The 57,671-nt window shown below is 63.4% G+C and carries 42 protein-coding genes and 3 pseudogenes; 18 read left to right on the top strand and 27 right to left on the bottom strand.

Translation table 11 applies throughout. From position 1 onward, the window contains the following. Positions 1-94: 94 nt before the first annotated feature. From atzF to ACFSQT_RS14090, 8 genes are all read right to left on the bottom strand, one after another. Positions 95-1,945: an allophanate hydrolase gene (gene atzF, locus ACFSQT_RS14125; protein WP_379019532.1), complete on the bottom strand. Its 1,851-nt coding sequence runs from the start codon at positions 1,943-1,945 to the stop codon at positions 95-97. After that, positions 1,942-2,292: a cupin domain-containing protein gene (locus ACFSQT_RS14120; RefSeq protein ID WP_379019530.1), complete on the bottom strand. Its 351-nt coding sequence runs from the start codon at positions 2,290-2,292 to the stop codon at positions 1,942-1,944. The genes atzF and ACFSQT_RS14120 overlap by 4 nt, the downstream gene beginning before the upstream one ends. Continuing rightward, the gene (locus ACFSQT_RS14115; RefSeq protein WP_379019528.1) at positions 2,285-2,953 is read right to left on the bottom strand and encodes a cysteine hydrolase family protein; all 669 of its coding nucleotides are present in this window, start codon (positions 2,951-2,953) and stop codon (positions 2,285-2,287) included. The genes ACFSQT_RS14120 and ACFSQT_RS14115 overlap by 8 nt, the downstream gene beginning before the upstream one ends. Further along, on the bottom strand, positions 2,953-4,476 hold the full coding sequence (locus tag ACFSQT_RS14110; protein ID WP_379019526.1) for an ABC transporter ATP-binding protein: 1,524 nt from the start codon (positions 4,474-4,476) through the stop codon (positions 2,953-2,955). The genes ACFSQT_RS14115 and ACFSQT_RS14110 overlap by 1 nt, the downstream gene beginning before the upstream one ends. A 10-nt stretch (positions 4,477-4,486) precedes the next feature. Continuing rightward, entirely contained in the window at positions 4,487-5,188 is a 702-nt protein-coding gene (gene biuH, locus ACFSQT_RS14105; RefSeq protein ID WP_379019524.1) for a biuret amidohydrolase, read from the bottom strand. A 25-nt stretch (positions 5,189-5,213) separates the two neighbouring features. Continuing rightward, positions 5,214-6,140 (bottom strand): ABC transporter permease, encoded by a 927-nt coding sequence (locus ACFSQT_RS14100; protein ID WP_379019522.1) that lies wholly within the window; start codon positions 6,138-6,140, stop codon positions 5,214-5,216. Next, positions 6,140-7,228: an ABC transporter permease gene (locus ACFSQT_RS14095; protein ID WP_379019623.1), complete on the bottom strand. Its 1,089-nt coding sequence runs from the start codon at positions 7,226-7,228 to the stop codon at positions 6,140-6,142. Before ACFSQT_RS14095 ends, ACFSQT_RS14100 begins: the two co-directional genes overlap by 1 nt. Positions 7,229-7,293: 65 nt before the next feature. Beyond that, positions 7,294-8,421: a BMP family ABC transporter substrate-binding protein gene (locus tag ACFSQT_RS14090; RefSeq protein WP_379019520.1), complete on the bottom strand. Its 1,128-nt coding sequence runs from the start codon at positions 8,419-8,421 to the stop codon at positions 7,294-7,296. A 321-nt stretch (positions 8,422-8,742) separates the two neighbouring features. Between ACFSQT_RS14090 and ACFSQT_RS14085 the strand changes: the two genes are divergently transcribed. The 5 genes from ACFSQT_RS14085 to ACFSQT_RS14065 all read left to right on the top strand — a co-directional run bounded on the left by ACFSQT_RS14085 (position 8,743) and on the right by ACFSQT_RS14065 (position 16,533). After that, positions 8,743-9,387: a GntR family transcriptional regulator gene (locus ACFSQT_RS14085; RefSeq protein ID WP_379019622.1), complete on the top strand. Its 645-nt coding sequence runs from the start codon at positions 8,743-8,745 to the stop codon at positions 9,385-9,387. 370 nt (positions 9,388-9,757) lie between these two features. Continuing rightward, positions 9,758-10,225, top strand: a complete 468-nt coding sequence (locus tag ACFSQT_RS14080; RefSeq protein WP_379019518.1) for a response regulator transcription factor — start codon at positions 9,758-9,760, stop codon at positions 10,223-10,225. A 564-nt stretch (positions 10,226-10,789) separates the two neighbouring features. Continuing rightward, positions 10,790-13,225 carry a DUF5801 repeats-in-toxin domain-containing protein gene (locus ACFSQT_RS14075; RefSeq protein ID WP_379019516.1) on the top strand — a complete coding sequence of 812 codons (2,436 nt, stop codon included), beginning with the start codon at positions 10,790-10,792 and terminating at the stop codon, positions 13,223-13,225. Positions 13,226-13,408: 183 nt separating this feature from the next. Next, complete coding sequence (locus tag ACFSQT_RS14070) at positions 13,409-15,187, top strand: type I secretion system permease/ATPase (RefSeq protein ID WP_379019514.1); 1,779 nt, start codon at positions 13,409-13,411, stop codon at positions 15,185-15,187. After that, on the top strand, positions 15,184-16,533 hold the full coding sequence (locus ACFSQT_RS14065) for an HlyD family type I secretion periplasmic adaptor subunit (protein WP_379019512.1): 1,350 nt from the start codon (positions 15,184-15,186) through the stop codon (positions 16,531-16,533). Before ACFSQT_RS14070 ends, ACFSQT_RS14065 begins: the two co-directional genes overlap by 4 nt. Positions 16,534-16,554: 21 nt before the next feature. Here the strand turns inward: ACFSQT_RS14065 and ACFSQT_RS14060 are convergent, their stop codons facing one another. The 6 genes from ACFSQT_RS14060 to ACFSQT_RS14035 all read right to left on the bottom strand — a co-directional run bounded on the left by ACFSQT_RS14060 (position 16,555) and on the right by ACFSQT_RS14035 (position 33,206). Further along, positions 16,555-17,307, bottom strand: a complete 753-nt coding sequence (locus ACFSQT_RS14060; protein ID WP_379019510.1) for a GGDEF domain-containing protein — start codon at positions 17,305-17,307, stop codon at positions 16,555-16,557. 239 nt (positions 17,308-17,546) lie between these two features. Continuing rightward, a complete protein-coding gene (locus tag ACFSQT_RS14055) occupies positions 17,547-18,242 on the bottom strand; it encodes a thermonuclease family protein (RefSeq protein ID WP_379019508.1) in 696 nt (231 codons plus the stop codon). Positions 18,243-18,284: 42 nt separating this feature from the next. Next, complete coding sequence (locus ACFSQT_RS14050) at positions 18,285-19,484, bottom strand: type 1 periplasmic-binding domain-containing protein (RefSeq protein WP_379019506.1); 1,200 nt, start codon at positions 19,482-19,484, stop codon at positions 18,285-18,287. A 91-nt stretch (positions 19,485-19,575) separates the two neighbouring features. Further along, the gene (locus ACFSQT_RS14045) at positions 19,576-20,304 is read right to left on the bottom strand and encodes a lytic transglycosylase domain-containing protein (protein ID WP_379019504.1); all 729 of its coding nucleotides are present in this window, start codon (positions 20,302-20,304) and stop codon (positions 19,576-19,578) included. A 53-nt stretch (positions 20,305-20,357) separates the two neighbouring features. After that, positions 20,358-20,729 carry a hypothetical protein gene (locus ACFSQT_RS14040; RefSeq protein WP_379019502.1) on the bottom strand — a complete coding sequence of 124 codons (372 nt, stop codon included), beginning with the start codon at positions 20,727-20,729 and terminating at the stop codon, positions 20,358-20,360. Between the two features lie 60 nt (positions 20,730-20,789). Then, entirely contained in the window at positions 20,790-33,206 is a 12,417-nt protein-coding gene (locus ACFSQT_RS14035; protein ID WP_379019500.1) for a DUF5801 repeats-in-toxin domain-containing protein, read from the bottom strand. A gap of 324 nt (positions 33,207-33,530) precedes the next feature. Here ACFSQT_RS14035 and ACFSQT_RS14030 point away from each other — a divergent pair, with 324 nt between their 5' ends. Then, on the top strand, positions 33,531-34,481 hold the full coding sequence (locus tag ACFSQT_RS14030; RefSeq protein WP_379019498.1) for a transglutaminase-like cysteine peptidase: 951 nt from the start codon (positions 33,531-33,533) through the stop codon (positions 34,479-34,481). A gap of 56 nt (positions 34,482-34,537) precedes the next feature. On the opposite strand, the gene ACFSQT_RS14025 is transcribed toward ACFSQT_RS14030, so the two are convergent. The 7 genes and pseudogenes from ACFSQT_RS14025 to ACFSQT_RS13995 all read right to left on the bottom strand — a co-directional run. Next, on the bottom strand, positions 34,538-35,179 hold the full coding sequence (locus ACFSQT_RS14025) for a ribbon-helix-helix domain-containing protein (RefSeq protein ID WP_379019496.1): 642 nt from the start codon (positions 35,177-35,179) through the stop codon (positions 34,538-34,540). Beyond that, positions 35,169-36,458 carry an HlyD family type I secretion periplasmic adaptor subunit gene (locus ACFSQT_RS14020; RefSeq protein WP_379019492.1) on the bottom strand — a complete coding sequence of 430 codons (1,290 nt, stop codon included), beginning with the start codon at positions 36,456-36,458 and terminating at the stop codon, positions 35,169-35,171. The genes ACFSQT_RS14025 and ACFSQT_RS14020 overlap by 11 nt, the downstream gene beginning before the upstream one ends. A gap of 41 nt (positions 36,459-36,499) precedes the next feature. Next, positions 36,500-38,632, bottom strand: coding sequence for a type I secretion system permease/ATPase (locus ACFSQT_RS14015; protein ID WP_379019490.1), 2,133 nt, complete (start codon positions 38,630-38,632; stop codon positions 36,500-36,502). A 38-nt stretch (positions 38,633-38,670) separates the two neighbouring features. Next, complete coding sequence (locus ACFSQT_RS14010) at positions 38,671-40,119, bottom strand: TolC family protein (protein ID WP_379019488.1); 1,449 nt, start codon at positions 40,117-40,119, stop codon at positions 38,671-38,673. Positions 40,120-40,609: 490 nt separating this feature from the next. After that, on the bottom strand, positions 40,610-41,089 hold the full coding sequence (locus tag ACFSQT_RS14005) for a DUF4189 domain-containing protein (protein ID WP_379019486.1): 480 nt from the start codon (positions 41,087-41,089) through the stop codon (positions 40,610-40,612). A 147-nt stretch (positions 41,090-41,236) separates the two neighbouring features. Next, the gene (locus ACFSQT_RS14000; protein ID WP_379019484.1) at positions 41,237-41,905 is read right to left on the bottom strand and encodes a hypothetical protein; all 669 of its coding nucleotides are present in this window, start codon (positions 41,903-41,905) and stop codon (positions 41,237-41,239) included. Between the two features lie 13 nt (positions 41,906-41,918). Continuing rightward, positions 41,919-42,338 (bottom strand): annotated as a pseudogene (locus tag ACFSQT_RS13995) (invasion associated locus B family protein); the annotation flags it as partial. Here ACFSQT_RS13995 and ACFSQT_RS13990 point away from each other — a divergent pair. From ACFSQT_RS13990 to ACFSQT_RS13935, 12 genes and pseudogenes are all read left to right on the top strand, one after another. Then, positions 42,329-42,646, top strand: a pseudogene (locus ACFSQT_RS13990) (TIM barrel protein); the annotation flags it as partial. The pseudogenes ACFSQT_RS13995 and ACFSQT_RS13990 sit on opposite strands and share 10 nt — an antisense overlap. Before the next feature lie 8 nt (positions 42,647-42,654). Beyond that, positions 42,655-43,466 (top strand): annotated as a pseudogene (locus tag ACFSQT_RS13985) (3-methyl-2-oxobutanoate hydroxymethyltransferase). A gap of 90 nt (positions 43,467-43,556) precedes the next feature. Beyond that, entirely contained in the window at positions 43,557-45,020 is a 1,464-nt protein-coding gene (locus tag ACFSQT_RS13980) for a phospholipase D-like domain-containing protein (protein WP_379019482.1), read from the top strand. 200 nt (positions 45,021-45,220) lie between these two features. After that, complete coding sequence (locus ACFSQT_RS13975; RefSeq protein ID WP_379019480.1) at positions 45,221-46,021, top strand: endonuclease/exonuclease/phosphatase family protein; 801 nt, start codon at positions 45,221-45,223, stop codon at positions 46,019-46,021. Positions 46,022-46,138: 117 nt separating this feature from the next. Then, positions 46,139-46,474: a hypothetical protein gene (locus ACFSQT_RS13970; RefSeq protein ID WP_379019478.1), complete on the top strand. Its 336-nt coding sequence runs from the start codon at positions 46,139-46,141 to the stop codon at positions 46,472-46,474. 433 nt (positions 46,475-46,907) lie between these two features. After that, positions 46,908-47,330 carry a protein tyrosine phosphatase family protein gene (locus tag ACFSQT_RS13965; protein WP_379019476.1) on the top strand — a complete coding sequence of 141 codons (423 nt, stop codon included), beginning with the start codon at positions 46,908-46,910 and terminating at the stop codon, positions 47,328-47,330. Positions 47,331-47,362: 32 nt separating this feature from the next. Further along, positions 47,363-48,253 carry an MBL fold metallo-hydrolase gene (locus ACFSQT_RS13960; protein WP_379019474.1) on the top strand — a complete coding sequence of 297 codons (891 nt, stop codon included), beginning with the start codon at positions 47,363-47,365 and terminating at the stop codon, positions 48,251-48,253. Further along, complete coding sequence (locus tag ACFSQT_RS13955) at positions 48,250-48,594, top strand: ArsR/SmtB family transcription factor (RefSeq protein WP_379019472.1); 345 nt, start codon at positions 48,250-48,252, stop codon at positions 48,592-48,594. Before ACFSQT_RS13960 ends, ACFSQT_RS13955 begins: the two co-directional genes overlap by 4 nt. Further along, complete coding sequence (locus tag ACFSQT_RS13950; RefSeq protein WP_379019470.1) at positions 48,591-49,019, top strand: YeeE/YedE family protein; 429 nt, start codon at positions 48,591-48,593, stop codon at positions 49,017-49,019. The genes ACFSQT_RS13955 and ACFSQT_RS13950 overlap by 4 nt, the downstream gene beginning before the upstream one ends. A gap of 4 nt (positions 49,020-49,023) precedes the next feature. Next, positions 49,024-49,455: a DUF6691 family protein gene (locus tag ACFSQT_RS13945; RefSeq protein ID WP_379019468.1), complete on the top strand. Its 432-nt coding sequence runs from the start codon at positions 49,024-49,026 to the stop codon at positions 49,453-49,455. Positions 49,456-49,829: 374 nt separating this feature from the next. Next, the gene (locus ACFSQT_RS13940; protein WP_379019466.1) at positions 49,830-50,693 is read left to right on the top strand and encodes a hypothetical protein; all 864 of its coding nucleotides are present in this window, start codon (positions 49,830-49,832) and stop codon (positions 50,691-50,693) included. After that, a complete protein-coding gene (locus tag ACFSQT_RS13935) occupies positions 50,694-51,560 on the top strand; it encodes a hypothetical protein (RefSeq protein ID WP_379019464.1) in 867 nt (288 codons plus the stop codon). Positions 51,561-51,610: 50 nt separating this feature from the next. Here ACFSQT_RS13935 and amaB read toward each other — a convergent pair whose 3' ends face one another. The 6 genes from amaB to ACFSQT_RS13905 form a co-directional block, all read right to left on the bottom strand. Next, complete coding sequence (gene amaB, locus ACFSQT_RS13930; protein WP_379019462.1) at positions 51,611-53,125, bottom strand: L-piperidine-6-carboxylate dehydrogenase; 1,515 nt, start codon at positions 53,123-53,125, stop codon at positions 51,611-51,613. A 186-nt stretch (positions 53,126-53,311) separates the two neighbouring features. Then, complete coding sequence (locus ACFSQT_RS13925) at positions 53,312-54,586, bottom strand: RNA polymerase sigma factor (protein ID WP_379019460.1); 1,275 nt, start codon at positions 54,584-54,586, stop codon at positions 53,312-53,314. Continuing rightward, entirely contained in the window at positions 54,583-54,957 is a 375-nt protein-coding gene (locus ACFSQT_RS13920) for a YciI family protein (RefSeq protein WP_379019458.1), read from the bottom strand. The genes ACFSQT_RS13925 and ACFSQT_RS13920 overlap by 4 nt, the downstream gene beginning before the upstream one ends. 108 nt (positions 54,958-55,065) lie before the next feature. Continuing rightward, positions 55,066-56,157, bottom strand: coding sequence for a DNA topoisomerase IB (locus ACFSQT_RS13915; protein WP_379019456.1), 1,092 nt, complete (start codon positions 56,155-56,157; stop codon positions 55,066-55,068). A gap of 89 nt (positions 56,158-56,246) precedes the next feature. After that, positions 56,247-57,131: a transglutaminase family protein gene (locus ACFSQT_RS13910; RefSeq protein WP_379019454.1), complete on the bottom strand. Its 885-nt coding sequence runs from the start codon at positions 57,129-57,131 to the stop codon at positions 56,247-56,249. 67 nt (positions 57,132-57,198) lie between these two features. Further along, on the bottom strand, positions 57,199-57,642 hold the full coding sequence (locus ACFSQT_RS13905; RefSeq protein ID WP_379019452.1) for an alpha-E domain-containing protein: 444 nt from the start codon (positions 57,640-57,642) through the stop codon (positions 57,199-57,201). Between the last annotated feature and the right edge of the window lie 29 nt (positions 57,643-57,671).

Genomic DNA, 57,671 nt, shown 5'->3' with positions numbered 1-57,671 from the left:
GCCGAGCAAGATGGTGACGGTGCTCAACTGCGGCAACGAAGCTTGAATCGCCAGGTCGATGAATTTTGGGAAAGGCGGTAGCGCGCTCCCGCGATCAGATCGGGATCCCAACGGGCCGGTTCTGCCGCTGATCACTTTGGTCGGTCATGTCCTTGGCGCGTGCGACAAAGCGGCGCCAGCCGCCGAATGAGGAGATGTCGCAGGCACCGTCCAGGCCAGCGGTTTCGACCAGAAAACCCTTGGCCGGAGTGCCGTCGTCGAGTTCGACCGTGCCGATGCCGAGCGGTGCCGGAATAGCGGCGACGAAACGGCCGAAAGCCTCCGGTTCAAGCCGCCAGACCTCGACATCGATCCGCACACCGCCATCGGCAACGCGGATCAGGCCGGGCTTGGGCACGGACTGGTCGGCCAGCGCATAGAGCTTGTAGGCGGCGGCGGTCCTGGTCGCGCGCAGAAATTGCGCGCCGAGCTGATTGAGCTGGCCGCTGAGCGGCATGCCTGACAGATGCGCGCCGACCACCACCAGGTCGATCATGCCGTCGCTGGCCGGCGCGGCGGCCGGCTGCGGGCCGGGATGCGGCCAGCCCGTGGCGCCGAGCGAAAGGCCGCTCGCCGCATGCAGATCGCGAGCAAGTGCTGCCGTCAGCGCATCGCAGCCGGCCGGCGCCAGCAAGGTGACGCTCATCGGCAGGCCGTCGTCTCGCTTGCCGGTCGGCACGGCGATGCCGCACATGTCGAGCAGGTTGACGAAGTTGGTGTAGGTGCCGAGCCGACTGTTGGTCTCAACCGGATTGGCGAGCACCGCGGCGGCGGTGTAGTGCGTCGGCGCGGTCGGCACGCAGAACAGGTCGACCGAGCCGATGACGGGGGCGAGCTTCGCCTTGTAGGCCTGCAAGGCATAGAGGCCGCGAAAGGCGTCCGCCGCCGACAGGGCCCTGGCGCCGCCGATGATCGTGCGCGTCACCGGATGCATGGCCGCTTCGTTGGCCTCCATGAAATCGCGGATCGCCGCATAGCGCTCGGCCACCCAGGCGCCCTCGTAGAGCAGGTTGGCGGTGGCATAGAAATCGCCGAAGGGGATTTCGACCAGCCGGCAGCCGAGCTGCGCCAGCATGGCAAGCGAGGTCCCGAAGCCGGCCTGCATCGCCGCATCGCCGAAGAATTTCAGGTCGGCCTTTGCCGGGATACCGACGCTCAGCACCGGCGGGCGCGCGGCCAGTTGCTGGACGGCGATATCGCGCGAATAGGGATCGGCGGCATCGCGCGCCGCGGCGACCGAGAACACCGCATAAGCGTCGTCGACGGTCAGCGCGAACACCGAAACGCAATCGAGCGTGCGGCAGGCCGGCACAACGCCGGCGGCCGACAGCGCGCCAACGGTTGGCTTCAGCCCGACGATGTTGTTGAGGCCGGCCGGGATGCGGCCGGAGCCGGCAGTGTCGGTGCCGAGCGCGAAGGAGACGATGCCGCGCGCCGTCGCAACGGCAGACCCGGACGAGGATCCACCGGGCACCAGACTGGCATCGACGGCGTTCCTCGGGATCGGATACGGCGTGCGCACGCCGACCAGCCCGGTTGCGAACTGGTCGAGATTGGTCTTGCCGACCACCAGCGCGCCGGCTGCCTTCAGCCGCGCCACCACCGTGGCGTCCGTCTCCGGCACATAGGCATATTCGGCGCAGGCAGCGGTGGTCGGCATGCCGGCGACGTCGATGTTGTCCTTGACCGCGAATGGCACGCCCCACAGCGGCTTCGCCACCGGATCGAACGGACCGAGCTTTCCAGCCTCGGCAAGCATCTGCGCCTTGCTGGCGAGTTGGATGAAGATGCCCGGGTCGTCGGCCGACCCGATGCGGGCGTGGACCGTGTCGATAATCTCGCCGACGTTGACGCCGGCCCGATAGGCCGCGTGAAGACTGCTTATATCGAAGTGGATGTCGCTCATTTGGCCTCCCCCAGAATGATCACCGGCAGGTCCCATTGGATCAGCACGACGCAGCCGTCCTTCGTCCACACCGAATGCTCGGTCCCGATCGGATTCAGGATCACGCTGCCCGCCGGATAGTCGCCGTTCTCGTCGCTCTGGATGCCTTCCAGCACGACGATTGTTTCCAGCCCGACATGGCGGTGGCGCGGCACGCCGGCGCCGGGCCGATAGTTGAGGATCGCGACCGATGGTTCCACCGGACCACCCTTGAGCAGCCAGTGCACCGTGATGCCGTCGCGGAAATGCTCGAACGCCAGATCGCGCCAGCCGCCGTCGAGCAGGCCGGCAAAGGCAAGGTTAGGCATTGGCAATTCCCTCGAGCACCTGGTCGGTCGTCGCCGTCCAGCCGACAATGGCGCCTTGCGCCCGGATCATGGCCAATGCAGCCGCCTTGAACTCGGGGAAATAGCTTTCCGTCGCGTCTTCGGCGAGCAGGCACTCATAGCCGCGGTCGTTGGCCTCGCGCATCGTCGTCTGCACGCAGACTTCGGTGGTGACGCCGGCAAAGACCAGCTGCTGCGCGCCGAGCCGTTTCAGATCCTCGCCAAAACTTGTCGCATAAAAGGCGCCCTTGCCGGGCTTCTCGATGACGATCTCACCAGGCAATGGCTTGAGCTGGTCGAGGATCGCCGTGCCCGGCTCGCCGACGATCAGCACACGGCCCATCGGGCCGACATCGCCGATCCGGATCGACGGATTGCCGCGATTGCGCTTGGCTGGAGGCAGATCCGAAAGGTCCGCTCTATGGCACTCCATCGTGTGGATCACCGGCAGGCCGGCGGCGCGAAAGCCCTCGATCAGTCGCTTCACCGTCGGCACGATGGCGGTGACCCGGCTGACGTCGTTGCCGAGGCTGGCGCCGAAGCCGCCCGGCTCGGCAAAGTCGCGCTGCATGTCGATGACGACCAGCGCCATCGTCTGCGGCTTGAAGGCGAAGGAAAACGGCAGCGCATCGATTTCCGCCATCAATGATGCCCCGCCATGTGCTCGCCGATGGTCTGCACACTCGCCTGCCCAATCGGCGTCTCGTAGACCAGCGCGCCGTCGGACATGACGAAGATGCGGTCGGAAAGCTCCAGCAACTCGTCGAGATCCTCCGACATCAACAGCACGGCGGCACCCGCATTGCGGGCCTTCATGATGCGGGCGCGGATTTCGGCCACGGCGGAGAAGTCGAGGCCGAAGCATGGGTTCGAAACGATCAGCAGATCAACCTCGCCGGTGAGTTCGCGCGCCAGCACTGCGCGCTGCACATTGCCGCCCGACAGCGACGAAATCGGCGAAGCGAGCGAAGCGGTCTTGACCTTGAACTGCTCGACCAGAATGGCGCTGAACGCGCGGATGGCACTGGTGCTGATCCAGCTCACCGGCTTGCCGTTGCCGTCGATGTCGAAGCTGCGGAAGGCGATGTTCTCGGCCACCGTCATTTTCGGCGCGCAGGCATTCTTCAATGGCTCCTCGGGAATGAGCCGCACGTTGAGCGCGCGCGCCTCCGCGCGCGTCGCCGCATAGGCGGCGCCGCGCACCAGCACGTCGCCCGCCTCGCGCGGCCGCTGGCCGGCCAGCACTTCCAGGAATTCCTTCTGGCCATTGCCGGAAATGCCGGCAATGCCGACGATCTCGCCCGAACGCACGCCGAGATCGACGATGCTGATCGATTTCAGCCCGGTTCGATCAGGAGCCTTCAGCGACCTGATCTTCAGCACCGTGTCGGCATCGGCCTTCGGCGCGGCGCGGCTGTCGAGTGCGGCGATCGGCTGGTCGCCGATCATCATCGCCGCCATCTGCTTGTGGTCAAGGTCGGCGACGCGGCCGGTGCCGGTCAGCCTGCCTTTGCGCAGCACGCTGACCTCGTCGGCGAACGCCGTCACCTCATGGAACTTGTGCGAGATCATCAGCACGGTAAGGTCGCCAGTCTTGGTCATGGCGCGCACCAGGCCAAGCACCTCCTGCGCCTCGCCGGGCGTCAGCACCGAGGTCGGCTCGTCCAGCACCAGGAAGGAGCGGCCAAGATAGAGCTGCTTGACGATCTCCAGCTTCTGCTTCTCGCCGGCGGCAAGCTCGGCCACCTTGACGTCGAGCGGCAGCTTGAACGGCATGCGCTGCATGAACACGGCCAGGTCGGCGCGTTCCTTGCGCCAGTCGATGATGCCGGGCACCTTCTCGCGCGAGATGACGAGGTTCTCAGCCCCCGTCAGCGACGGCACCAGCGTAAAATGCTGGTAGACCATGCCGAGGCCGAGCGCGGAGGCATCCTTGGGGCTGGCAATCGCCACCTCGCGGCCGTCGACCAACATGTCGCCGGAGGTCGGGTGATAAAAACCCATCATGCATTTGACCAGCGTCGACTTGCCGGCGCCGTTCTCGCCGAGCAGCGCGTGGAAGGAACCTGCCGGCACCTTGACCGAGACATCGTCGAGCGCGGTGAAGGCGCCGAAGCGCATGGTCATGCCGATGGTCTCGACGCCGACCGCTTTTCTGTCACTCATCGCGGCCTCCTCAGGGCAGTTGCGCGACGAGCGCCTTCGAATTCGACACCGCGCCGAACACGCCGCCCTGCATCTTGACCATCTTGATGGCGGCCAGATGATTGCCGTAGTCGGTGGCGCCGCAGCAATCCTCCAGCATCACGCATTCGAAGCCGCGGTCGTTGGCCTCGCGCATGGTGGTGTGGACGCAGACATCGGTGGTGATGCCGGTGAGCACGATGTTGTCGATGCCGCGCTGGTTGAGGATCAGTTCGAGGTCCGTGGCGCAGAACGAGCCTTTGCCAGGCTTGTCGATGATCGGTTCGCCTTCGGCCGGGTAGAGGTCGGGAATGATGTCCCAGCCCGGTTCGCCACGCACCAGGATGCGCCCGCAAGGACCAGGATCGCCAATGCCGGCATTGATGCGGCGCGAGCGCCAGCGCTTGTTGGCCGGCAGGTCGGCGAGATCGGGCCGATGCCCCTCGCGCGTGTGGATGACGATGTAGCCCTTCGAGCGCATGGCCGACAACACCGATTTGATCGGCTCGATCGGCGCCCGCACCAGCGAGAGGTCATAGCCCATATGGTCGACGTAACCGCCCGGCCCGCAGAAATCGGTCTGCATGTCGATGATGATCAGCGCCGTATTGTCGGGCCGAAGCTCGCCATTGTAGGGCCAGGGATAGGGGTCGGCGTCGATGTAGCGCTGGGTGATCTCGGCTCTGGCGTTCATGGCAAAAACTCCAGTTGGGGTGCGGTCATTTGGTGATCGACAATTCGCCTGGCGCCCCGGCGAGCGAGCGGCTTGGCGACGAGGTGGCGATCATGATGATCAGGGTCAGGATGTAGGGGGCGGCGTAGAACAGGTAGTAGCCTTGCGTGACGCCGACCGACTGCAGCGCTGGGCCGAGCGCTCCGGCGCCGCCGAACAGAAGGGCGGCGGCAAAGCAGCCGAGCGGATTCCAGCGCGCGAAGATGACCAGCGCCACCGCCATCAGCCCTTGACCGGATGAAATGCGTTCGGTCCAGCTGCCGGGATAGTAGAGCGACAGATAGGCGCCGCCGATGCCGGCTAGCGCGCCGCCGATGCCGGTAGCGAGGAGCCGCACCGTGTTCGGGTTGAGGCCCATGGCGCGCGCGGCGTCGGAACTGTCGCCGACGACGCGCAGGATCAGCCCGGCGCGGGTGTTGCGGAAAGCCCACCATAGGAACACCGCCAGTGCGGCGCCGATCAGGAACAGCACATTGACGTTGAGCGCCGCCTGCACCTGCGGAATATCGGACCAGCCGCCGAAGGGGATGCCCGGCAGGTCGGGCGCCGAGGGCTGGATGAACGGCTTGCCGAAGAAGAAGGCGAGACCCATGCCGAGCAGCATCAGTGCGATGCCGATGGCGATGTCGTTGACCCCGGGGAATTTGCAGATCCAGCCATGGAACAGACCGAAACAGAGACCGGCCGCGGCAGCTGCCAGTAGGCCAAGCCATGGCGAGCCGGTCATCACCGCCACCGCATAGGCCGTCATTGCGCCGAAAACGAGCGTGCCTTCGAGGCCGAGATTGATGCGGCCCGAGCGTTCGGTGATCGCTTCGCCGAGCGAGACGAAAATAAAGGGGGTCGAAACGCGTATGGCGCCGCCGAGGATGGCCAGCGGCACGCCCCACAGGCCGATCTCGGTCGCGTCCATCAGGAGCCTCTCTTCCAGAGGTCGGGGTTGAAGATCTTGAAGCGGCCGTAGAAGGTTTCGCTGAACAGGATGACGACGAAGAGCATGCCTTGCAGCACCAGCACGGTCGCGTCGGGCAGATCCATGCGGCGCTGAATCAGGCCGCCGGACGCGTTGATGCCGCCAAGCAGGATGGCGACCGGAATGATGGCAAGCGGGTTGTGGCGGGCGAGGAAGGCGACAAGAATGCCGGTATAGCCGTAGCCGGCGGCGAGCGAGGCGTTGGCGCTGCCTTGCACGGCGCCGACTTCGAGCATGCCGGCAAGCCCGGCGAAGCCGCCGGCCAGCGCGGTGAAGCCGACGATCAGCGGCCCGACGGCAAGTCCCTGCACCTGGGCGGCCCTGACATTGCCGCCGGCGATGCGGGCGGCAAACCCCCAGCGGGTCTTTTCGATCAGCAGCCAGGACGCGATGCAGGCGACGATGCCGGCGACGAGGCCCCAATGCACCTCCATGCCGGGGATGTTGCCGACGCGATAGGCGTCCGCCAATGGCTGGGTGGAGGGTTTGTTGAGCGAGGCGGGATCGCGCAGCGGCCCTTCCACCAGCTGGTTCATCAGGGCGATGGCGATGTAGGCCATCAGCAGGCTCGATATGGTTTCGTTGACGGCGCGATAGTGACGGAGCGCGCCGACGGCACCGATCCAGATGCCGCCGGCGGCCACGCCCCCTGCGCCCATAAGCAAAATGACCAAAAAAGCCGGCGCGCCGCTCAGCGCCGTGCCGATTGCCGCGGCCGCGACGCCGCCCAGCACGATGGCGCCCTCGCCGCCGATGACGACGAGACCGAGCCGCGCCGGCAACGCCACACAAAGCGCCGCAAGCAGCAGCGGTGCTCCGCGCGACAGCGAGTTCTGGATGGAGAACCACGAGCCGAAGCCGCCGCGCCACATCGTTTCATAGAGTTGGACCGGCGACTTGCCGACCATCGCGATGAACAGGCTGAACAGCACCATGCCGACGATCAGGGCCGCGAGCGGAATGACGAAGGCTTCCGCTCGCCTGGCGCTCCATTCGAGCGCCGCCGGATATCCTCTGGCGCCGAACATCGTCGGCGCACCGGCGGTTGTCGCCGTATCTGCCATCGTCGCTGTCTCCTTGGGTATGGCCTGGTTCAGGCGGTTGAGCCGACGACGCCCTCGACCAGATAGTCCATGCTTTCGAGCTCGATGGCGGTCTCGACGAAGGCCTGGCCTTCGGTGGCGACGACGGCGCCCTTGTTGCTCTTCAACGGGCCCTTGATGACGGAGAACCCGCCCTTCATCATTTCGGCCAGCGTGGCGTCGAACTGCTTGCGGCCTGCCTCGCTGACGGCGGTGCCGAGCGGGCTCATCTTGACGAAGCCGTCGGCCAGGCCGCCGCGGGTGAAGTTGGGCAGCGGCGTGCCGGCGATAAGGTCGTCGACGAACATCTTGTAGACCTTGGCCCAGTTCCACTCGGCGCCGGTCAGATATTTTTCGGGCGCCAGCGGGCTTTGATTGGCGTGGTAGCCGCAGATGAAGGCGCCGCGTCCGGCCGCCGTCTCGACCACCACCTTCGGGCTGTCGACATGGCAGGTGATGACATCGGCGCCCTGATCGACCAGTGCGTTGGTGGCTTCCGCCTCCTTGACCGCCAGAGACCATTCGCCGGTAAAGATCACCTGGCAAGAGATGGTCGGGTCGACCGAGCGCGCGCCGAGCAGGAAGGAGTTGATGTTGAGCAGCACCTGCGGGATCGGCTTGGCAGCGACGAAGCCGAGCTTCTTGGTCTTCGAGGTGTGGCCGGCGACGACGCCGTTCAGGTACTGACCCATGCCGATGTAGCCGAAATAGGAGCCGGCATTCATCGGATGCTTGTCCTTGTTCCACATGCCGCCGCAATGGCGGAACTGCACGTCGGGGAATTTCGCGCACATGGCCAGCATATGCGGATCGAAATAGCCGAAGGAGGTCGGAAAGATCAGCGAGGCGCCGTCAAGGTTGATCATCGATTCCATGGTCTTCTGGACGTCGACCGTCTCGGGAACGTTCTCCTCCTCGACGACGGAGAGGCCTTCGATGCCCTTCAGCGACGCCGCCCCCTCGGCATGCGCCTGGTTGTAGCCGTAGTCGTCCTTCGGGCCGACATAGATGAAGCCGACGGTGGCAGAGGCGGCGAAGGCGCGGCCGATGGGAAAGGATGCCGAGGCCAGGCCGAGCGCCGCCCCGGCAGCGGACGTCTTGAGCAGGTCGCGGCGGTTAAGCATGAATCTCGCGGTCATATCGAATGCTCCCCTGTAGGACCCTTTTCCGGGTCGGTTAACGTGCCGTCAAGAAAGTGCATGCAATCGCTGTGCCAGTTCTGTTGTTAAAATTTATACAATGAAATCAATGGATGCGTCGAAACGCCTTGCTCACGTCGGAGGCAATTGCATGCACTTTTTGCCTTGAAAATAGCCAGTTTGACAGGCAGATTAAAATAGAGGCATAGAGAGGTCTATCGAGTCGGTGGGGCTGAGCCACCCGACTCGACAAGAAGACCGGATGGAGGAGATGTGTCGGGCAAGCGCAGCTTGATCAGGTCGGGTACAACCGTGGATCAGATGGTGAGGGCGATCGGCGACCGCATCGTCACCGGTTTCCTGCGTCCCGGCGAAAAGCTCGACGAGACCTCGCTCGCCGCCCGCTTCGACGTCTCGCGCACTCCGGTCCGGGAGGCGCTCGGCCAGTTGAGCGCCATGGGCCTGGTCGAAAGGCGGCCCAACCGTGGCGCTATCGTCGCGGTGGTTACGCAGGAGCATCTGGCCTCGATGTTCGAGAGCATGGCCGAACTGGAAGCGATCTGCGCGCGCTTCTCGGCCGAGCGCATGACCAGCAGCGAACGCCGCGCGCTCGAGGTCGAGCACCAGGCTTCGGCGCGGATGGTGCGGCTGGGCGCCGAGGAGGACTACGAATATTTCAACACCGAGTTCCACACCCGGCTCTATCGCGGCGCCCGCAACGCCCACATCTACGAAATGACCGTGATGACGCGGAGCCGGCTGGCGCCGTTCCGCCGCGCGCAGTTCATGTTGCCGGGGCGCCTCGCCAAATCCTGGCAGGAGCATGACGCCATCGTCACCGCGATCATGCGCGGCGATGGCAATGCCGCCGGCAAGGCTGCCAGGGATCACGTGTCCATCGTCAGCGAGGCGAGCGCCGTGTTTGTCGTTGGCGACCAACTGAGAGCCGAGCCACAACACCCGTAGGCCTTCCGAGAAGGGATTCAGGTGATACCAACCTGGGCCACACAGCGCGTCCAAGGCACGGCCTGACAAGTCTCGGGTGGATATTATAGCTAAATCTATATTAGTGATTGCTTGACAAATTACCTAAGCTCTGGTTTCCTGATTTACGGGTGGTTAAACAAGTTCATTGCGTTTTCCGAACGGTGTTCGCATGTCGACCTTGGTTGTCGCGGACCCGCGGGGGGTATATCTCGCCGGTCTGGAGTGGGTTCTGCAGAAGGCTGGGCACGATGTTGTCGCCCAGTGCCGACGCCCTGTCGACGTTATCCTTCATGTGGAGCGCCATCGGCCTGATATTGTCATCGTCGGCCTGGATATCGCGGACCCGCGGATGGCCGGTCTTTCCTCCCGGCTGAAGGCCTGCGACAGCGCTCTCGGCATCATCTTCATCGTGCAGCCAAACGGCAGGCTCGACCTCAAGGAAATACAGACGCTCGACAGCGACGGCCTGCTTCTGGACGGCATCAGCCACCGCTATCTCGTCGAATGCGTGAATGCGGTAGCGGCAGGCAAGAAGTGGGTCGACAACAAGATCGTCCAGCAATTGCTGATGCCCGGAACGCAGCACCGGCCGACGTCCAGGCTGACCGGGCGGGAGAGCGAAATCGCCGATCTCGTCTCGCGCGGACTGCGCAACAAGACCATCGCGCAGCGGCTGCATGTATCCGAAGGCACGGTGAAGATGCATCTGCATCACGTCTACGAGAAGCTGCACCTCGGCAGCCGGGCGGAACTGGCCTGGGTGGCACTTGGCAAAGATGCCGAGCGTCCAGGAATGGGCCTCGCCGGCCTGCTCTAAATCGTGACTTCGGCCGGCATTGGCAAGCGCCGGCAGCGGACGGGAAAAACACAGCGGCAGCGCTCAAGCCGGGCCGCGCTCTCACCCAAGCCGTTGTTCAAGCATCGGATTTTCTCAAGCCCCGATCCTCACTTGGTCCGATGCTTTCCAGAGCCGGATGATTTCAGGTCGAATCGACCTGGAATCTGAATCCGCATCTAAATCAAAGAGATAGAGCATGAGGTCGTCCGAAAGCCGCTTCGCGCTTTTCGGTATCATGCTCAGCGCGTCGACCGACAAGCGCCCTGCCGTGGCTCGATCTATCGAAGGATATATATCGTCCGATCAGGTGCGGGCATTCATCCTAATACTATCGAAACGCGAATGGACGCGCCCTCTTCATCGGCGACACAATCAAGGTTCGAAGGCCGCATTTTTGTGCGCGATCTTCCTTATAAAAGAGGGAGGGGGTCTCAAAACAAACAGTGAACATGGATTCCGCGCGAGTCCGAGCCGTGTGCACAACTGCTGCTACGGTCAATACGATGTGTAGAACCAGTCAACCATCCAGGGAGGATGAACATTATGGCTACCATTAATATCGTAGGCGATCTGGTACTCGACCAGTCTGCCGGTGTACAGACCGGCGCAGACGGCGACGACGTCGCAATTTCCGTTGACGCTATCACAGGCGACATCTCCGGTGGTCTTGACGCCGCTTTTCTCGCATATCTCAACGGTCTCACCCTGTCCTCCACGCAGTTGGCTTTTGCCGACACCGCGGAGGCGGCGAGTCAGGTCGGTCTCGTCACCGTGACGCCGGCAGTCGGCGAAAATGTCGTTGAGCTGGAGTTCGCGCCTCTGACCAACGCGTCGTCCGGTCTGTTTACAGTCGACGGTGACGCCATCTCCCTAACCACGGTGCAGGGCGGCAGCGCGGTGGAAGCATGGGCCGGCGGCCAACTCGTCGCGGCTTTCTACATCATCCCCGACGCCACCAACACGTCGGCCACGGTTCAGATGATCACTTTCGAGGCGATCGATCACCCGAACCCGGATAACCCCGATGACACGGTGGACTTCAGCGATATCCTGAAAGTCCGCGCGTTGGTCGAGACGTCGACGCCCATCGGTGACCACATTAACGTGGACGACGACGGCCCGAGCATCAGCGCGGCGACTGACGACGTGAACCTGGTCGTGGACGAGACGATACTGCTCACCAACGCCTTCGCTGACTTCTCGACGCAGTTCACCAAGGACGGCGGCACTGACGGTGAGGCTTCGACCGTTCACACCCTGAGTATCACGGGTGGAAACGGTACGGATTCGGGTTTGGTTGACACCGTATCCGATCTGGCGGTCCTCCTGTTCAACAACAACGGCGTCATCGAGGGCCGTACTGTTGACGCCAGTGGTACATTGGTGTTCACGGTTACGACTACTGCCGCTGGCGTTGTGACGCTCGACCAGGATCGTGCAGTCGTCCATGATCCCAATTTGGGGCCGAACGACACCGAGACGTTGACAGCGGACAATCTGATCGTCCTGACGGCGACCATCACCGACGGCGACGGGGACACTGCCTCGGCTGACCTCAACATCGGCCAGAATCTCATCTTCACTGATGACGCCCCCATCATCACGGTGCCGTTCGACGGTGACAGAAACCCGGCGACCAACCCTGTGCCGCCTGGACCTGCTACGCGCGAATCCGTGGGCAACGCGGTCGGCGCGCAGGCTTCCGGCGATTTCGGGTGGGACATCGGCAATGACAAATTCGGGGTTTACGACGGCACGCACTCTGACTTCGTCGACGTTGACGGCAACCCTGCCAACGGCATCCAGATCGGGCTGTCCGGTAACGTCACCGGGCTTCAACCCGCTGCTTTGGATTTCACCAGCGCGAGTGCAACGCTCGTGGCCGGCTCGGAAACGGACCACACGGCGACGTTCAACTGGATCGCCAACTACGACAGCGACCCGAGCACGGTGGCTATTGATCCGGGTAGCGTGGGTGGCACCCTCGTTTTCAACAAGGACCTCGACACCTATACCATCACCGTGACCAACGCGGCTGATGGTTTCACCAGGGATATCCTCCACACTTCGGAACTTCTCTCCAAGGAACCCACGAGTAACGTGGGCCACCCGAACATCGTGGTGGAGAAGTTGCAGGCTGACGACGCGACCACACCGGCGGATGAAGACTTCTTCGTGCAGTTTACCGCTAACTCGAACCCCAACGGGAACCCTTTCGGGTTCAATACGACGGGTGACGGTAGCCCGATCGCCGGCGATACTGGTTTCGACGCCGGCGATCAAGTCACCAGCAACTTCGAGGACTGGGTTTCTGCAACCCAAGCCACGAACGGGGTCGCCGGTGACACCATCCAGAAGGGCGAACTACTCACCCTCCGGTTCTTCAAGGACAGCCCCGGCATCATCAACGACAACGGAGCCAATAACGTCCCGAGCCAGACGGCCAACGACATGGTTATCAAGTTCGACGGTATCGGCAACAGCGAGGACCTGATGCTGATCCTCAACCTCGTCAACCTCGGCGCCAACGGCGTCTTGGGCGGCGGTGATGATACCTTCACCACGAAGGCGATGTACGTGTCGAACGCGAACATCTTCAAGACGGGTCAGGTGCCTGCCGCCTACGGACCTCCGGACGGGTTCACGCTCGACAACAACGACGGCCTCGTTATCGTCGAGAAGAACGACTACAACACCGCCATCTCGAACTGGGTGCTCCAGGGTGCCCAGATCATGCAGTCCGGCAACGGGCTCACCGGCACGGCGATCGACCTGAACCGGGCGACCGGCACAACCGGTGCTAGCACGGGAACCCACGCCTTCGACGCGACCGACAACGACGTGTTGAAGATCACGGACCTCGGCTTCACCGCGACGCAGACCACGACCCCGGACGCGCACCTCAACTTCGCAGTCGACATTCACGACGCGGACGGTGATTCGACCGGCATCAACCACATCTTTGTCGACGTCGTCTGACCGACACCTCAATAAGGGAAGGCAGCACGCTGCCTTCCCTCCCTTGTGAAGATCATCTAGCGCCTCGCGTAACACTGGCACGAACCAGGGCGCAAACATCATGATGCCGAAACTTCTCAAGTCCGCATTCGTCGGACGTATGTCGAACTTGTTACAACCCGAACGCAGAGCAAAGCTATAACAATGAAAACAACCTCACAGCCCTCTGCCTTGCAGGTGGTGATGAAAGAGGCCCGACGGGCCATCAAGCCGCTCGTTTGGTTCAGCGCCGGTATCAACATACTGATGCTGACAGGGGCACTCTACATGCTCCAGGTCTATCACCGCGTGTTGGGCAGCCACAGCTTGGAGACGCTGGTAGCGCTGTCGCTGATGGCGGCGGCAGCTCTCGCGACAATGTCAGCCTTGGACATCGTGCGTGGCCGCTTGCTGGCCAAGGTCGGCGCATGGATGAACATGCGACTGGCACCGGTTCTCCTGACCGCGACAGTGGAATACTCCGCCGCCACACCAGGCCAGGCCAACTCCCGCCCGCTGCGCGACCTCGACCAAGTCAGGAACTTTTTCACGAGCCCGAGCATCTTTCCGATTATCGACGCACCGTGGTCACCAATCTTCTTCGCCGCCATCTTCCTCATGCACCCGTGGCTCGGCTGGTTGGCACTCTGCGGCGGCATCGTGTTGTTCGCCCTAGCCCTGTTGAACGAGTATATCACACGCAAGCCGACAGCGGAGGCCGCGGGTGCCCAGGCGCGGGCCTACACGCAGGCCGAGGCGGCAATCCGTAACGCCGAGGTCGTCCAGGCCATGGGTATGTTGAAGCCCCTACTCGCGCGTTGGAAAGCTCACCAGGACGAGGCCAACGTCGGGCAAGTTCTCGTCGCCCACCGCGGCGGCACTATCTCGGCCATCGCGAAGAGTTTCCGACAGGGCCTCCAGATGGCCATCCTCGGACTCGGCGCTTATTTAGTCGTGAAGAATGAGGCTTCGGGCGGTATCATGATCGCCGCCTCAATTCTAATGGGCCGCGCGTTGGCCCCGGTCGAACAGGCGATCGCCACGTGGAAGGCGACGGTGGGAGCCCGCGCGGCTTACAAGCGACTTGTCAATGTCGCCGGTCAGCACCCGGAGGTCACAACGGCCCTGCCATTGCCGCGCCCAAAAGGTAAGTTTGAGGCCGAGAACATCGTCCTCGCCCGCCAGGGCGGTGAGCACATCTTGAAGGGAATCAGCTTCCAACTCAACTCGGGCGAAGTAATGGCGCTGATCGGCCCGAGCGCGGCCGGCAAGACGAGCTTGGCGCGAATACTAGCGGGCACTTGGCGCCCATCAGGCGGTCGCGCGTTGCTAGACGGCATGAGCGTCGCCGAGTGGGCATCGGAGGATCGCGGAAAATACGTCGGCTACTTGCCGCAGGACATCGAACTCTTCGCCGGCACTATCTCCGAGAACATCGCCCGCTTCACGCCACTTAACCCGGCGGTCTTCAACAACGTGGTCAGGGCCGCGCAGTTGGCGGGAGTTCACGAACTGATCAAGGGACTGCCGAAGGGTTACGCCACCGAGATCGGCGAATCCGGCGCGGTGCTGTCAGGCGGACAGCGTCAGCGCATCGGGCTGGCGCGGGCACTCTACGGCGACCCGGCGCTCCTTATCCTCGACGAGCCTAATTCCAACCTCGACCACGAGGGCGAGCAAGCACTGGCCACAGTCATCGGTGGGCTCAAGGAGGCAGGTACGACCCTGATCTTGATCTCACACCGCCCGAGCATTTTGGAAAAGGTAGACAAGGTGTTGGTGCTTAATCACGGCGCACAGGACCTCTTCGGTCCACGCGACCATGTCCTCAACGAACTCACCAACCGCGTCCGCAAGGTGACCCAGATGCCAAAGGCAGCCCAGCTGCCAACCCTCGAAGTGGTCAAGGAAGTCAAGGAAATCAAAGAGGTCAAAGAAGCATGAGCCGTTCCCCGGAATTGAACGTCGTGCGGTTACCCGTCCCGCCACCCTCCCTGCTGGAACCGGTACCCCTGCGTCTTACGGGCGTGACGTGCACCGGGTTCGCGATCATGTTCCTGTTCTTCGGCGTGGCCGGGGGTTGGGCGGCGCTGGCACCGTTGGACAGCGCCGCGGTAGCGCCGGGCGTCATCAAGGTCGCCGGCGACCGCAAGCTCATCCAGCACCTCGAGGGCGGCATCATCGCGGAGTTGAACGCCGCCAACGGTGATATCGTCAAGGCGGGCAAGATCCTCATCCGGCTCGACAACACACAGGCGAAGGCGCAGCTTGACCTGGTCCAGAACCGGATAGCAACGCGTGAGGCGCTGGCCGCGCGTCTCGGGGCCGAGCGCGACGGCAAGGCCGAAATCACATTTGACCCAGCGCTGCTCGCAAACCCCTCTGCCGCCGTCAAGGACTCGGTGGCCGCACAGCGTGACGTGTTCGCGGCGAAACACCACAACTTGACGGACGAGCGGGAAATTCTCAGCCAGCGCCGTCACCAGACCGAGGAAGAGATAACGGGACTGGAGCAACTTATCGTCACCGAGGACAAGCAGATCGAGGCGATCGATGGGGAAAGCAAAGACCTTGAGGATCTGCTCAAGAAGGGGCTGACCACCCGCGAGCGGAACCTGTCGCTCAGACGACAACAGCGGGCGATCGAGGGCGAGCGCGCTACCAACGTCGCGGCGATCGCTCGTGCCAGAAGCGCCATGGCCGAGATCGACATGCAAATCTTGAACCTCAACACGGTGCGGCTGAACGAGGCCGTCGATGAGTTGAGCAAGGTGGAGGCGGAGTTGTTTGACCTCAGACAGCAGGAGCGTTCCGCCAGGGACGTGCTTACCCGTACCAATGTCGTCGCGCCAGTTGACGGCATCGTCATGGACCTGAAGGTCCACACGGCGGGCGGTGTCGTGAAGCCCGGTGAGACATTGATGACAGTCGTGCCGCTCGGACAACAACTCGTGGTCGAGGCTATGGTCAAACCAGAGGATGTCGAGACGATCGCCCCCGGACAGCCCGCGCACGTCAGCTTCCCGGCCTTCGCCCGCTACAACCTGCCGCCACTCGAAGGCGTCGTGGAGATCGTGTCGGCCGACCGCATGGTGGAGGAGCGTAGCGGAGCACCGTATTTCGCCGCGACTGTGTTGATCGACAAGAGTGAACTCGCCAAGCTGGAGGGCCGAAAGCTGTTGCCCGGCATGTCGAGCGAGGCGATGATCCGGACGGGTGCTCGCACCGTGCTTTCTTACCTCGCCGAGCCGATCACGCAGAACTTCCGCCGGGCGATGCGGGAAAAATAGCGGTAGGCCGCCCGAAGGGTGTCAGCTGTTGAGATGCTTCAATTCAAACCCGGCGTCATCCTGGGTGCCGGACAAGTGCTGTTCGGCGGACTGGAACATGTCCGCGAACTCCATCTCGTTTTCAAGCATCACGCCGCCAACCTTGATGGTCAAGGCATCCTCGGTTCCCTTTGGTGCGAAATAGACTTGCGCGACACGCGTCCGGATACGCTCGCCGATTTCCTCGGCTTCTGCTTCGGTCGCGCCCGAGAGGAAAATCCCGAACATCGAAGTCCCTATGCGTCCAACCAGATCCTCCGCGCGCACCGACGATCGTATGGTCAAGGCTATGAGTCGCAAGGCCTCGTCGCCCCATTCAAGACCAAAGCGCAGGTTGATGGACCGCAGATGTTCCGAATGAATAACCAGGAAGGCGCCCGAGCGTCGTCCCGGCGCCGATGGCCTTGTTGTCCTTCTTTCGACCATCGATGTGAAGACCGGCCCATTCAGACAGCCTGTTAACTTGTCATAGGTTCCAGACCTGTTGAGTTCCTGCCGGAAGCTGCGGATTTGGATCTGCTGCCAGCCGATCAGCAAGAAAAGCGGCAGAGCAATGATCACCGGTAGCAGCACAGCGGTCATCATGCTGCGCCCGAACGGCGTGAGCGCGTCGCTGAACAAAAGCAGGTAGTTGAGACCCAGGGAAAGACCGACGCTCCCGGCTGTCCCCAGAAAGGTCAGCCATGCGGCGCTTCTCCATGCCTGCGCCGAGGTGGTCGCTTCGGTTTGTGCCATTGGCTAATCTCCTGTCAGATCAGCCAGCATAGAGCCGGCGTACAGCATTTCAGTTTCCGAGAACAATACAATTTGATCAATGAAACCCAATCATTGTTCGCGCAACCGGCTTGCCCAGGAAATTTGCACCGTAAAGGTTAATCAATGGAATGCCGGCCCACTGAACAGTCAATGGCCGCTCACGGACCTATCCACTGTTTCCACCACGGCTTCGGCAATCCGGCTCTAGGCCCCGCAGCCTATCGCGGCGGGCCGAAAATGCCCATCTCCGCACCCTGGGCAGTCACCTGCGCCTTGCCATAGATGCCGCTCGGCAGCGCCGTCGCCCAGCCGTTGGACACAAGCCAGGCGCCGACATCCTGCTTGCCCAGCCTGCACGGTGCGGCGATGGCAAAACGCTCGACGTCCGGCGGCACGAAACATTTCAGCGCGCGTCCCCGTAACCAGGAATTGAAAGCGGCACGTGCGCGCTGGCCGCAAGGCCAGGTGACGTCATGAAACGAACAGGATCCGTCGGGGTCGATGCCCTGGATCCCGCTGATGATCACCTTCCGGCCCATGGACTCGAAGATCGCTGACGATGTGGCAACCGGGCGGTAGAGCAAAACCTCCCGCCAATCTTCCGGCATGGGAGCCTTAGGGGGCACAGCCAGGCCAAGGTCGGTGAGCGGCGGACGGGGCTCCACCCGTTCGAGCTCCACCGGATCAAGCTGTGGCGAAGCGATGAGGTTCTGGGCAATCTTGCGCGCGGGTTCTCGTCGATGTGCTTCGACAATGGGCCGTCGGATTGGCTGCGTGCCGCTATTTTGCGAAGGGGCAAGGACAGGCCGATCGACCGCAAGCAAAGCCCCGGCCTGAATGATCAGCAGAACCCCGGCCAGAAGCAGGAGGCTTCCGAGCGCGATCGCCGAGCGGCTGTGGCCCAGCCCAGCCATCAGCCAGCCTGTCCATCAGGTCGGTCCCAGGGCCTTCCCCGGTCAGAAACCCGACGTCGATTTTGCAACCAGTTTGAGCGCACCCTTTTGAATCTGATAAAATGGCATCGATCGTTCACTGGATCCGTCCGCCCGAAACCGGAACAGGCCTGTCGATCCACGAAACCCGTTTGGGTTTTCGAGAACCTGCTTGCTGAAGCCATCGGGCCCGACCGCACTGGCAACCCCTGCTGTCAGGGCAACCATATCATAAGCATAGGCCACATTGACGTCGGCCGGGTAGTTGTATGTCGTCCTGAAGCGGTCGGCGATCGGTCCGGTTTCGCGCGAATCGAGCGTGGCGATATATGCCCCCTCGAACAGCGGATCCATGGGGTGCTCCAGCCAACGGTTCGTTCCGACGACAGAAATTGCCTTTCCCGGAATGCCCTTTGATTTGAGGGCGGCAAGGATGGGCGAAGGGCTGCCATCGCCGCTGGCAACGATTACGGCGTCCGGGGCGTCCACGAGCGAGCCCATCTCGTCGACCGCCTTCGCGCCGCCGTCGCTGGCCGAATACGGGACCGTAACCGCCAGCGTCGCGCCATAGATGCTGAGGCTGTTTGCAACCCGCTTCTCCACGGCGCTGGCGTTTGAGCCTTCCGCGACAAGCAACACGAACTTCTTGCGACCTTTGGCAGCGAGTCCCGCGGCGCCCGCCGCGGCACTGTCCGCTTCGCTGAGCAGCACCGCATAAACCCCGGCGCCGCCCGCGAAATTATCGGCAAGCGCCAGCACCGGCGGACGCTTCGATCCCGACAACGTGGCAATATGCTGGGCTGCCGGCAGTTCGGTCGGGCCGATGACGACTTTCGACCCCGTCGTTATCGCACTTATCGCCAATTTGCTGGCCTGTGCGCTGTCGCCTTTGGTGTCCTCTACCGTCAGCGTCAGCAATCCATTGCCGATATCCGTCATCGCCAGTTTGGCGGCATCGAGCATCTTCCTGCCGTTTTGCCCCTCCGTTCCGGGCGCGGACAACGGCAGCAACATCGTGATTTTTGTCGAACCGGTGCCCAATGACTGGGTCGCCTGGGCCGGACCGGCAGCAACGTCGCCATTCTGCCCGGCAGGCACGGCAATCGCCGCCGGATCGAGCGCTTCGGAAACGCTGCCTTTCGACTGGCAGCCTGACAATGTCATGGCGAGCGCAAAGGCGATTGCCCATGTCCGCGGACAGTGGACCTGTCGGCCAGCTTCCATGATTGCTCCACCCTATCTGCCGCCGAGTATTCTTCCAGGCCTGGTCTTCAACTCATGGTACGGCGGACTTGCCGTGCCGTCTGTAGTTTCTTTAGCCATCGAAAAGCCTGGCTCTGAGCGCCTTGATCTGTCTTGCTTGCCCGGCAGTGCGATAGTCGGCGCATTTCATGTATCGTGGCCCTGGCACGAACACGCGGCGCACGCAAACGCCTTTTTTCTGGGCTGGAGCCCCATCCTCTCCTCCCGACGATGCGAAAAAACCGAATGTCGCCACCGGCAATGGCCCGGTCACTTCAATCCCCTCCTTTGCCAGGATTGCCCGCGCGCGCTGGCAGTAGCGGACCGAAAGTGCAGAGAACCGGCTTTCATTGTGCCCGGCGCGATACTTCATGACGGTTGTGCACAGATCGCCCGCGGCCAGCTTGTTGGCCTGGGCAAGATATTTGACCCCAAGCGCGATGTTGGTCGCCGGCGCGCTCAGGTCGTCGAGGGAGCCTCGAAAGCCGAGCATGCGCGCTGTCGCCGGCATCACCTGCATCAGGCCGACTTCGCCGTCGGCGCCCTGCACATCAGGATCGAACCCGCTTTCGATCTCCATCACGGCATGCGCCAGCACCGGCTCCAGGCCATAGATCGATGCCTGGCAACTCGCAAACGCCTTGAATGTCTGCCGGGTCCACTCCGTAGCCGCGTCACAGTGCGTCGGCCGTATCAAGTCGGACGACCGTTCCACGGAAGGCCGTTCCAGCCAGTTGGCGCGGGCCATCGTGACAGTTTGGCCGAAGCCGACCAGCGCGATCGCTCCGGCGATCGCCCGCAAGAAAGATCCGTCGGCTATCATGATGGCCAACAGGCGTGGGTTCGCTTATCCGGTCAGTGCATGTACTCGACCATGCGATCGTGAAAACATTCGCATTTGTTGAGGGTGTCTTCGTCGCGATAGTTCGTTTTCAGATAGCCATAGGCCATGCCGCAGGCCACCTTGGCTTCCGACGCCCAGACGAAGACCGGACGGGACGAATTGATCCATTCCGAGCTGTTGGCGACGGCGACCGATTCGTCCATCAGCTTGACCACCTGGTCCTTGAGGTCGACGATGTTGTCGGTCAGCACCAGGTTGGACGTCCCCACCACCCGACAATAGTCGGCCGACGGACCTTCGATGATGTCGGCGGCATAACCCGTCGACCCGACTGCCAGCAACAGCGTCGCAGCGGAAACCAGCAGTCTTGCAGAACGTTTCATGTTGAGCTCCCCTCGATATTAGCAATGTATAACATAGTCGCGTGACCGAGCGCCATGCCGTTAGATCGTGACCGTGTGTTGTGCGTGTGCCGTGTCGTCGTAAAGCAGAGTGATGGTGCCGGCTGGCGCGTTGTTCTGCAAGACGGCCACGTCGACGAAATTGGCGCCGCCGGTTGTGCCATTGGCATCGACGCTGAGCGTGTGCGTTCCCTCGTCGTATTTCGCGAAGTCGGCAATATTCCCCCCTGGGGCCGTCTCGAACAGGGCTGTAAGGTCGATCTTGTCGCCCTCGGCACCGTTATAGTCGGTGATGAGATCGTTGATGTCGAGGCTGTCGAGTTTGAACGTGTCGGCGCCCGTACCACCGGTGAGCGTATCCTGGCCCAAACCGCCGATGAGCAGGTCGTTGCCACCTTCGCCCTTGAGAGTGTCGTTGCCGGCCCCACCCGAGAGATAATTGTTCCCGGAGTTCCCGAACAGGAAGTCGGCGCCCGACCCCCCGATCAGCCCTTCGATGTTGGTAAGGATATCTCCCGCGGCATTGCCACCGCCGATATTGCCGTCGAGCGGATTGGCAAATGTCCCGGGTGCACCGGAGGCATGCCCGTCATCGGCCAGATTGATCGAAATGGCCAAAGCGCTGCCGGAGTAGTCGACAGTGTCGCCTGGGCCTGTTCCGCCATTGATCGTGTCGGCTCCGGAACTCGCGGCAATGACCTCGGCGGTCGTGGTACCGGTCTCCTGATAGCCGGCGCCGGTGTGGGTTCCGATCAGGGAGACGGACAAATTGTCGGAACTGGTGACGGTGTCGCCATCATGATCGGTCGTGCTCAGCGCGAAATTCAGCGTGGTATCGCTGACGATTGTCTGGGCGTTATAGGTGAGCGACAGCAGGACGACCTTGGGATCGTCGCCGGCGGCGCTCGCAATGTTCGTTACGTCCACCTCGCCAAAGTTGAAGAAGGCACCCGTCGTCGTTCCGCCGGTACCCCAGTGGGCTGCGTCGACAACCAGCGTTGTGCCGTCAGCCTGCGTGACATTCCAGCTCGCTGACGTGGTGTGCGCGGCATTCCAGATGGTCACCTGGAAATGTTCGAACGTGTCGTTCCCGCCCTTTCCGATTCCGATGGAGACCTGGCTCTGGTCGAGAGCGAACTTGAAGGTCAAGGTTTCGTCCGTATCCAAATTGCCGTTGCCGATGCCCATGCCGTTGGCGTTCTTGAACACGTTGTTATGTGTCGGATCGGTGTCGGACGACTTGAAGCCATCGATAAGGACATCATAGCCGGTGGCTGGAGCCGGATCGTTGGTGAAGCTGGCGGTGCCGCCCGCGATTTTGACGAAGTTGCCATTGCCGTTGGGAATTCCCGATACCACATCGAACGTGCTGGTCGCCTGCAGGCTGTTCGTCACGAGGTGGAAATCGTAGGTGCCGGCCGCCGAAGCAGTCAGCGTGAAGTACTCGTTGGCACCCGAAGCGGCCAACGCGCTGCCGAGCGTCGTGTATGCGAACATCTCGGACGAATGCGTGGCGGTGTCATAGTGGGTGTATTCGTAAAACGTGTAGAGTGTCGTTGTTCCGCTCTTCACGTCGACCTGGGTCACCGCATCGCTATTGGCATTGTTCCCCTGGCTGGTAAACGCGTAGGTCAGCCCGCTCGGTGCGGTTCCCATCGCGATGCCGATTGCCGAAGTGAGGCTTGGCCCATCCGCTCCGAAAGACGGCTGCCAAGTGCCATGGACGTCGGTATTGTTGACGTTCGGCATGATGGCGTCCTGAATGCCGGTGATCGTCGGCGTATCGTCATTGACATTGATCGTCAGCGAGCCTGGCGCCGTGTCGCCGTCATGGTCGGTCGTCGTGTAGCCGACCGTGAACGCCACGTCGTTCTCGTTGGCGCCCGCCGGATGGTCGATCGCATGCAGCTGGGTCACCGTGTAGGCACCGGCCGTCGTGTTCGACAGCGACACCGACACCACCGCCACCGCCACGCCGTTCTGGATCTGGCTGATCGTCAGCAGTGTCCCGGCGCCGTTCACCGTCTGGAAGAAGGCGCCTTCCGTCGTCGTCGTCGTCGGCAGCCCGGCACCCGTCAGCAGCGTCGTGCCGGCGCCGTCGGCGCCATAGCCGTGCGCCAGCGTTCCGGTCAGGTTGGCCGTATCGGGCGTGACGTCGCCGGTGCCGCCGGCAATGCCGCCGGCCAGCGCGTCGTCGTCGAGCTGCACCGCGGCGTTGCTCGCAACCGTCGGCGTGTCGTCATTGACATTGATCGTCAGCGAGCCTGGCGCCGTGTCGCCGTCATGGTCGGTCGTCGTGTAGCCGACCGTGAACGCCACGTCGTTCTCGTTGGCGCCCGCCGGATGGTCGATCGCATGCAGCTGGGTCACCGTGTAGGCGCCGGCCGTCGTGTTCGACAGCGACACCGACACCACCGCCACCGCCACGCCGTTCTGGATCTGGCTGATCGTCAGCAGTGTCCCGGCGCCGTTCACCGTCTGGAAGAAGGCGCCTTCCGTCGTCGTCGTCGTCGGCAGCCCGGCACCCGTCAGCAGCGTCGTGCCGGCGCCGTCGGCGCCATAGCTGTGCGCCAGCGTCCCGGTCAGGTTGGCCGTATCGGGCGTGACGTCGCCGGTGCCGCCGGCAATGCCGCCGGCCAGCGCGTCGTCGTCGAGCTGCACCGCGGCGTTGCTCGCAACCGTCGGCGTGTCGTCATTGACATTGATCGTCAGCGAGCCTGGCGCCGTGTCGCCGTCATGGTCGGTCGTCGTGTAGCCGACCGTGAACGCCACGTCGTTCTCGTTGGCGCCCGCCGGATGGTCGATCGCATGCAGCTGGGTCACCGTGTAGGCGCCGGCCGTCGTGTTAGACAGCGACACCGACACCACCGCCACCGCCACGCCGTTCTGGATCTGGCTGATCGTCAGCAGTGTCCCGGCGCCGTTCACCGTCTGGAAGAAGGCGCCTTCCGTCGTCGTCGTCGTCGGCAGCCCGGCACCCGTCAGCAGCGTCGTGCCGGCGCCGTCGGCGCCATAGCTGTGCGCCAGCGTTCCGGTCAGGTTGGCCGTATCGGGCGTGACGTCGCCGGTGCCGCCGGCGATGCCGCCGGCCAGCGCGTCGTCGTCGAGCTGCACCGCGGCGTTGCTCGCAACCGTCGGCGTGTCGTCATTGACATTGATCGTCAGCGAGCCTGGCGCCGTGTCGCCGTCATGGTCGGTCGTCGTGTAGCCGACCGTGAACGCCACGTCGTTCTCGTTGGCGCCCGCCGGATGGTCGATCGCATGCAGCTGGGTCACCGTGTAGGCGCCGGCCGTCGTGTTAGACAGCGACACCGACACCACCGCCACCGCCACGCCGTTCTGGATCTGGCTGATCGTCAGCAGTGTCCCGGCGCCGTTCACCGTCTGGAAGAAGGCGCCTTCCGTCGTCGTCGTCGTCGGCAGCCCGGCACCCGTCAGCAGCGTCGTGCCGGCGCCGTCGGCGCCATAGCCGTGCGCCAGCGTCCCGGTCAGGTTGGCCGTATCGGGCGTGACGTCGCCGGTGCCGCCGGCGATGCCGCCGGCCAGCGCGTCGTCGTCGAGCTGCACCGCGGCGTTGCTCGCAACCGTCGGCGTGTCGTCATTGACATTGATCGTCAGCGAGCCTGGCGCCGTGTCGCCGTCATGGTCGGTCGTCGTGTAGCCGACCGTGAACGCCACGTCGTTCTCGTTGGCGCCCGCCGGATGGTCGATCGCATGCAGCTGGGTCACCGTGTAGGCGCCGGCCGTCGTGTTAGACAGCGACACCGACACCACCGCCACCGCCACGCCGTTCTGGATCTGGCTGATCGTCAGCAGCGTCCCGGCGCCGTTCACCGTCTGGAAGAAGGCGCCTTCCGTCGTCGTCGTCGTCGGCAGCCCGGCACCCGTCAGCAGCGTCGTGCCGGCGCCGTCGGCGCCATAGCCGTGCGCCAGCGTTCCGGTCAGGTTGGCCGTATCGGGCGTGACGTCGCCGGTGCCGCCGGCAATGCCGCCGGCCAGCGCGTCGTCGTCGAGCTGCACCGCGGCGTTGCTCGCAACCGTCGGCGTGTCGTCATTGACATTGATCGTCAGCGAGCCTGGCGCCGTGTCGCCGTCATGGTCGGTCGTCGTGTAGCCGACCGTGAACGCCACGTCGTTCTCGTTGGCGCCCGCCGGATGGTCGATCGCATGCAGCTGGGTCACCGTGTAGGCGCCGGCCGTCGTGTTAGACAGCGACACCGACACCACCGCCACCGCCACGCCGTTCTGGATCTGGCTGATCGTCAGCAGCGTCCCGGCGCCGTTCACCGTCTGGAAGAAGGCGCCTTCCGTCGTCGTCGTCGTCGGCAGCCCGGCACCCGTCAGCAGCGTCGTGCCGGCGCCGTCGGCGCCATAGCTGTGCGCCAGCGTTCCGGTCAGGTTGGCCGTATCGGGCGTGACGTCGCCGGTGCCGCCGGCAATGCCGCCGGCCAGCGCGTCGTCGTCGAGCTGCACCGCGGCGTTGCTCGCAACCGTCGGCGTGTCGTCATTGACATTGATCGTCAGCGAGCCTGGCGCCGTGTCGCCGTCATGGTCGGTCGTCGTGTAGCCGACCGTGAACGCCACGTCGTTCTCGTTGGCGCCCGCCGGATGGTCGATCGCATGCAGCTGGGTCACCGTGTAGGCGCCGGCCGTCGTGTTAGACAGCGACACCGACACCACCGCCACCGCCACGCCGTTCTGGATCTGGCTGATCGTCAGCAGCGTCCCGGCGCCGTTCACCGTCTGGAAGAAGGCGCCTTCCGTCGTCGTCGTCGTCGGCAGCCCGGCACCCGTCAGCAGCGTCGTGCCGGCGCCGTCGGCGCCATAGCCGTGCGCCAGCGTCCCGGTCAGGTTGGCCGTATCGGGCGTGACGTCGCCGGTGCCGCCGGCAATGCCGCCGGCCAGCGCGTCGTCGTCGAGCTGCACCGCGGCGTTGCTCGCAACCGTCGGCGTGTCGTCATTGACATTGATCGTCAGCGAGCCTGGCGCCGTGTCGCCGTCATGGTCGGTCGTCGTGTAGCCGACCGTGAACGCCACGTCGTTCTCGTTGGCGCCCGCCGGATGGTCGATCGCATGCAGCTGGGTCACCGTGTAGGCGCCGGCCGTCGTGTTCGACAGCGACACCGACACCACCGCCACCGCCACGCCGTTCTGGATCTGGCTGATCGTCAGCAGTGTCCCGGCGCCGTTCACCGTCTGGAAGAAGGCGCCTTCCGTCGTCGTCGTCGTCGGCAGCCCGGCACCCGTCAGCAGCGTCGTGCCGGCGCCGTCGGCGCCATAGCCGTGCGCCAGCGTTCCGGTCAGGTTGGCCGTATCGGGCGTGACGTCGCCGGTGCCGCCGGCAATGCCGCCGGCCAGCGCGTCGTCGTCGAGCTGCACCGCGGCGTTGCTCGCAACCGTCGGCGTGTCGTCATTGACATTGATCGTCAGCGAGCCTGGCGCCGTGTCGCCGTCATGGTCGGTCGTCGTGTAGCCGACCGTGAACGCCACGTCGTTCTCGTTGGCGCCCGCCGGATGGTCGATCGCATGCAGCTGGGTCACCGTGTAGGCGCCGGCCGTCGTGTTAGACAGCGACACCGACACCACCGCCACCGCCACGCCGTTCTGGATCTGGCTGATCGTCAGCAGCGTCCCGGCGCCGTTCACCGTCTGGAAGAAGGCGCCTTCCGTCGTCGTCGTCGTCGGCAGCCCGGCACCCGTCAGCAGCGTCGTGCCGGCGCCGTCGGCGCCATAGCCGTGCGCCAGCGTTCCGGTCAGGTTGGCCGTATCGGGCGTGACGTCGCCGGTGCCGCCGGCGATGCCGCCGGCCAGCGCGTCGTCGTCGAGCTGCACCGCGGCGTTGCTCGCAACCGTCGGCGTGTCGTCATTGACATTGATCGTCAGCGAGCCTGGCGCCGTGTCGCCGTCATGGTCGGTCGTCGTGTAGCCGACCGTGAACGCCACGTCGTTCTCGTTGGCGCCCGCCGGATGGTCGATCGCATGCAGCTGGGTCACCGTGTAGGCGCCGGCCGTCGTGTTCGACAGCGACACCGACACCACCGCCACCGCCACGCCGTTCTGGATCTGGCTGATCGTCAGCAGTGTCCCGGCGCCGTTCACCGTCTGGAAGAAGGCGCCTTCCGTCGTCGTCGTCGTCGGCAGCCCGGCACCCGTCAGCAGCGTCGTGCCGGCGCCGTCGGCGCCATAGCTGTGCGCCAGCGTTCCGGTCAGGTTGGCCGTATCGGGCGTGACGTCGCCGGTGCCGCCGGCAATGCCGCCGGCCAGCGCGTCGTCGTCGAGCTGCACCGCGGCGTTGCTCGCAACCGTCGGCGTGTCGTCATTGACATTGATCGTCAGCGAGCCTGGCGCCGTGTCGCCGTCATGGTCGGTCGTCGTGTAGCCGACCGTGAACGCCACGTCGTTCTCGTTGGCGCCCGCCGGATGGTCGATCGCATGCAGCTGGGTCACCGTGTAGGCGCCGGCCGTCGTGTTAGACAGCGACACCGACACCACCGCCACCGCCACGCCGTTCTGGATCTGGCTGATCGTCAGCAGCGTCCCGGCGCCGTTCACCGTCTGGAAGAAGGCGCCTTCCGTCGTCGTCGTCGTCGGCAGCCCGGCACCCGTCAGCAGCGTCGTGCCGGCGCCGTCGGCGCCATAGCCGTGCGCCAGCGTTCCGGTCAGGTTGGCCGTATCGGGCGTGACGTCGCCGGTGCCGCCGGCAATGCCGCCGGCCAGCGCGTCGTCGTCGAGCTGCACCGCGGCGTTGCTCGCAACCGTCGGCGTGTCGTCATTGACATTGATCGTCAGCGAGCCTGGCGCCGTGTCGCCGTCATGGTCGGTCGTCGTGTAGCCGACCGTGAACGCCACGTCGTTCTCGTTGGCGCCCGCCGGATGGTCGATCGCATGCAGCTGGGTCACCGTGTAGGCGCCGGCCGTCGTGTTAGACAGCGACACCGACACCACCGCCACCGCCACGCCGTTCTGGATCTGGCTGATCGTCAGCAGCGTCCCGGCGCCGTTCACCGTCTGGAAGAAGGCGCCTTCCGTCGTCGTCGTCGTCGGCAGCCCGGCACCCGTCAGCAGCGTCGTGCCGGCGCCGTCGGCGCCATAGCTGTGCGCCAGCGTTCCGGTCAGGTTGGCCGTATCGGGCGTGACGTCGCCGGTGCCGCCGGCAATGCCGCCGGCCAGCGCGTCGTCGTCGAGCTGCACCGCGGCGTTGCTCGCAACCGTCGGCGTGTCGTCATTGACATTGATCGTCAGCGAGCCTGGCGCCGTGTCGCCGTCATGGTCGGTCGTCGTGTAGCCGACCGTGAACGCCACGTCGTTCTCGTTGGCGCCCGCCGGATGGTCGATCGCATGCAGCTGGGTCACCGTGTAGGCGCCGGCCGTCGTGTTAGACAGCGACACCGACACCACCGCCACCGCCACGCCGTTCTGGATCTGGCTGATCGTCAGCAGCGTCCCGGCGCCGTTCACCGTCTGGAAGAAGGCGCCTTCCGTCGTCGTCGTCGTCGGCAGCCCGGCACCCGTCAGCAGCGTCGTGCCGGCGCCGTCGGCGCCATAGCCGTGCGCCAGCGTCCCGGTCAGGTTGGCCGTATCGGGCGTGACGTCGCCGGTGCCGCCGGCAATGCCGCCGGCCAGCGCGTCGTCGTCGAGCTGCACCGCGGCGTTGCTCGCAACCGTCGGCGTGTCGTCATTGACATTGATCGTCAGCGAGCCTGGCGCCGTGTCGCCGTCATGGTCGGTCGTCGTGTAGCCGACCGTGAACGCCACGTCGTTCTCGTTGGCGCCCGCCGGATGGTCGATCGCATGCAGCTGGGTCACCGTGTAGGCGCCGGCCGTCGTGTTCGACAGCGACACCGACACCACCGCCACCGCCACGCCGTTCTGGATCTGGCTGATCGTCAGCAGTGTCCCGGCGCCGTTCACCGTCTGGAAGAAGGCGCCTTCCGTCGTCGTCGTCGTCGGCAGCCCGGCACCCGTCAGCAGCGTCGTGCCGGCGCCGTCGGCGCCATAGCCGTGCGCCAGCGTTCCGGTCAGGTTGGCCGTATCGGGCGTGACGTCGCCGGTGCCGCCGGCAATGCCGCCGGCCAGCGCGTCGTCGTCGAGCTGCACCGCGGCGTTGCTCGCAACCGTCGGCGTGTCGTCATTGACATTGATCGTCAGCGAGCCTGGCGCCGTGTCGCCGTCATGGTCGGTCGTCGTGTAGCCGACCGTGAACGCCACGTCGTTCTCGTTGGCGCCCGCCGGATGGTCGATCGCATGCAGCTGGGTCACCGTGTAGGCGCCGGCCGTCGTGTTAGACAGCGACACCGACACCACCGCCACCGCCACGCCGTTCTGGATCTGGCTGATCGTCAGCAGCGTCCCGGCGCCGTTCACCGTCTGGAAGAAGGCGCCTTCCGTCGTCGTCGTCGTCGGCAGCCCGGCACCCGTCAGCAGCGTCGTGCCGGCGCCGTCGGCGCCATAGCCGTGCGCCAGCGTTCCGGTCAGGTTGGCCGTATCGGGCGTGACGTCGCCGGTGCCGCCGGCGATGCCGCCGGCCAGCGCGTCGTCGTCGAGCTGCACCGCGGCGTTGCTCGCAACCGTCGGCGTGTCGTCATTGACATTGATCGTCAGCGAGCCTGGCGCCGTGTCGCCGTCATGGTCGGTCGTCGTGTAGCCGACCGTGAACGCCACGTCGTTCTCGTTGGCGCCCGCCGGATGGTCGATCGCATGCAGCTGGGTCACCGTGTAGGCGCCGGCCGTCGTGTTCGACAGCGACACCGACACCACCGCCACCGCCACGCCGTTCTGGATCTGGCTGATCGTCAGCAGTGTCCCGGCGCCGTTCACCGTCTGGAAGAAGGCGCCTTCCGTCGTCGTCGTCGTCGGCAGCCCGGCACCCGTCAGCAGCGTCGTGCCGGCGCCGTCGGCGCCATAGCTGTGCGCCAGCGTTCCGGTCAGGTTGGCCGTATCGGGCGTGACGTCGCCGGTGCCGCCGGCAATGCCGCCGGCCAGCGCGTCGTCGTCGAGCTGCACCGCGGCGTTGCTCGCAACCGTCGGGATGTCGTCGACGATGGAGATGACAATCGAGGCCGGCGTGGCATCGCTGTCGCCGGAGGCGTCTGTCACCGCCATGGTGATGGTGTCGCTGAGCGGGTTGATCTCGCCTTGGCCGGTATGGGTCAGCGCGCCGCTCAGCGTGTAGCTGTAGCCGTAGGTCACGACGCCGCCGGCATCCGGGGCCGAGATCGAGGTGATCGTCAGCACGCCCATTGAAGTGGTTACAGTGTCGCCGATCGCCGTGATCGTCACCGGCCCACCGACATCGCCGTCAAGCGTCAGCGTGTAGCCTTCGTTATTGCCGTCGACAGTAAAGCTGCCGGTCGCCGTCTCGCTGTTCGCGCCATGTTGCACGCCGTCGGCAAGTCCGTCCTCGTAGACGGTGGCCTTCGAGTCCGTCGTCTCCGGCACGTTCTGGTCCTGATTCAGGCCGATCACCAATTGCCCAAGGTCGGTATCGCCGTCGCCGTCCTTGATCTCGTAGGTGAAGGTCTCGCTCGTCACTCCCACAGGGATCGACGCCGTCGTCAGCGTGTAGGTGTAAGTCCCGTCAGGGTTCAGCACCAGATTGCCATAGGTGCCGGCAATCACCGTCGCACCCGAGACCGTCGTGTAGGTCGCACTGCCTGCATCCGCCTCGGCGCCAAAGTAGGCCCGCGTCACCGCACCGCCATCCGCACCGATCGTGTCGGCATCGTCGCCGGCACTGGCACCGGTAGCGCCGAACACATTGCCGCCCGTCGAATGGCCAAGCCCTTCCGTCACGCTGTTGGCATCGTTGTCTGCATGCGGAACGTCGTCGACGATGTTGACCGACAGCGTGCCGTTGACACTCTGCGCGTCCTGGTCGGTGAGCGTGACGGTGAAGTTCTCGAACAGGCTGTTGGTGCCCTGGGCGGTGGGATGCCCCTCGTTGTCGAGAAGCGTGTAGGTGTAGCTCACCACACCGGTGCCCGCGTTGTAGCCGGTCACCGTCAGCGTGTTGCCGAATAGGGTGGTGAATGAGCCGGCGGTGAACACACCGTTGGTGATGAAGGCGTGGCCCTCGATCGCCAGCGAGGCGATGCCGTCAGGCGAGGCGATTGTGAAGGTGCCGCCCTGGGTGGTGCTTTCTTTCGAGCTGTCGGAGCCGTCCGATTCACCGGATCCACGGCTGGCCAGCAGGTCATTTTCATTGACGACGACGTCGCCGCCACCCGCTGCCGGCGTCAGGTCACTGATCGTCGGTGTCGAATTGCCGATCGAGATGGTGAGCGTGGTGTGCGACAGATCTCCGTCGCCGTCCTTGATCGTATAGGTGAACACGTCGTGGACGCCGCCAGGCGTGCCGGCATCGCGCACGTAGCTGTAGGAGCCGTCCGCCTGCAGCGTCAGCGTGCCATAGGTGCCGTGGATCGGCGCGTTCAGTGTGACGCCGCTATCCAGATCGGCATTGGTCGTGCCGGCGGCAACGCCGGCGACCGTCACGTCATCGGCGCCCTTGGTGTCGGCGCCGGCCGCATCGCCGTCGCTGCCTGCGCCGCTGATCACATTGCCGCCTATCGGCGCGTGCGAACCCGCCGCCACCGCGTCGGTGTCGGCAACTGCCGTCGGCACATCGTCGACGATGTTGACCGACAGCGTGCCGTTGACGCTCTGCGCGTCCTGGTCGGTGAGCGTGACGGTAAAGTTCTCGAACAGGCTGTTGGTGCCCTGGGCGGTGGGATGCCCCTCGTTGTCGAGGAGCGTGTAGGTGTAGCTCACCTGACCGGTCGCGGCATCGTAGGCCGTCACCGTCAGCGTGTTGCCCAGCGCCGTCGTGAACGAGCCCGCCGTGAACACGCCGTTGGTGATGAAGGTGTGGCCCTCGATCGCCAGCGAGGCGATGCCGTCAGGCGAGGAAATGGCGAAGGTGCCGCCCTGGGTGGTGCTTTCTTTCGAGCTGTCGGAGCCGTCCGATTCACCAGCCCCGCGGCTGGCCAGCAGGTCATTTTCGTTGACGACGACGTCGCCGCCACCCGCTGCCGGCGTCAGGTCACTGATCGTCGGTGTCGAATTGCCTATCGAGATGGTGAGCGTGGTGTGCGACAGATCTCCGTCGCCGTCCTTGATCGTATAGGTGAAAACGTCGTGGACGCCGCCAGGCGTGCCGGCATCGCGCACGTAGCTGTAGGAGCCGTCCGCCTGCAGTGTCAGCGTGCCATAGGTGCCGTGGATCGGCGCGTTCAGTGTGACGCCGCTATCCAGATCGGCATTGGTCGTGCCGGCGGCAACGCCGGCAACCGTCACATCATCGGCGCCCTTGGTGTCGGCGCCGGCCGCATCGCCGTCGCTGCCTGCGCCGCTGATCACATTGCCGCCTATCGGCGCGTGCGAACCCGCCGCCACCGCGTCGGTGTCGGCAACTGCCGTCGGTGCGTCGTCGATGATGTTGATGACAAGGTTGCCAGCCGGGGCCGGATCGCCATTTGCGTCCGTCACCGCGACCGGGAAGCTCACATTGGTGGCGTTCCCAGCGGTGTTGTCGAGAAGCGTGTAGGTGTAGTGGATGGTGCCGATGCCGGTCGCCGCATCGAAGACATAGCTCGCCGTCAGCGAGCCGGTCCCATCGGTGAAGGTCTGAGCCACACCGCTCAACGCATAGCCGCCGAGCGAGACCACCGACACGCCGTCCGGCGAGGTGAAGCCGATGTTGCCCGAGGTCGTTTCCGAGGGCGCAGGCTCGTTCGAGCCGGCAGGCTCACCGCTGCGCGCCGGCAAGCCAGCCTCGCTGACCGTCGCTGAGCCTATGAGGTCGATCGAGGGGGTAGAGTTTTTTTCCGCAACGCCGATTGTCAGCTCGCGCCGGTCCAACAACCCAAACTGCAAGTCTGTCGGAGGCAACAAAGCCGTAAGGCCAAACCCGTCGCCGATACCGCCTGGGGGAATTTCGAAATTCCCGCCCGCACTCGAGGGTGAACCGCCCGTGCCGGCCGAGATGGAACCGTCGGCGCCGAAGGCAACATCGACGTGGCTTGCCTCGAGCGCTGCCAGCAATGCAACGCGCGGCACCTCGACGTCGCCAATGACGAAGGTCGGCACGTTCAAGGCGCCATCCTTGATCACGATCACCGAGCCGTCGGCCTGTTCGAGCAAAAGGTTGTGGCCGTCAACGCGAATATTGTCGATGGAAACGTTGGACGGAAGTTTTACGATATTGCTGGCGTCAGCCACATATTCGTGAGGTGCAGTCGCTGCGGGTGCGTTTGCTGCCGCCGGCGCTTCAGGCTTGACGGGCGCTCCGCCGCCAACATCGACCGGCACCGGTTCCGACGCCGCTGGCGCGGGCTGCTGCGCCGAAGTTGCCTGTGCGACCAGGATCTCTGCTGGCGAAGCCTGCCCGTTGTGTTCGCTGGACGCGGAATGCTCGCCCCGGGAACCCGAAAAACTGTCCAACTCGTTATTGGTCGTCATGGCTGAAACCCCTCCGGTATTTTCCGGAAAGAGACATCGGCCACTTCTGCTTTGCAACAGTCCCGTAATCTATTTCATATATTCTGGTATGCTTAACTCGGCATTTTTTATACGTGGTAAACTACAACAATATAACCCGATATATGTTGGCTTTCGCGTGGGTTGCCTAGCGGAAGGACAGGTCAAGGTTTTTGGTAAATGAAAGTATAAAATTGAATAAAATTTTATAGAAAATAGACAAAGCCATTTGGGAGAAAGTTATCCACCTTCCTTTCCAATAATTTGAGACAAGATTGGTAGCGTCCACAGTCAAAGGTGGGCGATATGAAAAAAGAAAAATCAGCCCTGGGAAAAACCAGGCTCAAGGTGCTCTTGCTGGCAATCGGTCTTGTCGGCCTGGCTGGACCATCATTCGCGAATGTCGTTTCCAGGGAGGTCACCGCTACCGGCACGCCCCTGGAGGTCCAAACACCGCCCTGTCTCGGCGGTGTTTCGCTGGCGAGGCCTCAGCCCTGGCAGCCTGCCGCTCCGTACCGGATCAGTATGGTTTTCGGCAGCTATGGCCCGGCGGTCCAGGCGGTTGACGATAGCGGGGATGGCTCGTCAACGGCGCGAGGTGATGCCGGGATCGATCCGGTGCAGACGGCGTCGATCATTCCCGGCGTATTCGGATCGGTCGCCTTGTCCATGCGCAATTTTCCCGTCTCGGTCCGCTGGGCACCCGTCTACCGGGCAATCGCCAGCTGCTCGGCAGGCAGCGCCTGCGAGCGCAAGAGTGCGACTTTTGCCAGCATGATCTCCGCCGCTCAAGGCAAGGGGTTCAGCGAGAAACTATCCTTCGTCAACAGCAGCGTAAATCGCCTGATCGCCTACCGGAAAGACAGCGTTGTCTACGGCAAACTCGACTATTGGGCAAAGCCGTCGGAAATTCTCGAACGGCGGGCCGGCGACTGCGAGGATTTCGCCATCCTCAAGATGACGGCCCTGCTGAGGGCTGGCATTCCCGCACAAAGCATGGCGCTGGTTGTTCTCCAGGACCGCAGGAGAGGCTTCTTTCACGCAGTGCTGTCGGTGAGCACAGGCAGCGGCACCTTCATTCTCGACAGCCTCAGCAACACCGTTGTGCGCGATAGCGATCTTCCGGACTATGTTCCGCTCTATTCGTTCAGCACGGACCGGGCCTGGATCCACGGCTCAAAACCGGGCGGAGCCCAGATGGCTGACATCAAGGGCGGCTTCGCGACCGTCGCGCCGGGCGAAGGTTTTCAGCCATAGATCTCCGGCAAGATCGTGCGCTGCGTTCGGATGGAGGAAAACGGTCTATCCGTGGTTCAGCCACCGAAGACGAACGCCATCAGCAGTTCCGGCTCGACCACCGGGGCGCGCACCGCATTCAGCTGACCTCGGTATCGACGTTCACCGGCGCCGATGACAAAACCGGTAGCCACTGGCGATTCGCCATTGGCGTCAAGCCGCGCGAATATGTCGGCTACATTGAGGTCCAGCGCCAGCTTGAGGTCATGCCGCGCATCATCGCTCGGGGCTATCGGCAATTGACGCTTGACCAGTTGCTGGAACGGCGCGTTGAACGTCAGGATCTTCTTCGTCGATGCCAGGGCAAAGGCCGGTGACGGGCAGGCGACCAGTATGGCGTTGATGGTGTTGATCGACGCAAGCCTTCGCAAGGTCAGGTTTTCGTTCCCCAATCCACGCATGCAGGCCACCCTGATGGCGGACGTCAGGTTACCTGTCTGTGCCTGACTTTCGGCGATCTCATCGATGAGCATGCCGATCGTGCATTTCCTGCTTTCGGCCATCTGCTTCAGCGACACCCAGAAAGCCCGTTCCAAACGGATGCCGCGTCGTATGCCGCCTCGCGCCACAACCCGGAATTCCAGCCCGAAATCCTCGGCCGTGACTTGAGGCAGCAGCGGCTCATTGTCGGGAAGAGGAGAACTGGCGCTACCGCTCACTCATCGCCTCCTGACGCGCTTTGTTGATCGGTTTCAAGAGGTAGTTCAGGATCGTCTTGCGCCCGGTCTTGATGTCGACTGAACAGATCATCCCCGGGATGATCGAATAGGCCTTGCCGTCTCTCTCAAGTGTCGATTTGTCGGTCGACACGCGCACCTGGTAATAGGGTTCCCCGGTCTTCTGGTCGACCAGGCTGTCGGCTGTTATATTGGAGACCTTGCCTTCAATACCGCCGAAGATCGAGAAATCATAGGCGGTTACCTTGATCAGCGCGTCCTGGTCCGGCCGGATGAAGGCAACATCTCGCGGAGAAACCCGCGCTTCGACCAGAAGGGTCTCGGAGGTCGGGACGATGCCGGCCACCACCGCGCCAGGCTGGACGAAGGCGCCGACCGTGTTCAGTTCCAACGTGTTGACAATCCCATCCACCGGAGACCGGATATCCGTACGCGCGACCTTGTCGGTGGCGCCACGTATGGTCTCGTCCACCACCGAGAGATTGGCCAGCGCCTCCGTCAGGTCGCTCAAAGCTTCCTGCTGCAACTGCAGGCCGAGTTCGTCGACCTGAAGCTGGGCTTCCGTGATTGCCGCCTTGGTTTTCTTGATGGTTTCACCGGCAAGGTTCAACTGTCCTTGCAGTTCGGTCTGCTCGCGCTCGACGCGGATCTGCTCGGTCCTCGCCATCAGGCCCTTCTTGACCATGGAATCGACCAGCGCCTTTTCCTGGTCGCTAACGGCCAGATTCTTGGTGAGACGATCGAGATTGGCGGTGGCTTCGTCCAATTCATTCTGGCGCTGATCGAGGCGCGACTTGAGGACCGACAGCTTGACTTCGAAGTTTTCGCGGCGCGCGACGAGCAGCTTCTGCTCGTTTTCGCAGATTTCGGGCGCGGTCTTCTGGATCTCGGGCGGACAGGGAAATGAGCCTTCGAGATTGCCGCTCTGCTCGAATTGCAGCCGCGCAATGCGCGCCTGCAGGGCTCGCGCCTTGGCCTGCTGCTCGCCAAGGCTGGAGGTGTTGAGCGTGTTGTCGAGGCGGATGATAAGATCATTCTTCTTGACGACCTGGCCAATCGTCACAGCGATTTCCTGGACGACACCGGCTTCGCTCGCCTGAATGATCTGGGTCTTCGAAGCGGGTATCACCTTGCCGTCGCCCCGCGCGATCTCATCGACTTCGGCAAAGGCTGCCCAGGCGACAAAAACAACGAAAAGCGCTCCTATGATGAATATGGACGCCGACGCAAACAGTGGCGGCCGATCTTCCCTGGCAAGCATTTCCTACGCCCCAACGCATTGGATGCATTCAATTTGTTCGATCAGGCGCTTGTTTTCTGCAACGCCTGTATGACTTGGTCCTTCGGTCCGTCGGCAACGATCTTGCCCTGTTCGATAACGATCAGGCGGTCGGCCAGTTCAAGCATGCTGAAGCGATGTGTGGAGACGATCAGCGTGGTGTCTCGGTCGAAGGCGACCTTGAGCTGCTTTATCAACTGGCGTTCCGATGCGAGATCCATCGAGCCCGATGGTTCATCCAGAAAGACGATTTTCGGCTTGGTCAGCAGCAGGCGTGCGATCGCCACTGTCTGCCTCTGGCCGCCTGAGAGATTGGTGCCGCGCTCGCCGACGTTCATGTCGTAGCCACGCGGATGGCGTGAGACGAAATCGTCGACGCCAGCCGCCTTTGCCGCTTCGATGATCTGCTCATCGGTAGCCTCCGGGCAAGCCATCAGGAGATTCTCCTTGATGGTGCCCGAGAACAGGTCGCCAGCCTGCGCAACGATGCCGACAGCGGCGCGAACCTCTGACGGGTGATACTGGCGAATATCGATCCCATCCAGCAGCAGCTCACCGGAGGTTGGCAGGAACAGCCTGCCGACCAGCCGACCCATCGTCGTCTTTCCCGATCCGATGCGACCGATGATGCCGATCCGCTCTCCCGGCTTCACCGAGAAATTCAGACCGGTCAAGACCTCGTTCTCAGCGCCGGGATAGACAAATCCGACATTCCTGAACGCCATCGCCCCGTTGCGAATGGGGCGGTTGACGAAACCCACCGTGTCCGGTCGATCCTCCGGTTGAGCCATGATCGAGTTCACCATCCTCAACGAGAGCATGGCCTGGCGAAACCGGGACAGCGTGATGGCGATCTGGCCGAGCGGAGCCACCGCCCTGCTCGCCAGCATGACCGTTCCTATGATTGCTCCTGTCGAAACATGCCCTTCCGAGAAAGCGTAAGCGCCGGCCACCACCAGAGCGACGGTCACCAGCTGTTGTATCGACTGGGTTATGTTGCCTGCGGCCGCCGAGAGTTGCTTGATCTTCTCGGACGTGTTGGCGGCGTTCTTGGAGTGCTCTCCCCATTTTCGCAGCAGATACGCCTCGGCGCGCAGCGATTTGATCGTCTCCAGCGTCGAGATGGATTCGACCAGCAGGGCCTGGCGTTGCGAAGCTTCGTTCATCGAGGCGGCGACGCGCTTGCCGATGCGGCGCTGGGTAATCAAGCCGACGATGACGGACAACACAAAGGCCAGCGCCGGTATGATCACCAGCCAGCCGCCTATCGCATAGATGACGAGAAGAAAGACGAAGACGAAAGCCGTGTCGATGAACACGCTGATGGTGTTCGAGGTGAAGAACTCCCTGACGAACTCGTATTGCGTGATCCGGTTTGCGTATTCACCGGTCGAGCCGGGACGCGCCGACAGTGACGAGTTCAGCACCTTTTCGAACAGAAGATACGATATCCGAAGATCCGCCTTGCGCCCGGCATAGTCGATGAGGGAGGCTCTGGCCGTCTTCAAAAGCAGATCGAACAGGATGACGGCACCGATGCCGATTGCCAGAACCCACAGTGTGGATATTGCCTTGTTCGGCAGGATCCTGTCGTAGACGTTCATCGTGAAGATGGGCGAGGCGATGGCCAGCACATTGATGAATATCGCCGCAAGGACGACTTTCGAATAGGTGCGCCAGAAGGCGCCCATCGTCCCCGTTAGCCAATGGCGCCTTTCGATCTTCTGCGCCGAGCCGACCTTCATCGCCTCGGTGGCATTGGCATAGGTTATCGAGAAGGACGCGCCGCCACTGATATAGCTGGCAGCCAGCTCGGATCTGCTGATCGTGGCGCGGCCGTCCTCCTGGGGCGCGGTCAGATATTCGCCCGGTTCAATCTCCGCGAGCAGGGCAACAGGCAGCTGGCTGGCGCGAAACAGGATGGCGGGAAGGTCGACGCGTCCGCGCAGGAAATCGCGATGATTGACTTCCTTGACCTCGAGGCCGATGCGTTCGGCAAGGTGCCGAATTTCCTCTATTTCAATTCGCGACTCTGAAATCGGCACCCCGGCAAACAGCACTGTCTCGGCGCTCGGCCTGCCGAGATAGCCGGCAACCGCGGAAAAGCAGGCCTTGAATGCCTCCTTGGGGGTAAGGATGTTGGGTTGCTGGTTCACGCTGTGCCCGCAAGGACTCTCGCTGGACCTTGTGCCGCTTACTTCTTCCTCACTGGGGCGAGGATATCGAACGGCAGGTCGTTCTTCTGCTCCGATGGCGTCCGCGCATAGGTTTCAGTGGCCGCGGTTTCCGGCGCTCCGAATTCGGTTCGTGCGTAGGCCGTCGCCTGCTTTGCCGGCTGAAGGCCCATCGTTTTCAGCAACTGACCTGTTGCAGCCAGGAGACGGTATTCGGCAAACAGCGATGCATAGGATGCCGTATCCGCCAGCGTTGCTGTGTTGAACCGCGTATTCTGTGCGTCAAGCACATCAAGCAGCGAGCGCTGTCCGACTTTGAACTGCTCGCGATAAGACGCGACCAGCTTCTCGCTTGCGCCGGCTTGTTGCTTCAGGGTCTTTGCCAGATCGGCTTGCCGGAAACGGCGATCCCATGAAGTGCGAACGGCTTCCTCGATTTCGCGCAAGACCTGATGATAGGCAAGCCGCTGCTCGCTGGCACGGCGGATCTGCTCCTGTTCGTTGGCCTTGTCTATGCCGCCTCGATACAGGTTCCAGCGCAGCACCAGACGCGCCTGCAGGTCACTGGCGTCGCCGTTGTCGCCGTCAATGTCATACCCTCCCCTGGCACGGCCTTCAGCCAGGACTTCAGGGCCATATTTCGCCCGGGCGGCATCCACCAGGGAAGCAGCAGCGGCGATATCGCTGGTGGCCATGTGAACGCGTGGATTGTTCTGTCGCGCCAGGCCCAGCGCGTCATCAAGTGACCTCGGAAGTGCGGCGGCGACATCACCAGGCCGCGAAGCATTGACCAGCGGCTTTCCGACGGTCTTGAAGAAACGGATCCTGGAGGCTTCCAGTTCTTCGGTCGCCTCCTGCATGCGTGCCTTGGCTGCGAACAGACGTTCCTCGGCCTGTTGCCGGTCGGCCTCGTTCAGCGCCCCGCCCGAGATGCCTTGCCGGATGTCGCTGAGTATCCCCTGATGGAAACCCAGGTTCTTCTTGGCTTCGGCGACGATCGAAGCCTGCAGCATGTATTCGAGGTAGTCTTGGACGACCGACAGCCCGATGAATTCCGAGCGCTCCAGGACCCGGAAGGACGCTCCGTCGACTCGCGATGCCTGGCGGTTCAATTCCGCCCGCCGCGCTCCGCTGTCATACAGCTTCTGTGTAACCACCAGATCCGCTTCCGCCGGATAGAGCGAATCGTCCTCTATCGACAATGCGCGCCGGGAGGAATTGTCGAGGCGACGAACTCCAGCCGATGCTTCGACGTCGACACTGGGAAGATAAAGGCCCTTGGCCTGCCGCAGCTCGAACTCGATTGCTTCGCGATTTTCAATTGCCTGTCCAATCTCGGGATTGGATTCCACCGCAACAGCCATCGCCTCCTTGAGCGTGAGCGCATGAGCGCTGCCGCAGGTCAGCATGGTAGCTGCCATCAAAAGACCGAGGCGCTTGCCAATGGTCGAGATGCTTGTCGTATTCATATAACCCACCCTATTTCCCCAGCGCCCTTATGCTCAAGCGCTACAACCAAGCCAAGGCCTGCCATGATCGATTATCCACAGATTCATGAAATATGTGAACAATTATTGGTTTAGCTGCTGCTAAAAGGAGGATTCGGGCAATAAGGCTGCGAAATGTAGCAAAAATGGCACATAAATATCGACCCGTTGCGGTTGTATCCGGACGCCGCCAGGTGGGGAAAAGGACGAAAAACAGAAGGCGGTCAGCCGATGCTAGCAGAATCATGCCAAGCGCGGATAGCCGCCTTTTGCGACGGTATCGGAGTTGGATCGCCATGACGGCAAACTTTTCGGAAGATGGGAACTGATAGATTTCACAGCCCAAAGATGCCTGAACTGACCCGTTCTTCAGGTCCTTGCCTGGGCTTCCTGAAGCCCGCGTTTCGCATGCGGTCCATCATTTCCGACCGCTTTGCCCATCCGCTTGCCGAGACGGCCCTGAGGCCACGTTTCATGCGCAGACCCACTCTCGGATCTTGCATTTGCCTCCTGCCGCCTCGCAGGCCTGCAAAGCGAGGTCTTCCGCTTCCCGGCGGGTCTGGGCAGACTTTGCGCCCCAGGGCGTGAGCCGGTCGGCTGCCTTCTCGGCCACGGCCAGGGCGCCGCAATGATTGTAGGGAAAGCCGGTCTGGTCGTCGTCGTCCCAATGGCGGTGATTGCGGAACACGGCCACGACGCTGCAGTTCTGTCCGCCCGCGTTCTCGCAATGCTTGAGTGCGATATCCGATGCCTCTTGCCGCTTGTCGGCGCCCCAGAAGAAGCCGTACCTGACATCGGCACTGGAATAGGCGATCGCCGCCCAGATGCCTTTTTCCTCCTGAGGTGGCGGAGCCGGCGGCTCCGGCGGCCCTTCCGGCATATCGGCCGAGATGACTTGCCCGGTCCAGAGCAGGGCAATGCCAAGTATAGCAGCCACAGATCTCGATCTCATCGTCAGCAATCCTCCGCGGGTTGATGCATGTTGCCCAAAAGTGGCCCCGGTTTTGGGACAACGACATGCATAAAAACAAAGACCGAAAGCGCGTCGCCCGAATCCGTTTCAACGCGACGCGCTTTGGTCGCCATCAGCGTCGCGTCCTCACTTCGCCGCCGAAGCAACGGAGATCACCACACAGCTGTTGCCCGTCGGCAGGAGAAGGGCTTCCCCCGCGTCCCCGCCAAGCTCGTATACCTCGATCTGCCCGAGGTGGTCGGTGATCTTGCTGCCTCGCGGAAGAATGGACGGGATGTCGGTGCACGGGCTGGCGAACGGCGCCACCCGCACCATCGCCCCCTCGCAACCCGAAGCGGTGGGCGATGCGAAAACGACGCCGGCGGCCGGCCCGCTATATCGTTCCGTCGCATAATCCATGCCGACAAAGGCCTGAACGGCATGCTTGTCGGCGGCCTGGTCGTTCCACAGCGATTTGACGCTGTATTTCGTGCCGGTCGTCAAAATCTCTCCGAGCACCGGAAAGACCGTTGAACAGGCCTGCACACCGGCTTGCTTGACGTGCTGGAGGAAAGGCGTGTCGGGAAGCGCGGGGGCCGCTGCCTCGGCCTGTGCAGCCGTCGCACCGCCGACCAGATTGGCGATCGCGGCATGGTTCGCGACGGCGAAACCAAGGCCTGCCATCGCCAGCCCCAACAGCGAAAATCCGATGACGCGCGGCCATCGCCACCGCGCCGGCTCGACGAGCCCGGGCCGATCCGTCTCGACGGTCGGGCTGCTGCGTTTTGCGGACAAAAACTGGTCCTGCTGGCTCATGGTGCTGCCTCGGTTATTTGACTGGCGAAAGGGCCGCCGTCAGCCCCTTGAGCGTTGCGGTCACGGTGATCGTCTGACCGTCGACGGTCGAGTAGGAGATCGCCGGCGTCGCATTCTGCGAAATCTGTTGGCGCATGACGGGCCCCACCGGCAACATGCCGACACAGACCACTTCGTTGCAGCCGTTCAGGTGAACGTCGATCGCCTGGCTTCGCCCGTCGAACTTCAGCGACACCAGGCCGTCGCTCTTGGCGTTCGGCGCGGTGCGCAGGATCATGTACGGCTTGCCGTCCTGCGTGGCGGCCAGCGACCAGCTGAAGGCCATCTTGCCGGATGTGTCCTCAATCACCTGCGAGACATTGCAGACCTTCTTGCGGGCTTTGAGGTTCTCGTCGCAGATCAGCGTCCAGTTTTCAAAGGGACGGATGGTGCGAAGACACGCTCGCGCTGGTATCGAGCGTCAACCGGCCGGGCCTTCGCCTCAATCTCGACCTCTACCATGCACAGATCGGCGAAGGGAACCTGGTCGAGCTGTGCCACGCCTGCCTGCCATGGATCGGCGAGATCCAGGTGGCCGATGTGCCGGGACGATTGGAGCCCGGCACGGGCGAGGTCAACTATCGCGGCATCGCCTGCGCACTGAAGGACATGGGCTACCGCGGGCCGGTGGGCATGGAGGCGTTTTCCTCCGGTGATCCCGAGGCGGCATTGCAGGCCTTCCGCGAAGCTTTCACCGTCTGAGGAACAAAATGGTCACCAAGAGCAGCCGTCCCACCGTCGCCGACATCCGCGCCATGAAGGGCCGCGGACAAAAGATTTCCATGCTCTACGTCACCTCTCTCGAAGAGGCGGCGGCAGCGGATGCGGCCGGCGTCGACATGCTTTCGATCGAGGGCCGCTGCTTCTCGCCCGAGATGCGCGAGGCGGCCGGCCGATGCTTCGTGCAGGTTGGACTCCCTTACGGCCCCGCCGGCAATCTGGTCACCTCGGAGGATTATCTGAAAACCGCCTACCAATTCATGCGCATCGGCGGCGACTGTTTCTACTGCGCCGCCTCCCTCGATATCCAGAAGGCGCTCTGCGACAACGCGGTGCCGGTCGTCGCCCATGTCGGCTTGATCCCCTCGCAATGCACCAGGCCCGGTGGGTTCAAGGCCGTCGGCAGGACGGCCGAGAGTGCGCGTGCGGTGTGGGATCACGTCAAGCGCCTGGAGGCCATCGGCTGCTTTGGCGCCGAACTGGAGGTGGTGCCCGACCGGGTTGCCGAACTGATCACGAGGAATACGCCATGATCATGCTCGGCATGGGCGCCGGGCCGCATGCCGACGCGCAGTATCTTTTCAGCGAGGACGTGCTCGGCCACACTGCCGGCCATAGGCCGCGCCACGCCAAGACCTACCGTAATTTCGCCGCCGAATATGAGCGGCTGCAGCGCGAGCGCATCGCCGCCTATCGCGAGTTCATATCCGACGTGCAGACGGGCGCCTATCCCGAACCGCAGCACGTCGTCCCCGTCACCGACGAGGAGCTTTCTGCCTTCAAGGCGTCGCTGGGCCTCTAGTGATTTGCCTGGAGGCATGCAGCCTGTTCAACGCCCGGGGCATGATCGGCCGCATTGCCTTCTGCAACCGCTCGCTGGATAGTTCCGGCAATGCTGCAGACTCTGGCGACTCACTGGCCCCAAATCCTTGCGATCATCTCGGTGGTGATGGCGACCGTCGGCATCATCCACGTCGTCATGACCAAGGAGGATGTCCGCGCCGCCACCGGCTGGGTCGGCGTCATGGTGCTGTCGCCCATCATCGGCGTCCTGATCTATGCGGTCGCCGGCATCAACCGAATCCGCCGCGCCTCGATCAGCGCCCAGCGCCCGCTTGCCGGCGATGCGGCATCCGCCAAGCATGAGCGCGACGTCGCCGCCGAAGAGGCCTTGATCGTCGAGCGATACGGGCAGCGGTTCACCGGTCTGCGGACCCTGGGCGACAGGGTGGCGCGGCGCGCGCTCAACCCGGGAAATGCAATCGCGGTGCTGGAGACGGGCGACGAAGCCTATGCCGCCATGTGCGCGGCGATCGACGGCGCCGAGCGCAGCGTCCTGCTCGAGACCTACATCTTCGACAATGACGCCGTCGGCCTGCTCTTCGTCGAAGCGCTGGCCAACGCCGTCCGGCGCGGCGTTGCGGTCCGCGTGCTGATCGATGCCGTCGGCGCCCGCTATTCCGTGCCGAGCATCCTGGGGCACCTGCGCAGCGCCAACATTACCGCCGATGTCTTCAACGGCAACATCGTGATGGGCCTGCGCCTGCCCTACGCCAATCTGAGGACCCACAGGAAGATCCTGGTGGTTGACGGCACGGTCGCCTTCACCGGCGGCATGAACATCCGCAAGGGCTTCTCGACCGAGTTCGCCGGCTCCGACAGCGCCAGGGACACGCATTTCCGGGTCACCGGTCCGGTTGTCGACGACCTCTTCTCGATCGCCGCCGAGGACTGGCGCTTCGCCACCGACGAGGCGCTGAAGGGCGATGCCTGGCAAATTGTGCCGCTGTTGCCGGCGCCTGGCCTGCCGATGCTGGTGCGGGCGGTCGCGTCCGGCCCGGACGCCAGCATCGAGACCAACCACAAGCTGCTGATCGGTGCATTCTCCGTCGCCCGCAAATCGATCCGCCTGATGTCGCCCTATTTCCTGCCGGACCGCGAGCTGATCAGCGCGTTGATAACCGCGGGCCGACGCGGCGTCGAGATCGACATCGTGGTGCCGGCGGTGAACAACCTCTTCCTTGTCGACCACGCAATGGCCGCGCAGTTCGACCAGGTTCTCAAGCACTATTGCCGCGTCTGGCGCACCGAGGGACCCTTCGACCACTCGAAGCTGCTTTCGATCGACGGCGTGTGGGCCTATGTCGGCTCTTCCAACCTTGACGCCCGGTCGCTGCGGCTGAACTTCGAGATCGACCTCGAAATCCTCGACGCCAGCTTTGCCAGCGAGATCGAGGCGCGGATCGGGTCGGCGCTCGCCTGCGCCGTGCCGGTGACCCTCGACGCCTTGCGAGCCCGGCCGTTCCTTATCAGACTGTTTGACCGGGTCCTTTGGCTCGGTTCGCCCTATCTCTAACGCATGTCGCCCAAAAGTGGCCCCGGTTGTGAGACAACGACAAAACAAAGACCTGAAGCGCGTGGCCTGATCCGTTCAAACGCGACGCGCGTCAGGCAAGGTTGGCGCGTTGTGAAGCCTGCCTGTCATGGAATATACGCCGACGGCACCTATTTTGACTGTAGCCCGATTTGAAGCCAGCGAGGACGAGCAGCACAGATATGCACAGAACTGGACGCAGCCTCCCGGCAAGCATGCTTCTATCCATTCGCGACCGGAGAATGCAGAAGGCAAATGCCGCAGCGCCCGAGCGGACGGGCACGACCGGAACGCTGGTTGCCTCCTACAACGTGCACAAATGCATCGGCATCGACAGGAGGTTCGATCCCGAACGGACCAGCCGCGTCATCCGCGAAATCGATCCGGATGTGATCGCGCTGCAGGAAGCCGACAACCGCTTCGGCGACCGTGACGGGCTTCTCGACCTGTCTCGTCTGGAACATGAAACCGGACTGGTGCCGGTGCCGATTGCAGCCAATGGCAAGGGGCATGGCTGGCACGGCAATGTCCTGCTGTTCAAGAAGGGCGTCGTTCGCGACGTGCATCAGATCAGGCTGCCGGGGCTGGAGCCGCGCGGCGCGGTGGTGGCGGAAATCGATCTCGACGGAAACCGGACCCTGCGCGTCATCGCGGCCCATCTCGGTTTGCTGCGCCGGTCCCGTTCGCAGCAGGCTCGCGTCGTGCTCGATATCATGAACAGCGCGGACGAGACGCCGACGCTCCTGCTCGGTGATCTCAACGAATGGCGGCTCGGCAACCGCTCCGCGCTCAACACGCTGCATGTCACCTTTGGTCCGCTGCCGCCGGCGGTTCCGACCTTCCCGTCGAACATGCCGCTGCTGGCGCTCGATCGCATCATGGCCAACCGGCACGGAATGATCTCGGCCGTGGAGGCGCATGACACGCCGCTGTCGCGCGTGGCCTCCGATCACCTGCCGCTGACGGCGTTTGTTCGCTTGTAGCGTATGCTGCCATCGATAACGCCTTGATGTCTCCGGCGTCGCAAAGCGTGTAGATCTACACTGGAACGCCCAGTTGTTTCGCGAGTTTACGTGTCTTGAACTCTCAGGAGGACGAAAATGAAAAAGTTGATTTTAGCGTCCATGTTGGCATTGGCCGCAACGGCCGCCGTCATTGCGCCGACGCAAGCCGCAAGTTTGATTATCCAATCCGACGACAACCAGTATTCACCGGACGATCAGTCCGAGAACGGCCAGGTCATCATCCGCCGCCATCATCACCGGTACGACAACGACAACCAATATGGTGACGACCAGAACGACGGCGTGCAGTTCGGTGACTACCAGGGTGGCGAATATCGCCGCCACCACCGCCATCATCGCTGCCATATCGAACTGATCAAGCATTGGCGCCACCACCACAGGGTGATCGAGGAAGTCCGCGTCTGCGGCTGATTTCGCCTGGAACAACCGGTCGGCGGAAGCCGGCCGGTTTCATTTGCCTCATCAACCGATGATCCGCTGACGAAATAACGCTGGCACTCAAAGTTGGTGCGCTAGATTTCGCCGAGAGCTGAAGCGAGCGCATACTTCTCTCCCGCGAGTGACTCGAAGATTGAGATCGGAAGCGCAATGGCGGAGACGCCGCTGCAACTTCGCAACCGGCGGCAGGCGCGAGCCCTTTCCCTGCCCGGCATGCATGCGTGTGATAGGCCCGAGGCTCTATCGAGGTGCTCTGACCCCTGACAACATTCGAGAAGCTGTCGCCGACACCCGCGGGCGGAGCTATGCAGCATAACTATTGCGAATTATCTATTGCATTTTTTTGCAATTAACCTATCTAGGCGTCATAGCTTACATCTGCCCATCGGGGCAAAGGAGCAGACGCATGAAACAGATTTCCGAGAGGCTCCATGTCAGGCCGCAAATGACCGCCGAGGACATACGTCGTGCGAGGTCCCAGGGCTTCGCAGCGATCATCAACAACCGTCCTGACGGGGAGGAGCCGGGCCAGCCTACTGCCGCCGCGAACCGTTCGGTCGCCGAAGGAGAGCAGCTTCGGTACAGCCATATTCCCGTCGCTTCGGGACAGATCGGCATAGACCAGGTCCGCGCGTTTCAGGAGGCTATCTCCCAGGCGGACGGCCCGGTTCTGGCACACTGCAAGACAGGCACACGCTCCGCCACCCTCTATGCCATCGGCGAGGTCCTGGACGGACGCATGGAGAAGGACGACGTGATCCCGTTCGGCCAGTCCGCCGGTCTCGACCTCTCCGGCGCGGTCAAATGGCTGGACGTCCAACGCCGCTAGTCGACGGACTCTATTCTCCCAGGAGTTATCTAATGAGCACGACCAAGCCACTCGTGAAGGGCTTCTTCGACGAGCGCACCTTCTCGGTCCAGTATGTGGTCGCCGATCTGGAGACCAGGAAGTGCGCGATCGTCGATCCGGTCCTTGATTTCGACGAGAAGTCCGGGGCGACCGCGACGCGGAACGCGGACGCGATCCTGTCTTATGTGAATGAGCAGGGATTCGAGGTTGAGTGGATCCTCGATACGCATCCGCATGCCGATCACTTCTCGGCCGCGCGGTACCTCAAGGAGAAGACAGGCGCGCGAACTGCGATTGGCGAGAAGGTCGTCGAGGTGCAGAAGCTCTGGAAGGACATCTACGACTGGCCTGACTTCCCGGCCGACGGCTCTCAATGGGACAAGCTGTTCGCCGAGGGCGAGACCTTCAAGGTAGGCAGCATCCCGGCTAGGGTGCTGTTGTCGCCAGGGCATACGCTGGCATCCATCTCCTATGTCATCGGGGATGCAGCCTTCGTCCACGACACGCTCTTCATGCCGGATTCCGGAACCGCGAGGGCCGATTTCCCCGGGGGGAGCGCGTCGCGGCTCTATAGGTCGATCATCAAGATCCTGTCGCTCGCCGACGAGACGCGGATCTTCACGGGGCACGATTACCAGCCCGGAGGCCGCGAGCCCCTTTGGGAATCCACGGTTGCCGACGAGAAGGCAAAGAACACGCACATGTCGAAGTGCAAGACCGAAGCAGAGTTCGTGAACGTTCGCGAGGCCCGCGACAAGACCTTGTCGATGCCGAAGCTGATCCTTCACGCGCTGCAGATCAACATGAACGGAGGACGGCTGCCTGAGCCAGAGGCGAATGGAAGGCGCTACCTGAAGTTCCCGCTCGATGCTCTTGAGGGCGCCGCATGGGACGACCAATGAAGCTCCATCTGGCCCCCAAGACTGCCGATCTCGTGGCTAATGCCGGCGAGGCGGCGGAGTTCCTCAAAAAGTTCACCCATCCATCTCGACTGATGATCGTTTGCGCGCTGGTGGATGGCGAACGGTCCGTCCGCGATCTCGAGGACACGCTCGGCATCCGGCAGCCCGGCTTGTCGCAGCAGATCGCCGAACTTCGGGACGCAGGACTCATCGTCGGCCGCAAGGAATCGAAGAACATGTTCTACCGGCTCGCGGACGGACGGGTCACGGAATTCATCGGACTGATGTACCGGATGTTCTGCGAGCATCCGGGCAAGGATCACCAAGGGATCGATCAATGACCGAGTTTACTCCATTCGCATCGCTCGTGGGCGGCATGATGATTGGCCTTTCGGCGGTGCTGCTCATGCTTTGGGAGGGGCGCATAGCGGGCATCTCCGGTATCGCCGGCAGGCTCCTGCCACCTTATCGCGACAATGCATTCCTTTCGCAGTTCGGCTTTGTCGTCGGCCTCGTCGCCGCGCCACTCGCCATTGTTGTGACGACCGGTGAGGCGATCCAGCAGAGCGTGGCTTCGAGCATTCCCCTGATGATCGCAGCCGGGCTCCTCGTCGGCTTCGGCTCGGTGTCGGGCAATGGCTGTACCTCGGGACATGGCGTGTGTGGGCTTTCGCGGCTTTCCACACGCTCCTTCGTTGCGACTGCCGTCTTCATGGCGGCCGCGTTCGTCACCGTCTTTCTCGTCCGCCACGTGATTGGAGGCTGATCCGATGTCCTTCTTCGTGAACGTCGCACTCGGCCTGCTCTTCGGAGCCGGCGTCGTCATCTCGGGCATGGCGGATCCCGCGAAGGTGCTCAACTTTCTGGACGTCTTCGGCACCTGGGACCCTTCACTTGCCTTCGTCATGGGAGGCGCCGTATTCGTGGCATTCATCGGATATCGCCTGGTGCTGACACGCGACAAGCCGATAATCGGCGGCAGCTTTCACCTGCCGACGACGAGCGACATCGACGCCCGCGTGATCGTCGGCCCGGCGATCTTCGGGATCGGCTGGGGACTTGGCGGGTTCTGCCCCGGCCCGGCACTCACCGCGCTTGGGCTGGGAGCACCCGGAACTCTGGCTTTCGTCCCGGCGATGATCCTCGGCATGTGGGGCGCGCGCCTGCTGGCTGAGAGTCGGGCGCAAGTCCGGACCGGCTGAACACCGCTGAGGCAACACAATGACAAGGCTATCACGCTATCTGCCGGTCCTGGAATGGAGTCGGCGGTATCGGCGCTCGACCCTCACCAACGACCTGATCGCAGCAGTGATCGTGACGATCATGCTGATCCCACGGTCGCTTGCCTATGCGATGGATCCGCCTGAAGCCGCTCCCACTTCCTCTGCGATCTCACAGGAAGGGTCTTCCTCAGCCAGTACGAGGCAATCGCCGACCTGAACGCAAACCGCTGACGCTCGCTGCCGGAGTTGCCGCGGGCCTGCGCACCGGGATGAACGTCTGGACATAAGCGGCGAAGGCTGAAAATGTGGTTGCATCGTCTGGGTTGCGGAGGCTTGCCTGGAACACGAGGAGGATGGCGCTGAATCAGGAAGACATCGCCGGCCATCCGGCCCTGCATCGCTATGTTCAGGCACAGTCCCTGGCGCTGATCAAAATCTATGAAGAGAGCCCGCGGCTGGCTTCCATTTTCGCCACGCAGCAGCGGTGGCTGATGGGCCATGTCGGCCTTGCCATGCATTTCAGGCGTGACCCTCACGACCGCCGCACGGAGCTGACGGTGTCGCGTTTCATCGAGGTCGTGCACCAGCACGCGGTGGCCAGCCGCAACACCGCGGACGCTTTCATCAAGGAGATGCTGCACTACCACATCGCCGAATATGTGTCGGGCGGCGACGGTCGCACGCACCCCCTGCAGCCGACGGCGGCCACCGTGCAGACTTTTACCGGCTGGGTCCTTGCCCATCTGCAGACGCTGGATCAGCTTGACGGTGCCGACCGGCTGGCCAGGTTCCTGGAGCGGCCCGAGATGGTTGCCAGGCTGCAGCCCCTGGTGGCGGACGGCCTGCTTTCCTCCAAGCCGGTGCGCGAACCCAACCAGACCTTTTCCCTGTTCATCTGGCTCAACAATGGCGGCATCGTCATGGACTGGCTGATGTCCGGCATCGATCCCGATCATGCCGGCCTGGACCGGATTCCGACCAGCGTGGTTTCGATCGGCGACTTTGCCAGATGGCTCAAGCTCTCGCGGACCCATCTTGCCCGCAAGCTGCGCGCGGCCGAAAATCTCGGCAGCATCGGCTGGCTCGGCCAGCGCGGCCATTCGGTGATGTGGGTGTCGAAGACGTTCTACCAGGAATACATGACCGTCCAGGCCGCCAAACTGGCCATTGTCGACGCCGCTTTCGACGCCTGTTTTCCGCAATCCGAGGCCCGCTGAATGGCGCTGACCTTGGAGCTTATTGCCGGCCACCCGGCATTGTTTCGCTGTGTTCGGGCGCAGGCGCAGGCGCTGATCCAGGCCTATCGGATGAGCCCGCGGCTTGCGTCGGTGTTCGCCACCCAGCAGCGTTGGCTGATGGCGCATATCGGCCTTGCCCTGCATTTCAGGCGGGAGCCCGATGACTATCGCAAGCAACTGACGGCGGCACGTTTCATCGATGTCATCCGCCAGAACGCCGTCGCCAGCCGCAACACCGCCGATGCCTTCATCAAGGAGATGCTGCACTACGGTTTCACCGAGCACCTGCCGGCAACACAGGACGGCCGCATCCGCCCCATACAACCCACAGTGAACACGCTGGAGGTGCTTGCCGGCTGGATGATAGCGCATCTGCACACGCTGGACAGTCTCGACGGCGCGAACCGTCTGGCGACATTCCAGGAGCGGCCCGACGCGCTCGCCAGGGTGCAGCCGCTGGTGGCCGACGGGCTGGTTTCTTCCAGTCCGGTGCGTGAGCCCAAGCAGACCTTTTCGCTGTTCACCTGGCTCAACAATGGCGGCGTCGTCATGGACTGGCTGATCTCGGCCGTCGATCCCGACGATGCCGACCTGTCTCAAATCCCGACCGGCGTCGTCTCGATCGGCGATTTCGCCAAATGGCTCAAGCTGTCGCGAACCCATCTGGGGCGCAAGCTGCGCGATGCCGAGGACCTTGGCAGCATCGGCTGGCTCGGCAAGCGCGGCAATTCGGTGATGCGGGTGTCGGCCGATTTCTACCGCGAATACATGACCGCCCAGACCGTCAAGCTGGCCATCATCGATGCCGCCTTCGTCGAGGCCTTTGGCTCGCCGGCAGGCAGATGATCTCCGGGCATCCCCCATATGGGAGATGCTGAATGCCGGCCGGCGGGCTCTTAGTCGATGTCGAACGAAACGCCCTGGGCCAGCGGCAGCGCCTTGGAATAGTTCACCGTGTTGGTGGCGCGCCGCATATAGGCCTTCCACGCATCGGAGCCGCTCTCGCGACCGCCGCCGGTTTCCTTTTCACCGCCAAAGGCACCGCCGATCTCGGCGCCCGAGGTGCCGATGTTGACATTGGCAATGCCGCAATCCGAACCGTCGACACCGAGGAAGCGCTCGGATTCCTGCAGGTCGCGGGTGAAGATGGACGACGACAGGCCGGCGCCGACCGCATTGTGCTCGTCGAGCACGGCGTCGAAATCCGAATATTTCATCACATAGAGGATAGGCGCGAAGGTCTCTTCCGTCACCGGCGAAACCTGTTTCGGCATTTCGACCAGCGCCGGATGCACATAATAGGCATCCGGATGGCCGTTCTCGACCCGCGTGCCGCCGGTCACCTTGCCGCCATGCGCGGTGGCCTCATTCAGCGCCTTCTGCATGGCGTCGAAGGCAGCCTTGTCGATCAGCGGCCCGACCAGCGAGGAGGTCTCCAGCGGATTGCCGACCGTCACGCTTTCGTAAGCCTTCTTGAGACCTGGAACCAGGGCATCATAGACGCTGTCATGCACGAACAGGCGCCGCAGCGTCGTGCAGCGCTGTCCCGCCGTGCCCATCGCTCCAAAGGCAATCGCGCGCAGAGCCATGTCGAGATCGGCGCTCGGGCAGACGATGCCGGCATTGTTGCCGCCGAGCTCGAGCACCGCGCGGGCAAAGCGCTTGGCCAGCCGCGGGCCGACGTCGCGGCCCATGCGGGTCGAGCCGGTGGCCGAAACCAGCGGCACCTTGGGGTGGTCGACCAGGATCTCGCCGACGGCGCGATCCCCGATCAGCACCGGCGCCAGGCTCTGCGGCGCATCCGTACCGAAACGCTTTACCGCACGTGCAAAAATCGCCTCGCAGGCCAGCGCCGTCAGCGGCGTCTTCTCAGACGGCTTCCACACCACCGCGTCGCCGCAGACCAGCGCAAGTGCGGCGTTCCACGACCACACCGCGACCGGGAAGTTGAAGGCGGAAATGACGCCGACGACGCCGAGCGGATGCCAGGTTTCCATCATGCGATGGCCTGGGCGCTCGGTGGCGATGGTCAGGCCGTACAATTGCCTGGAAAGACCGACGGCGAAATCACAGATGTCGATCATCTCCTGCACTTCGCCAAGTCCCTCGGACGGGATCTTGCCGACCTCGATCGAGACCAGCCGGCCAAGCTCGGCCTTGTGCGTGCGCAGTTCCTCGCCGAGCAACCGCACCAGTTCGCCGCGCCGCGGGCCAGGCACCATCCGCCATGCCTGGAACGCCTTGTGGGCGGCATCGATGGTCTTGGCCGCGTCGGCCGGCGAGATCGTCTTCAGTGCCGCGATCTGCTCCCCCGTCACCGGGCTGCGCACGATCAGGTCGCCGCCTACAAGCGCGTCCTTGGCCACACCCAGTTTCGCCAGAAGCTCGGCCGTTTCCTTCGCTATCGTCATTTTTGTCCCTTTCAGATTCCGTCGCCCTCATAGGGCACAGGGGTCAAGCCTTTGCGTCATGTCGCCCCGCGTGCCGAACGGCACTTCAGGCGCTGTCATGGCGTGGCATTACTCGTTTCAGGGGAAAATCGCCACCCCGGCATGGTCCAAGCCGAGCGCAGACCGTTGAACCAGACCGCAATTCGGTCATTTCGCCGTGCGGGCAGGTCCCCGTACGGCACCGTCTTTCATCAGTCGGTCGATGTGCATGCGGATATGGGCGGCTTCCGCCGCCGTGTTGGCAAGCGCTATGGCACGATCGAACGCGACGCGCGCCTCCTCGCCCCGGTCAAGCTGCATCAAAAGGCCACCCTTGAGGCCGAAGAAGTGGAAATAGCCGGAAAGCCTCTGTTCGAGCGGCTCGATCATGGCAAGCGCCTCTTCCGGTCCACGCACCTTTGAGACCGCGACGGCGCGGTTGAGCGTGACCACCGGCGACGGCTGCATCTGTTCGAGCAGGCCATAGAGCAGGTCTATCTCCACCCAGTCGGTGTCCTCGGCCTTCTCGGCCCGGGCATGCAGCGCGGCAATCGCCGCTTGCACCTGGTAGGGGCCGGGTTTGCGATGGCGCAACGCCTTGTCGACCAGCGCCAGCCCCTCTTCGATCATCTTGCGGCTCCACAGGCTGCGATCCTGATCCTCGAGCAGCACGATCTCGCCCTCTTCGTCGAAACGGGCCGGCGCGCGGGCATGCTGCAGCAGCAGCAGCGCCGTCAGCCCCATGATCTCCGGCTCGGTCTGGAACAGCCTGAGCAACAGCCGCGCCAGCCGGATCGCCTCATCGCACAGCGGCGCGCGGGCCGGCGCCTCGCCGCTGTTGGTCGAATAGCCCTCGTTGAAGATCAGGTAGACCATGGCGGCGACAGCGGCGAGCCGTTCCGACCGCTCGACCGCGCCCGGCGTCTCGAACGGCACGCCGGCGTCCGCGATGCGCGCCTTGGCGCGGGTGATGCGCTGCTCCATGGCGCTTTCGCCGACCAGGAAGGCGCGCGCGATCTGCTTGACCGTAATGCCCGAGACGATGCGCAGCGCCACCGCGATCTGCTGCGTCGCCGGTAGATCGGGATGACAGCAGATGAACAGCAGCCGCAAGATGTCGTCGCGGTAGTGCGCCCCGTCCAGCCGCTCGGCGATATCGCTCTCGGCATCGTCCAGGTCGGAGATCTGGTCTTCCTCCGGCAGCGGCGCCTGCTTGGCACGCTTGCGCACCGCGTCGATGCCGCTGTTGCGGCCGACAAAGATCAGCCAGGCCGCCGGGTCGCGCGGCGGCCCGTTCTGCGGCCAGTTCTTCAAGGCCCTGAGGCACGCGTCCTGGAAAGCTTCCTCCGCCGTATCGAGATCGCGGAAATAGCGCAGCAGCGCGCCCATCGCTTGCGGACGGGCGGCGCTGATCGCCGAGCTGATCCAGGCGAGGTCGGTCATACGGCTACCTTGTTGGTGTGAAACATCTGAACCGGCCGGATCTCGTAGGAGCCGCCGCTCGGGTTGACGTCGGACAGTTCGCGGGCGAACTCGACAGCCTCGTCGAGATCGGCGCATTCCAGCGTGTAGAAGCCGAGGAATTGCTCCTTGGTCTCGGCGAAAGGCCCGTCGATGACGACAGACTCGCCCTTGACCTTTCTCAGCGTCGTCGCCGCCGTGGTCGGCAACAGCCGCGCCACGGGGCCAAGGCGTCCAGCCTGGGCGTACTTTTCCTGCACGTTGAGGAGCTTGCCGATGACTTCATCGTCCTGCGCCTTGCTCCACGAGCTGACGACGTCTTCGGAGGCATAGCAGAGGATTGCGTAGAGCATGGTTCGTCCTTTTCTCAGTCAAAGGACGAAACAGTAGGACCGATCCCGACACGACGTCGATAAAAAAATCCCGATGCTGCGCATTTGGTGACCGCCCCTTGCCGCCAGTCAGCTCTCGCGCGTCTTCAGCCATCTCAGCACGAGAGCTTCCTCGTCATCGAGACCGTCTATCGAGCGCTTGCCCTTGTTGGCCTGCGCCATTTCGTCGAGCAGCCGGCCTTGCGACCAGGCGTCGAAGACCTGCGGATGGATGTAGCATTTGCGGCAAACGGCACGTGTGTTGCCCAGCCGCTCGGCGACCTTGTCGATGACGCCGTTCATCACCCGCTTCTGCTGCGCCTGGCTTTCCGGCAATTGCGTCTGCGCAAACAGCGACGCGGCGTGGATGGTGCCGCCCCAGGTGCGGAAATGCTTCGAGCTGAACGCATCGCCGGCGGCCTCCCTGATATAGAGGTTGACGTCCTCGGAGCGGACCGGCCGCCTGTTGCCGTCTTCATCGAGATACTGGAACAGTTTCTGCCCCGGCAGGTCCTGCGCGCCGCGCACGATCCCGGCGATGCGGCGATCGACGAGTTTGAGCTTCCACTCCTTGCCGGACTTGCCCTTGAAGGCAAAACGCAGGCTTGAGCCGACGATATCGACATGGCGGTCGCGCAGCGTGGTCAGCCCGAAACTCTTGTTGTCGCGGGCGTAGGCGGCGTTGCCGACGCGGATCATCGTGTTGTCGAGCAGCCAGACGACCGCGGCAACGACACGCTCGAACGGCAGGCCGCGACGGCGCAGATCGCTGTCGATCCGGCGCCGCAGGGCCGGCAGGCTTTCGGCGAAGGCGACAAGGCTCGAATATTTGGCGCCGTCACGCTCTTCGGCCCATTGCGGATGGTAGCGGTATTGCTTGCGGCCGCGCTGGTCCCTGCCGGTTGCCTGGATGTGGCCGGCGGCGTCGGGCGAAATCCATACATCCGTCCAGGCCGGCGGAATGACGATCGCCTCGATGCGTGCCCTCGTGGTGTCGGCAACTGCCCGCCCGTCCGGCCCCTGGTAGGAAAACCCCTTGCCTGTCTTCATCCGCCGGATACCGGGCTCGGCATCGCTGACATAGGTCAGCGATGCATGATCGGCCGAGGTCTGCGCCCCCTTCTTCGGCACAGCGTCTTCATCAGCCGATCGGCTGTGCGACAATCCGGATTTTTGCAGCATGTCTGCTCCACGCAAATATCCGTAGATAAGCTGCGGGCCGATTGCTGGTTCCACGCGCCGTCCGAAAACCCGCTGGCGCCAAGCCTGCTTCAGGCCTTTTCGAGCACGACCGGAATGACGTCGACAGCCTGCTCGCCGACCTGTCCCCCCGTGGTCTTGAGCACGCCGACGATCGGCGCCACGTCCGAATAGTCGCGGCCGTAGCCGACGGTGATGTGGTCGTTGCTGGCCCGCATGCCGTTGGTCGGATCGAATTCCTGCCAGCCGGCATCGCGCCCGCACCAGACCTTGACCCAGGCATGCATGGCATCGGCGCCTTCCAGCCGAGGCTTGCCCTTCGGCGGGATGGTGCGCAGGAAGCCGCTGACATAGCCGGCCGGAATGCCGAGCCCGCGCAGGCCGGCGATCATGATGTGCGAAAAGTCCTGGCAGACGCCGCGCTTCAGCTTGAAGGCATCGCTGGCCCGGGTTCGCACCGTGGTTGCCTCGCCATCATAGGTGAAATCGCGATGGATGCGATCGCACAGGTCCATTGCCGTGCCGGCGGCCGAGCCGCCGACGCTGTCGTGCGCATAGCTAGTGATCGCACCATCGAGGCCGGCATGCGTGCTGCCTGTCAGAAAATGGTGCGGTGTATCAGGCGCCAGCGACCGCACCGCGGCGAGCTCCTGCCTGAGCCGGCCGATATCCGGCGACACGTCGAGCCCCGGCTCGGGCCGCGACACCGACACGCGTGCGCTCATCCTTATGTCGAGCGCGTCATGCGCGTCGCGAAAGGCGATCGAGGTGACGTTGTTGCCGAAGAAGTCGGAAAAATCCGAACGTTCGTTGGGCGCCGGCGCAAACGACAATGACGCGGCTATGACGCGCTGCACGCCGGAAATCGTCGATGGCAACACACGGATCTGATGGCGACCGCCGCCGGCCGCCGCCGCATAGTCGTAGTGGAGATGGAGCCGGATGTCGTAAAGCATGCGCTACTTTTCTTGTCTTGGCGCAGGTTCTTGTCGCAAAACCCTGCGACACGTTTGCGGAACCTGGTTAGCCGAAATAGGCTTTGGCGAGGCTGTTGTAGAGGCCGCCGATTTCATGGGCGAGATCGTCCAGCGCCTTTGCCGTCATGTCCGAAGGCTCCTTGATGGCGATGGCGGTATTGAGCTGCAGGATCTCTTTCGCCGCCGGCGACATATGCCCCTCGCCGCCGAGCGACGGCAACAGGCCGATCTCGGCCTTCAGCCTTTCGAGCTGGAACAGGATGGAGCGCGGGTTGAGCGGGTCGAGCGCGAGAAGATCGATCACTGTGCGCCGGCCCGCCTGCACCGGATATTGCCGGCGGTGGGTCATGACGCTGTCGCCGATCTCCAGCATCATGTCGAGCGCGCCGTCCGGCGCCTTGGCGCTGGTCAGCCGGGACAGCGTGCGGGCGATCTGGATGCCGCGCTCCAGCCGCCGGCCGATCTCGAGGAAACGCCAGCCAACCCCCACGGGGGGGGGGGACCCGTGTGGGGGGGGGG

The organism is Mesorhizobium calcicola (assembly GCF_042682105.1).
Lineage (GTDB): Bacteria > Pseudomonadota > Alphaproteobacteria > Rhizobiales > Rhizobiaceae > Mesorhizobium > Mesorhizobium calcicola.
The sequence above is the reverse complement of the archived record's forward strand: the minus strand, read 5'-3'. Positions and strand labels throughout refer to the sequence as shown.

What these genes read in the sequence shown, in the direction of transcription:
- amaB (WP_379019462.1), bottom strand. Translation starts at nt 53,125, where the DNA reads ATGACGATAGCGAAGGAAACGGCCGAGCTTCTGGCGAAACTGGGTGTG.
- ACFSQT_RS13960 (WP_379019474.1), top strand. Translation starts at nt 47,363, where the DNA reads ATGAGCACGACCAAGCCACTCGTGAAGGGCTTCTTCGACGAGCGCACC.
- ACFSQT_RS14070 (WP_379019514.1), top strand. Translation starts at nt 13,409, where the DNA reads ATGAAAACAACCTCACAGCCCTCTGCCTTGCAGGTGGTGATGAAAGAG.
- atzF (WP_379019532.1), bottom strand. Translation starts at nt 1,945, where the DNA reads ATGAGCGACATCCACTTCGATATAAGCAGTCTTCACGCGGCCTATCGG.
- ACFSQT_RS14000 (WP_379019484.1), bottom strand. Translation starts at nt 41,905, where the DNA reads ATGAGCCAGCAGGACCAGTTTTTGTCCGCAAAACGCAGCAGCCCGACC.
- ACFSQT_RS13950 (WP_379019470.1), top strand. Translation starts at nt 48,591, where the DNA reads ATGACCGAGTTTACTCCATTCGCATCGCTCGTGGGCGGCATGATGATT.
- ACFSQT_RS14040 (WP_379019502.1), bottom strand. Translation starts at nt 20,729, where the DNA reads ATGAAACGTTCTGCAAGACTGCTGGTTTCCGCTGCGACGCTGTTGCTG.
- ACFSQT_RS13925 (WP_379019460.1), bottom strand. Translation starts at nt 54,586, where the DNA reads ATGACCGACCTCGCCTGGATCAGCTCGGCGATCAGCGCCGCCCGTCCG.
- ACFSQT_RS13980 (WP_379019482.1), top strand. Translation starts at nt 43,557, where the DNA reads ATGCTGCAGACTCTGGCGACTCACTGGCCCCAAATCCTTGCGATCATC.
- ACFSQT_RS13915 (WP_379019456.1), bottom strand. Translation starts at nt 56,157, where the DNA reads ATGCTGCAAAAATCCGGATTGTCGCACAGCCGATCGGCTGATGAAGAC.
- ACFSQT_RS14080 (WP_379019518.1), top strand. Translation starts at nt 9,758, where the DNA reads ATGGCCGGTCTTTCCTCCCGGCTGAAGGCCTGCGACAGCGCTCTCGGC.
- ACFSQT_RS14050 (WP_379019506.1), bottom strand. Translation starts at nt 19,484, where the DNA reads ATGGAAGCTGGCCGACAGGTCCACTGTCCGCGGACATGGGCAATCGCC.
- ACFSQT_RS14055 (WP_379019508.1), bottom strand. Translation starts at nt 18,242, where the DNA reads ATGGCTGGGCTGGGCCACAGCCGCTCGGCGATCGCGCTCGGAAGCCTC.
- ACFSQT_RS13970 (WP_379019478.1), top strand. Translation starts at nt 46,139, where the DNA reads ATGAAAAAGTTGATTTTAGCGTCCATGTTGGCATTGGCCGCAACGGCC.
- ACFSQT_RS14120 (WP_379019530.1), bottom strand. Translation starts at nt 2,292, where the DNA reads ATGCCTAACCTTGCCTTTGCCGGCCTGCTCGACGGCGGCTGGCGCGAT.
- ACFSQT_RS13940 (WP_379019466.1), top strand. Translation starts at nt 49,830, where the DNA reads ATGGCGCTGAATCAGGAAGACATCGCCGGCCATCCGGCCCTGCATCGC.
- ACFSQT_RS14060 (WP_379019510.1), bottom strand. Translation starts at nt 17,307, where the DNA reads ATGGCACAAACCGAAGCGACCACCTCGGCGCAGGCATGGAGAAGCGCC.
- ACFSQT_RS14110 (WP_379019526.1), bottom strand. Translation starts at nt 4,476, where the DNA reads ATGAGTGACAGAAAAGCGGTCGGCGTCGAGACCATCGGCATGACCATG.
- ACFSQT_RS13935 (WP_379019464.1), top strand. Translation starts at nt 50,694, where the DNA reads ATGGCGCTGACCTTGGAGCTTATTGCCGGCCACCCGGCATTGTTTCGC.
- ACFSQT_RS14010 (WP_379019488.1), bottom strand. Translation starts at nt 40,119, where the DNA reads ATGAATACGACAAGCATCTCGACCATTGGCAAGCGCCTCGGTCTTTTG.
- ACFSQT_RS14095 (WP_379019623.1), bottom strand. Translation starts at nt 7,228, where the DNA reads ATGTTCGGCGCCAGAGGATATCCGGCGGCGCTCGAATGGAGCGCCAGG.
- ACFSQT_RS13920 (WP_379019458.1), bottom strand. Translation starts at nt 54,957, where the DNA reads ATGCTCTACGCAATCCTCTGCTATGCCTCCGAAGACGTCGTCAGCTCG.
- ACFSQT_RS13945 (WP_379019468.1), top strand. Translation starts at nt 49,024, where the DNA reads ATGTCCTTCTTCGTGAACGTCGCACTCGGCCTGCTCTTCGGAGCCGGC.
- ACFSQT_RS14075 (WP_379019516.1), top strand. Translation starts at nt 10,790, where the DNA reads ATGGCTACCATTAATATCGTAGGCGATCTGGTACTCGACCAGTCTGCC.
- ACFSQT_RS14065 (WP_379019512.1), top strand. Translation starts at nt 15,184, where the DNA reads ATGAGCCGTTCCCCGGAATTGAACGTCGTGCGGTTACCCGTCCCGCCA.
- biuH (WP_379019524.1), bottom strand. Translation starts at nt 5,188, where the DNA reads ATGAACGCCAGAGCCGAGATCACCCAGCGCTACATCGACGCCGACCCC.
- ACFSQT_RS14035 (WP_379019500.1), bottom strand. Translation starts at nt 33,206, where the DNA reads ATGACGACCAATAACGAGTTGGACAGTTTTTCGGGTTCCCGGGGCGAG.
- ACFSQT_RS13975 (WP_379019480.1), top strand. Translation starts at nt 45,221, where the DNA reads ATGCACAGAACTGGACGCAGCCTCCCGGCAAGCATGCTTCTATCCATT.
- ACFSQT_RS14115 (WP_379019528.1), bottom strand. Translation starts at nt 2,953, where the DNA reads ATGGCGGAAATCGATGCGCTGCCGTTTTCCTTCGCCTTCAAGCCGCAG.
- ACFSQT_RS14005 (WP_379019486.1), bottom strand. Translation starts at nt 41,089, where the DNA reads ATGAGATCGAGATCTGTGGCTGCTATACTTGGCATTGCCCTGCTCTGG.
- ACFSQT_RS14090 (WP_379019520.1), bottom strand. Translation starts at nt 8,421, where the DNA reads ATGACCGCGAGATTCATGCTTAACCGCCGCGACCTGCTCAAGACGTCC.
- ACFSQT_RS14020 (WP_379019492.1), bottom strand. Translation starts at nt 36,458, where the DNA reads ATGCTTGCCAGGGAAGATCGGCCGCCACTGTTTGCGTCGGCGTCCATA.
- ACFSQT_RS14085 (WP_379019622.1), top strand. Translation starts at nt 8,743, where the DNA reads ATGGTGAGGGCGATCGGCGACCGCATCGTCACCGGTTTCCTGCGTCCC.
- ACFSQT_RS14030 (WP_379019498.1), top strand. Translation starts at nt 33,531, where the DNA reads ATGAAAAAAGAAAAATCAGCCCTGGGAAAAACCAGGCTCAAGGTGCTC.
- ACFSQT_RS13910 (WP_379019454.1), bottom strand. Translation starts at nt 57,131, where the DNA reads ATGCTTTACGACATCCGGCTCCATCTCCACTACGACTATGCGGCGGCG.
- ACFSQT_RS13955 (WP_379019472.1), top strand. Translation starts at nt 48,250, where the DNA reads ATGAAGCTCCATCTGGCCCCCAAGACTGCCGATCTCGTGGCTAATGCC.
- ACFSQT_RS13965 (WP_379019476.1), top strand. Translation starts at nt 46,908, where the DNA reads ATGAAACAGATTTCCGAGAGGCTCCATGTCAGGCCGCAAATGACCGCC.
- ACFSQT_RS14100 (WP_379019522.1), bottom strand. Translation starts at nt 6,140, where the DNA reads ATGGACGCGACCGAGATCGGCCTGTGGGGCGTGCCGCTGGCCATCCTC.